Origin of the sequence: Proteus vulgaris, from assembly GCF_016239305.1 — a bacterium.
GTDB lineage: Bacteria > Pseudomonadota > Gammaproteobacteria > Enterobacterales > Enterobacteriaceae > Proteus > Proteus vulgaris_C.
Genome location: NZ_JAEHOQ010000006.1, coordinates 57,672 through 115,342, shown reverse-complemented (window position 1 = coordinate 115,342; position 57,671 = coordinate 57,672). Strand labels below are relative to the sequence as shown.

47 protein-coding genes (2 of these 47 cut by a window edge) are annotated in these 57,671 nt (G+C 37.2%); 24 read left to right on the top strand and 23 right to left on the bottom strand.

Annotation, left to right across the window (positions count from 1 at the left end):
- From purK to JEP40_RS06090, 4 genes are all read left to right on the top strand, one after another.
- Positions 1-330 carry the 3' end of a 5-(carboxyamino)imidazole ribonucleotide synthase gene (purK, locus tag JEP40_RS06105; protein ID WP_198622875.1) on the top strand. Its footprint begins 738 nt before the window's first position, so the window shows 330 of its 1,068 coding nt (coding positions 739-1,068); its start codon lies beyond the left edge, outside the window; it ends in the stop codon at positions 328-330.
- A gap of 123 nt (positions 331-453) precedes the next feature.
- Positions 454-1,713, top strand: a complete 1,260-nt coding sequence (locus tag JEP40_RS06100; protein ID WP_198622874.1) for a CynX/NimT family MFS transporter — start codon at positions 454-456, stop codon at positions 1,711-1,713.
- Between the two features lie 67 nt (positions 1,714-1,780).
- Positions 1,781-2,806, top strand: a complete 1,026-nt coding sequence (locus JEP40_RS06095) for a mechanosensitive ion channel family protein (RefSeq protein WP_198622873.1) — start codon at positions 1,781-1,783, stop codon at positions 2,804-2,806.
- A gap of 176 nt (positions 2,807-2,982) precedes the next feature.
- Complete coding sequence (locus JEP40_RS06090; RefSeq protein ID WP_198622872.1) at positions 2,983-5,145, top strand: ornithine decarboxylase; 2,163 nt, start codon at positions 2,983-2,985, stop codon at positions 5,143-5,145.
- A gap of 87 nt (positions 5,146-5,232) precedes the next feature.
- On the opposite strand, the gene ybbP is transcribed toward JEP40_RS06090, so the two are convergent.
- Both ybbP and ybbA read right to left on the bottom strand, forming a co-directional pair.
- On the bottom strand, positions 5,233-7,674 hold the full coding sequence (gene ybbP / locus JEP40_RS06085) for a putative ABC transporter permease subunit YbbP (RefSeq protein WP_198622871.1): 2,442 nt from the start codon (positions 7,672-7,674) through the stop codon (positions 5,233-5,235).
- A complete protein-coding gene (ybbA, locus tag JEP40_RS06080; protein ID WP_198622870.1) occupies positions 7,671-8,357 on the bottom strand; it encodes a putative ABC transporter ATP-binding protein YbbA in 687 nt (228 codons plus the stop codon). The genes ybbP and ybbA overlap by 4 nt, the downstream gene beginning before the upstream one ends.
- Here ybbA and tesA point away from each other — a divergent pair.
- The 5 genes from tesA (at position 8,328) to JEP40_RS06055 (ending at position 12,187) form a co-directional block, all read left to right on the top strand.
- Entirely contained in the window at positions 8,328-8,957 is a 630-nt protein-coding gene (gene tesA / locus JEP40_RS06075; protein WP_198622869.1) for a multifunctional acyl-CoA thioesterase I/protease I/lysophospholipase L1, read from the top strand. The two genes, ybbA and tesA, sit on opposite strands and share 30 nt — an antisense overlap.
- Before the next feature lie 50 nt (positions 8,958-9,007).
- Entirely contained in the window at positions 9,008-9,793 is a 786-nt protein-coding gene (locus JEP40_RS06070; RefSeq protein ID WP_198622868.1) for an SDR family oxidoreductase, read from the top strand.
- Between the two features lie 84 nt (positions 9,794-9,877).
- A complete protein-coding gene (locus JEP40_RS06065) occupies positions 9,878-10,735 on the top strand; it encodes a co-chaperone YbbN (RefSeq protein ID WP_198622867.1) in 858 nt (285 codons plus the stop codon).
- Between the two features lie 37 nt (positions 10,736-10,772).
- Positions 10,773-11,696 (top strand): SPFH domain-containing protein, encoded by a 924-nt coding sequence (locus tag JEP40_RS06060; RefSeq protein ID WP_198622866.1) that lies wholly within the window; start codon positions 10,773-10,775, stop codon positions 11,694-11,696.
- 2 nt (positions 11,697-11,698) lie between these two features.
- Positions 11,699-12,187 (top strand): NfeD family protein, encoded by a 489-nt coding sequence (locus JEP40_RS06055; protein WP_198622920.1) that lies wholly within the window; start codon positions 11,699-11,701, stop codon positions 12,185-12,187.
- On the opposite strand, the gene cueR is transcribed toward JEP40_RS06055, so the two are convergent.
- Positions 12,141-12,554 carry a Cu(I)-responsive transcriptional regulator gene (gene cueR, locus JEP40_RS06050; protein ID WP_198622865.1) on the bottom strand — a complete coding sequence of 138 codons (414 nt, stop codon included), beginning with the start codon at positions 12,552-12,554 and terminating at the stop codon, positions 12,141-12,143. The two genes, JEP40_RS06055 and cueR, sit on opposite strands and share 47 nt — an antisense overlap.
- Before the next feature lie 134 nt (positions 12,555-12,688).
- On the opposite strand from cueR, the gene copA reads away from it, so the two are divergent.
- The 4 genes from copA to ybaK all read left to right on the top strand — a co-directional run bounded on the left by copA (position 12,689) and on the right by ybaK (position 18,834).
- Positions 12,689-15,631 carry a copper-exporting P-type ATPase CopA gene (gene copA / locus JEP40_RS06045; protein WP_198622864.1) on the top strand — a complete coding sequence of 981 codons (2,943 nt, stop codon included), beginning with the start codon at positions 12,689-12,691 and terminating at the stop codon, positions 15,629-15,631.
- 375 nt (positions 15,632-16,006) lie between these two features.
- Positions 16,007-17,413 carry a YadA-like family protein gene (locus JEP40_RS06040; protein ID WP_198622863.1) on the top strand — a complete coding sequence of 469 codons (1,407 nt, stop codon included), beginning with the start codon at positions 16,007-16,009 and terminating at the stop codon, positions 17,411-17,413.
- 110 nt (positions 17,414-17,523) lie between these two features.
- The gene (locus JEP40_RS06035; protein WP_198622862.1) at positions 17,524-18,333 is read left to right on the top strand and encodes a TraB/GumN family protein; all 810 of its coding nucleotides are present in this window, start codon (positions 17,524-17,526) and stop codon (positions 18,331-18,333) included.
- A gap of 21 nt (positions 18,334-18,354) precedes the next feature.
- Positions 18,355-18,834: a Cys-tRNA(Pro)/Cys-tRNA(Cys) deacylase YbaK gene (gene ybaK, locus JEP40_RS06030; protein WP_198622861.1), complete on the top strand. Its 480-nt coding sequence runs from the start codon at positions 18,355-18,357 to the stop codon at positions 18,832-18,834.
- A 118-nt stretch (positions 18,835-18,952) separates the two neighbouring features.
- On the opposite strand, the gene ushA is transcribed toward ybaK, so the two are convergent.
- Positions 18,953-20,617: a bifunctional UDP-sugar hydrolase/5'-nucleotidase UshA gene (gene ushA / locus JEP40_RS06025; protein WP_198622860.1), complete on the bottom strand. Its 1,665-nt coding sequence runs from the start codon at positions 20,615-20,617 to the stop codon at positions 18,953-18,955.
- A gap of 261 nt (positions 20,618-20,878) precedes the next feature.
- Between ushA and JEP40_RS06020 the strand changes: the two genes are divergently transcribed.
- Both JEP40_RS06020 and ybaL read left to right on the top strand, forming a co-directional pair.
- Positions 20,879-22,117: an MFS transporter gene (locus JEP40_RS06020; protein ID WP_198622859.1), complete on the top strand. Its 1,239-nt coding sequence runs from the start codon at positions 20,879-20,881 to the stop codon at positions 22,115-22,117.
- A gap of 238 nt (positions 22,118-22,355) precedes the next feature.
- Positions 22,356-24,116, top strand: a complete 1,761-nt coding sequence (gene ybaL / locus JEP40_RS06015; RefSeq protein ID WP_198622858.1) for a YbaL family putative K(+) efflux transporter — start codon at positions 22,356-22,358, stop codon at positions 24,114-24,116.
- Positions 24,117-24,233: 117 nt separating this feature from the next.
- Here the strand turns inward: ybaL and JEP40_RS06010 are convergent, their stop codons facing one another.
- The 8 genes from JEP40_RS06010 to JEP40_RS05975 form a co-directional block, all read right to left on the bottom strand.
- Entirely contained in the window at positions 24,234-25,544 is a 1,311-nt protein-coding gene (locus JEP40_RS06010; protein ID WP_198622857.1) for an inosine/guanosine kinase, read from the bottom strand.
- 103 nt (positions 25,545-25,647) lie between these two features.
- On the bottom strand, positions 25,648-26,766 hold the full coding sequence (gene wzz(fepE), locus JEP40_RS06005) for an LPS O-antigen length regulator Wzz(fepE) (protein ID WP_198622856.1): 1,119 nt from the start codon (positions 26,764-26,766) through the stop codon (positions 25,648-25,650).
- Between the two features lie 162 nt (positions 26,767-26,928).
- Complete coding sequence (gene hemH / locus JEP40_RS06000) at positions 26,929-27,909, bottom strand: ferrochelatase (RefSeq protein WP_198622855.1); 981 nt, start codon at positions 27,907-27,909, stop codon at positions 26,929-26,931.
- Between the two features lie 174 nt (positions 27,910-28,083).
- Positions 28,084-28,728 (bottom strand): adenylate kinase, encoded by a 645-nt coding sequence (adk, locus tag JEP40_RS05995; protein WP_023582632.1) that lies wholly within the window; start codon positions 28,726-28,728, stop codon positions 28,084-28,086.
- A gap of 181 nt (positions 28,729-28,909) precedes the next feature.
- Positions 28,910-30,787: a molecular chaperone HtpG gene (gene htpG, locus JEP40_RS05990; protein ID WP_198622919.1), complete on the bottom strand. Its 1,878-nt coding sequence runs from the start codon at positions 30,785-30,787 to the stop codon at positions 28,910-28,912.
- Positions 30,788-31,274: 487 nt separating this feature from the next.
- A complete protein-coding gene (gene purT / locus JEP40_RS05985; protein ID WP_198622854.1) occupies positions 31,275-32,459 on the bottom strand; it encodes a formate-dependent phosphoribosylglycinamide formyltransferase in 1,185 nt (394 codons plus the stop codon).
- A gap of 122 nt (positions 32,460-32,581) precedes the next feature.
- Positions 32,582-33,493 (bottom strand): EamA family transporter RarD, encoded by a 912-nt coding sequence (rarD, locus tag JEP40_RS05980; RefSeq protein ID WP_198622853.1) that lies wholly within the window; start codon positions 33,491-33,493, stop codon positions 32,582-32,584.
- A 234-nt stretch (positions 33,494-33,727) separates the two neighbouring features.
- Complete coding sequence (locus JEP40_RS05975) at positions 33,728-34,675, bottom strand: aminoimidazole riboside kinase (RefSeq protein ID WP_198622852.1); 948 nt, start codon at positions 34,673-34,675, stop codon at positions 33,728-33,730.
- A gap of 273 nt (positions 34,676-34,948) precedes the next feature.
- On the opposite strand from JEP40_RS05975, the gene JEP40_RS05970 reads away from it, so the two are divergent.
- Positions 34,949-36,415: a glycoside hydrolase family 32 protein gene (locus tag JEP40_RS05970; protein ID WP_198622851.1), complete on the top strand. Its 1,467-nt coding sequence runs from the start codon at positions 34,949-34,951 to the stop codon at positions 36,413-36,415.
- A 47-nt stretch (positions 36,416-36,462) separates the two neighbouring features.
- Here JEP40_RS05970 and JEP40_RS05965 read toward each other — a convergent pair whose 3' ends face one another.
- Positions 36,463-37,458: a LacI family DNA-binding transcriptional regulator gene (locus JEP40_RS05965; RefSeq protein WP_198622850.1), complete on the bottom strand. Its 996-nt coding sequence runs from the start codon at positions 37,456-37,458 to the stop codon at positions 36,463-36,465.
- 466 nt (positions 37,459-37,924) lie between these two features.
- Between JEP40_RS05965 and JEP40_RS05960 the strand changes: the two genes are divergently transcribed.
- The 6 genes from JEP40_RS05960 (at position 37,925) to allS (ending at position 44,259) form a co-directional block, all read left to right on the top strand.
- On the top strand, positions 37,925-38,560 hold the full coding sequence (locus tag JEP40_RS05960) for a response regulator transcription factor (RefSeq protein WP_198622849.1): 636 nt from the start codon (positions 37,925-37,927) through the stop codon (positions 38,558-38,560).
- Positions 38,561-39,507: 947 nt separating this feature from the next.
- Positions 39,508-40,170 carry a CDP-alcohol phosphatidyltransferase family protein gene (locus JEP40_RS05955; RefSeq protein ID WP_198622848.1) on the top strand — a complete coding sequence of 221 codons (663 nt, stop codon included), beginning with the start codon at positions 39,508-39,510 and terminating at the stop codon, positions 40,168-40,170.
- A gap of 3 nt (positions 40,171-40,173) precedes the next feature.
- Positions 40,174-40,896 carry a lysophospholipid acyltransferase family protein gene (locus JEP40_RS05950; protein WP_198622847.1) on the top strand — a complete coding sequence of 241 codons (723 nt, stop codon included), beginning with the start codon at positions 40,174-40,176 and terminating at the stop codon, positions 40,894-40,896.
- Positions 40,883-41,818, top strand: a complete 936-nt coding sequence (locus JEP40_RS05945) for a phosphatidate cytidylyltransferase (RefSeq protein WP_198622846.1) — start codon at positions 40,883-40,885, stop codon at positions 41,816-41,818. Before JEP40_RS05950 ends, JEP40_RS05945 begins: the two co-directional genes overlap by 14 nt.
- Before the next feature lie 326 nt (positions 41,819-42,144).
- Entirely contained in the window at positions 42,145-42,966 is an 822-nt protein-coding gene (locus JEP40_RS05940; protein ID WP_198622845.1) for a CPBP family intramembrane glutamic endopeptidase, read from the top strand.
- Between the two features lie 378 nt (positions 42,967-43,344).
- A complete protein-coding gene (gene allS, locus JEP40_RS05935) occupies positions 43,345-44,259 on the top strand; it encodes an HTH-type transcriptional activator AllS (RefSeq protein WP_036934748.1) in 915 nt (304 codons plus the stop codon).
- A 58-nt stretch (positions 44,260-44,317) separates the two neighbouring features.
- Here the strand turns inward: allS and JEP40_RS05930 are convergent, their stop codons facing one another.
- The 7 genes from JEP40_RS05930 to JEP40_RS05900 all read right to left on the bottom strand — a co-directional run bounded on the left by JEP40_RS05930 (position 44,318) and on the right by JEP40_RS05900 (position 52,253).
- Positions 44,318-45,562: an MFS transporter gene (locus tag JEP40_RS05930; protein WP_198622844.1), complete on the bottom strand. Its 1,245-nt coding sequence runs from the start codon at positions 45,560-45,562 to the stop codon at positions 44,318-44,320.
- Positions 45,563-45,587: 25 nt separating this feature from the next.
- Positions 45,588-46,493, bottom strand: a complete 906-nt coding sequence (locus JEP40_RS05925) for a carbamate kinase (RefSeq protein ID WP_109409780.1) — start codon at positions 46,491-46,493, stop codon at positions 45,588-45,590.
- Positions 46,494-46,540: 47 nt separating this feature from the next.
- The gene (locus JEP40_RS05920; RefSeq protein ID WP_198622843.1) at positions 46,541-47,368 is read right to left on the bottom strand and encodes a DUF2877 domain-containing protein; all 828 of its coding nucleotides are present in this window, start codon (positions 47,366-47,368) and stop codon (positions 46,541-46,543) included.
- A gap of 42 nt (positions 47,369-47,410) precedes the next feature.
- Positions 47,411-48,676 (bottom strand): DUF1116 domain-containing protein, encoded by a 1,266-nt coding sequence (locus tag JEP40_RS05915; protein WP_198622842.1) that lies wholly within the window; start codon positions 48,674-48,676, stop codon positions 47,411-47,413.
- Between the two features lie 12 nt (positions 48,677-48,688).
- Positions 48,689-50,356, bottom strand: coding sequence for an acyl-CoA synthetase FdrA (locus JEP40_RS05910; RefSeq protein ID WP_072070148.1), 1,668 nt, complete (start codon positions 50,354-50,356; stop codon positions 48,689-48,691).
- Positions 50,357-50,903: 547 nt separating this feature from the next.
- Positions 50,904-51,470 (bottom strand): YceI family protein, encoded by a 567-nt coding sequence (locus JEP40_RS05905; protein ID WP_198622841.1) that lies wholly within the window; start codon positions 51,468-51,470, stop codon positions 50,904-50,906.
- A 105-nt stretch (positions 51,471-51,575) separates the two neighbouring features.
- Positions 51,576-52,253: a hydrolase gene (locus tag JEP40_RS05900; protein WP_198622840.1), complete on the bottom strand. Its 678-nt coding sequence runs from the start codon at positions 52,251-52,253 to the stop codon at positions 51,576-51,578.
- Between the two features lie 280 nt (positions 52,254-52,533).
- Here JEP40_RS05900 and JEP40_RS05895 point away from each other — a divergent pair, with 280 nt between their 5' ends.
- Entirely contained in the window at positions 52,534-53,406 is an 873-nt protein-coding gene (locus tag JEP40_RS05895) for a pirin family protein (protein ID WP_198622839.1), read from the top strand.
- Between the two features lie 68 nt (positions 53,407-53,474).
- Here JEP40_RS05895 and JEP40_RS05890 read toward each other — a convergent pair whose 3' ends face one another.
- The gene (locus JEP40_RS05890; RefSeq protein ID WP_198622838.1) at positions 53,475-54,386 is read right to left on the bottom strand and encodes a LysR substrate-binding domain-containing protein; all 912 of its coding nucleotides are present in this window, start codon (positions 54,384-54,386) and stop codon (positions 53,475-53,477) included.
- Positions 54,387-54,907: 521 nt separating this feature from the next.
- Between JEP40_RS05890 and JEP40_RS05885 the strand changes: the two genes are divergently transcribed.
- Positions 54,908-56,380, top strand: a complete 1,473-nt coding sequence (locus tag JEP40_RS05885) for an anion permease (protein WP_198622837.1) — start codon at positions 54,908-54,910, stop codon at positions 56,378-56,380.
- 71 nt (positions 56,381-56,451) lie between these two features.
- On the opposite strand, the gene JEP40_RS05880 is transcribed toward JEP40_RS05885, so the two are convergent.
- Both JEP40_RS05880 and JEP40_RS05875 read right to left on the bottom strand, forming a co-directional pair.
- A complete protein-coding gene (locus tag JEP40_RS05880) occupies positions 56,452-56,754 on the bottom strand; it encodes a helix-turn-helix domain-containing protein (RefSeq protein ID WP_232799172.1) in 303 nt (100 codons plus the stop codon).
- Between the two features lie 48 nt (positions 56,755-56,802).
- Positions 56,803-57,671: the 3' portion of a fimbrial protein gene (locus tag JEP40_RS05875; protein ID WP_198622835.1), read on the bottom strand. The gene runs 112 nt beyond the window's last position; 869 of the gene's 981 nt are visible here — the last part of the coding sequence; its start codon lies off the right edge, out of view — the gene reads right to left on this strand; it ends in the stop codon at positions 56,803-56,805.

The following is a 57,671-nucleotide window of genomic DNA, read 5'->3' as shown; positions in this document are numbered from 1 at the left end:
GGCCACTGGACACAAAATGGTGCCTCTATCAGCCAATTTGAGTTACATTTGCGTGCAATCTTAGATTTACCGATGCCAAAACCTGAAGTTTGCCAACCCGCAGTAATGGTTAATTTGATTGGTACTGACATAAATCCCCAATGGCTTTCATTACCTTTAGTGCATTTACATTGGTATGAAAAAGAAGTTCGTCCGGTGCGTAAAGTGGGTCATATCAATCTTGTTCATCGTGATAACCAACTACTAAAAGACACACTTAACTCATTAAGTCTTATGCTTGATGATGCCTATCAAAATCCCATCCAATGGGCTTTAGAAAAATTAAGCTAGCAGTCCGACTCATAAAGTTAGAGAATAATAGCCTTGAAACGAACAGACCTTGATAAAATAGGTCTGTTATTCGCTATTTTCTCCTGATTATTCAGGTTACTGCACCCGTTAGATGGAGTCAGGATGCAAGCCACACAACAGAGTTTTGGGCCCATTTATCAGTGGAGTATGCTGATATTACTGGGTTTAGTCTATTTTTTAGCTACCGCTACCACATTTACATCTTTGGGTGTGGTTCTTCCTAGCATGATAAGTGAGCTAGAGTGGAATTGGACACAAGCGGGCCTTGGTTTTACGTTATTAGGATTAACTTGTGGTCTTGCCAGTTTTTTACCCACCTTACTTATTCGTAAATTAAGTGTTCGCTTTACTCTCCTTATTGGACTGATGATTTTCGTCAGCGGTTTTTATTTTCTTTATGAAACCTACACCATTGCACGATATTTCCTTGGTACTGCACTATTAGGTATTGGTTTTACCTTACTTGCAACAGTACCCGGAACTTACGTTATTTCTCGCTTATTTGAAAAACAATCTTTTGCCTTCGGTGTTTATTTTACTATTGGTGGATTAGGCGGTGTGGCGGGGCCTTGGATCTACTTTTTAGCCACGCACTTATGGCATACATGGCGTATGCATTGGCTTATTTCAGCGATCACACTTACCGTTATTACTCTTTTCACTATTCTTTTTTTACGTGAAGGAAGCAAAGAGCAAGAGCATGCCAAAAAAATTAGCCAACTCCAAAGTACAAAGCGTATCTATCAAACCAAAGAAATTTGGACGGCCCGCCATGCTTTGAGAACATGGCAATTTTATGTTATCGCTGCCACTTATACGGCTTTTTTATGGTGCGGTATTACCGTTAATAGTTTTGCCGTTGCTCATATTATTGAAAATGGCTTTGGCGAGACTATTGCTGCTACCTTATTAAGTAGTATGGCTTTTATCAACGCCTTCTCACGCTTAGCGGGTGGCGCTATTGGTGAATGGTTAGAACCTAAAAAATTACTTATTGCTAGTTTAAGTATTATCATTATTGGGTTGTTAGCACTCAGCATGGCAAACTCTTGGATTTATCTGATCCTGTTTACAGTTTGTGTCGGTATCGGTTATGGCATGACATTTTTAGCATCAAGTATATTGCTGGCTAACTACTTCGGTCGCTCTCCTTACCTTGAGCTATTTTCAGTCATGAATTTAATTTCGACGCTTGCTTGTTTAGCGCCGTTCTTTGCGGGTGCAATAAAAGACATCTCAGGGAGTTTCACTCCTGCATTCTTAATTTTAACCATACCTGTACTATTGATCTTAGCGGTAACATTCTTTATGAAACCACCTACTTACCCTAAATTTCAGCATGCTAGTGAACAGAAAAAATAGCAATTAAATAAACATAATAATAGGTTTCGTATTATACAAACGCATTTTCTAAGGAGATGTTAAGCTGATGAATGATGCATTAATAATAAAATACTCGATAGGTGTAGGCGTTGCTTTAGCCTGTTTTGTTGGTTTTGTCGCCGTCTCTCTTTTTCATGACAAAAAGAAAAAACGTCGTAGAAATATTATTATTCATATTAGCCAAGCCATCCTCCTTTGTAGTTTAGTGATTATCTTAAGCCAATACTGTGAAATGGCTGTTGTTGATTTTAATCTCCATTTTATCTCTTTTAGGATGATTAATTTCTTTACTTACGTCGGCATTGCCTTAGTTTTAATGCGTAAATTTTTCTTACTCATTAATAGATTAGAGCAATCACAGATTAGAAAAGGTAGCGATCCCACTTCAGCCCGTATTATTTCTCGTATATTTAAAATCACCCTTTTTGTCATCATTATCTTATTGTTTGGTGAGCATTTTGGTATGAGCTTATCAGGCTTAATGACTTTTGGCGGATTAGGTGGTATTGCCATTGGTATGGCAAGTAAAGATGTACTCAGTAACCTTTTTTCTGGTGTTATGCTCTATTTTGACCGCCCTTTTAATATAGGTGACTGGGTACGCTCACCTGATCGTAATATTGAAGGTACGGTAGTAGAAATTGGTTGGCGTATTACTAAAATTATTACCTTCGACCATCGACCGCTTTATATTCCTAACTCAATTTTCTCTTCCATTAGCGTAGAAAATCCGGGACGAATGACTAATCGGCGTATTGAAACTGAACTCGGTTTACGTTACGAAGATTCAGATAAAATTGGTGTGATTGTTGAAGATATCCGCACCATGCTAATGCAAAATGACAAAATCGATACACAACAAACCTTGCTAGTCTATTTTAATCAATTCGCAGACTCTTCACTCAATATCATGGTGTATTGTTTTACCAAAACAACCGTCTGGGCACAGTGGCTTGAAGCTCAGCAGGAAGTCTATTTGAAGATGATTGAGATTGTGCATAAACATGGCGCTGACTTTGCATTTCCATCTCAAACAGTTTATATCGAAAAATCGTCTTCGATCCCACAGTAATAGAAATGGATAAGTTTAGCCTCTTATAAACTTATCCATTTACCAATCACTAATAATGGTAAATTATGCATTTATCATGCATAAAATTATCAATTTTATTGCTTTAATTTATTTCAATCACATTCACAACCAAGTATATTGTTTGCCAATTCTCCGATTGATTAAACACGAGTGTAATGAAAAAAATGAAGTTGGCGTGTTGCCCCTCGCTTTCACACTATTTTTCGTGTGAACGCCCTATTATTGATATTGTTGATGCAAATTTAACGCAAGTATCGGCTGTGATACTGTCATTGCCAGATATTGAGTCGGGTGAATTAGCGCGTGTTCAACAAACAGGCTTTGAATTACCTGTCTTTATTGCTGTTGATCTTAACGATACCCTCGGTGCTGACTTACTTAATCAAGTTTCGGGTGTTGTCATTACAGATGAAAGCGCACATCAAAAGAATAGTATTTTGATCAATAAAGCAGCCCATCAATATGAAGAAAACCTAACTACACCGTTTTTTTCACGCTTAGTAAATTATGTTGCCGAAAAAAATGTTGCTTTTGATTGCCCCGGACATCAAGGTGGAGAGTTTTTTCGACGCCATCCTGCGGGCGAGCAGTTTTATCAATATTTTGGTGAGAACCTATTTCGCTCTGATCTCTGTAATGCTGACGTGGAAATGGGTGATTTACTTATTCATGAAGGTGCACCTTACGATGCACAAACCTTTGCGGCACAAGTGTTTAATGCAGATAAAACCTATTTTGTCTTAAATGGAACCTCTTCTTCGAATAAAGTTGCCTTAAATGCATTATTGGCACCAAATGATTTGGTGTTATTTGATAGAAATAATCATAAATCCAATCACCATGGCGCACTTATTCAAGCGGGGGCAACCCCTATTTATTTAGAAACAGCTCGTAACCCTTTTGGTTTTATCGGTGGTATTGATGCGCATTGCTTTGAAGAGAACTATTTACGCCAACAAATTGCAGAAATTACGCCTGAACGCCAATTTGATCAGCGTCCTTTCCGTTTAGCTGTTATTCAACTAGGCACTTATGACGGTACAATTTACAACGCAAGACAAGTCGTTGATAAAATAGGTCATCTTTGCGATTACATTTTATTTGATTCCGCTTGGGTGGGCTATGAACAATTTATTCCAATGATGAAACAGTGTTCGCCTTTGTTGCTAACACTCAATGAAAACGATCCTGGTATTCTCGTTACTCAATCTGTTCATAAACAACTAGCCGGCTTTTCACAAACTTCTCAGATACATAAAAAAGATGCGCATATCAAAGGGCAATCTCGATACGTTAATCATAAGCGCATGAATAATGCCTTTATGATGCATGCATCCACCAGCCCTTTTTATCCTCTTTTTGCAGCTCTAGATGTCAATGCAAAGATGCATTCGGGCAAAAGCGGTGAAGCAATGTGGATGAATTGTGTTAAGCAAGGCATTGAAGCTCGTAAATCATTATTAAAGCAGTGCCAATTTATGAAGCCTTTTATTCCTGAAATTGTGGATGGTATTGCTTGGCAAGATCACGAAACAGATGAAATTGCGTCTGATCAGCGTTTTTTCAACTTTATTCCTAATGATAATTGGCACTCATTTGAAGGTTATGCCACCAATCAATACTTTGTTGATCCCTGTAAACTAATGCTCACAACACCGGGCATTAACCCCCATACAGGAGAATATGAAGCCTTTGGTGTACCTGCTTCTATTTTGGCAAATTATTTACGGGAACATGGCGTTATTCCTGAAAAAAGTGATTTAAACTCTATTCTATTTTTGCTCACCCCCGCAGAGCATAATAATAAATTTGAACGCTTAATTTCATTAATTGTGAAATTTGAAAAACTGCTAATTGACGACATTCCATTAGAACAGGTATTACCTTCTGTTTGTCGTCGTTATCAATCTCGTTATCAGGGTTATACATTGCGTCAACTCTGTCAGGAAATGCATGATATTTGTGTCAAATACAATATCAAGTTACTGCAAAAACAGATGTTTAGAAAAAATCATTTTCCTAAGCGAGCACTAAGTCCACAACAAGCTAATATTGAGTTTGTACGTGGCAATGTAGAGTTTTTACCTTTAAGTGAATTAGATGGCAGAATTGCTGCAGAAGGAGCTTTACCTTATCCGCCAGGTGTTTTATGCACAGTTCCCGGTGAGATTTGGGGAGGTGCAGTGTTACGTTATTTCCAAGCCCTTGAAGTGACCATTAATCAACTTCCGGGTTTTTCAACGGAACTTCAAGGCGTTTATATTTACAATGAAGATGATGGCAGTAAGCGTATTTATGCTTATGTTATAAAAGAATAATTCTTTATTTTTTCCTATAAAAAATGCTGATGTTTGATGACATCAGCATTTTTATTTAACTCTATTTATAGTTCTTGTTTATTTTCACTACTCACCTTGAATTCGGCGGTATTGACCTTTATCTTGCAACAGTCTTACACCTAAAACACTGCCACACAGCGACAATAGAAGTGCCGCGATAATAGGTACAGTAAGCCACATTCCCCATTGAGGTTGCCAAGGAAAATTAAATACAAATTTCTGCAATAAACCTAATGCCATCTCAGCACCAATTGCTGCGGCTAAACCAGCCATTAAGCCTAATAAAGCGAACTCCGCCCAAAGTGTGCGTCGTAATAATAATTTACCAGCTCCCAATGTGCGATAAACTACAAGCTCAATGCGCCGTTGTGTCATTCCTACCTGAATTTGAGCAATTAATAATAATGCACCACAAATCATCACCAATCCGACCATAATTTCTAATGCGCGACTGACTTGTTGTAAGATTTGTTGCACCTGCTGAATTAGCGCCCCCGTATCTAACACACTAACCGTAGGGAATTGTCGATTAAGTGCCGTGATTAAAGCGCCATCTCCATTATAATAAAAACTACTCATCCATTTTTCTGGTTGATTACTTAATCCTTCTTCAGAAAAAATAAAGAAGAAGTTAGGGCGCATATTTTCCCAATCAACATGGCGAATACTGGTCACAACTGACTTAAACTCTCGAGTATCTCCCACAAAAGTTAATTCATCACCCAGTTTAATCTCAAGTTGTTTGGCAACACCTTGATCAAGGGAAACACCATTACCAACAGGTGGCCATGTGCCTTCTAGGATCACATTATCTTTAGGTAATTCACTGTGCCACGTTAAATTAAGCTCACGGCGCACTGTATTATTCCCTGCATCACGTTTATCAGCCCACTCTTTGGCATTATTCTCATTAATCTGCGTTAAGCGCGCTAATACTACAGGATAGGCGTCTGTAGGTTCGACGTTATATTGCGCCAATAAAGTGTTAACTTCTTGGACTTGAGGCGCGGACATATTGATCAGAAAATAATTAGGGCTGTCTTCTGGTAATTGTTTTTGCCATTTATCTAATAAATCACCTTGGATCAGCACCAATAGCGTTAACAACATAAATGAAAGTGCAAAAGCAGCCAATTGAGTCATGGTCTGAAAAGGCTGTCGTAACAAGCGAGTTACCGCTAGTCGAGCACTGAGTTGGCGGAATTTAAACTGCTTTAATACCCACAATCCAAGCCAACCAATAGCGCCCAGTAAAAAGGCGATAACAACAACGCCAAATAGAATTGACCACAATAAAACCCCTGTTCCGGCAAAAAGCGTTAAAGTGCCGATAACAATTAACGCTACTAGTGGTAAATAATAACGTAAAGGCCAGACTGGTGCCGTGGTATCACTTCTTAATACACGAGAAGGCTGAGTTGCCATTAATTGATAATAAGGCCTTAATCCAGTTAATAAAGCGATTAATAATAAAGAGCCTACTGACCAAAACCACGGTAAAAAACTCGCATCAGGTAAACGTTTAGGTAAAACAGGGGATAAAATTTGTAGCAAAATAATTTCAAAGAGAAGCCCCGTCAATGAACCCACAATGACGGCTCCGATAAGAATAGCGCCCCATTGCCCTACTATCCATTTTCGCAATGCACGTTTATCTGCACCTAATGTTTTTAGTACCGCAATTAAAGTATGACGACTGCGACAATAGTGCGCCATTGAAACCGCTACTGCCGATATCGCGAGTAGTAATGTTAATAGAGCAGAGAGTAGAAGAAAGTTTTTTGCTCTTTCCATAGATTGTGAAAGTGCACCACTATCTTGTTTTAAACTATTCCAACGCTGATCGGGTTTTAATAGAGGATCAAAGCGTTGTTGATAACTATCAATCACGGACTCATTACCCGCTAACATATAGCGATAAGTTAGGCGACTACCGGGTTGTACTGCACCTGTTGATTCAACATCATCAAGATTAATTAAAATACGTGGTGCTATTTGGAAAGGGTTAAATCCGCTGTCAGGCTCTTGAATTAATACACCACTGATTGTAAATGTAGCGTCACCTACATCAATTTTATCGCCGACTTTTATATCCAGCAGTTCCAGTAATCGGGCACCAACAAGCGCAGTTCCTTTTTCTGGTTTCAAGCCCGCGGGTTCTGTTTCTAATTCACCATAAAGTGGATATAAATTGTCAGTGGCTTTAACTAACGCAAGCTGTGGTGTATCTCCTTCTGGAGCATAAGACATCGTAGTAAATTGCATTTGGCGACTGAGGGTTAATCCCATTTTTTTCGCCTCAGCAAGCCAGTTTTCGTCAACAGGATAAGATGCACGTAACACTAAATCGCCTGCAATTAAGTCTCGACTTTGAGCATAAATACTTTTATCAATACGATCACCAATACGCCCCAAAGCAAGTACACAAGCGACCGCAAGCGCTAAAGAAAGCCAAACAATTAATAATGCAGGAGAACGCCATTCACGCCAGAACCAACGCCAAATCATGACTCCTCCTTAAGTTGTCCATCAACTAATCGTAAACGTCGCTGACAACGAGCTGCAAGCTCATTGTCATGGGTGACCAAAATCAATGTTGTTGCATAATCTCGATTGAGAGAAAACAACAAATCAGCAATTTTATCTCCCGTTTTACGATCTAAATTTCCTGTTGGTTCGTCAGCAAAAAGAATTGCGGGCTGAGTACAAAACGCTCTTGCCAGTGCCACACGCTGTTGTTCACCACCCGAAAGCTGTGCTGGCATATGGTACAAACGTTCACCTAATCCTAACAGGTTAAGTAAATCCACCGCACGTGCATAACTGTGTTTTTCGGACTCACCTTTTAATAATACGGGCAACTGCACATTTTCGAGGGCATTCAATGTCGGAATTAACATAAATGATTGAAAAACAAAACCAACATGTTGAGCGCGTAATTTAGCGCGCTCTTCTTCATTCATTTTTGTAAGATCTTGCCCCATTAATTTCACACTGCCAGCGCTTCCATCATCAAGTCCGGCAATAATCCCTAACAACGTCGATTTACCCGATCCTGACTCACCAATTAACGCAATTGTTTGTGCAGGCTCGACAACTAACTCAACACCCTGCAATATAGAGATCTGACTATCACCTTGTCCTACTTGTTTGGTTAACTGATGAACTTCAAGAACCTTTTCCGTCGACATACATTTTTCCTTATCGTTATGATGATGTTTAGCTTTAAGGCGATTGCTACTGATACCTTTTTAATCTTTGGTGACAGCTTGAGTGCAGGTTATCGTCTTCCTCTTGAGAGCGCATGGCCACAGCGCCTTGCTGATAATTGGAAAACAACCCATCCTGAAATTAACGTTGTTAATGCAAGTATTAGTGGCGAAACGGCATTTCAGGGGCAAAATCGACTTCCTGATTTACTAAAACAGCATCAACCACGCTGGGTTTTAATTGAATTAGGTGCAAATGATGGCTTACAGGGATACCCTGTTGCACAAACAAAAGACGCGCTACAAAACATCATTACACAAGTTAAAGCATCAGGCGCAACCCCACTTTTTATGCAAATTATGATTTCACCTAATTACGGTAAACGCTATACACAATCTTTTTCAGCGATTTATCCTAAACTTGCTGAAGAGAATGCGCTTTCTCTACTTCCTTTTTATATGGAGCAAATCGCAGATAAGCCTGAGTGGATGCAAAACGACAGCATACATCCCAATGAAGATGCTCAGCCTTTTATTGCGCAATGGATGGATAAAACATTATCCCCTTACTTAACACGTTAGACTATTCTGACAGTAGTTAACGAAGATTAAACGAGATTAATTGTAAAATTATGCAAAAAACGGTATTGATTACAGGAAGTTCTAGTGGAATAGGGCTTTGTGCAGCTAAAGCGCTCAAGAAAAGAGGCTATCGAGTCCTTGCCGCTTGCCGTAAAGATGAAGATCTTAAACGCATGGAAACACTAGGATTAGAGCCTATTTATCTTGATCTTGATGATGCTCAAAGTGTTGAAAAAGCGGCATTAGAGGTTATTCATCTAACAAATGGTCGTTTATATGGATTATTTAATAACGGTGGATTTGGTGTATACGGCCCACTAGATGCGATTAGTCGCCAACAAATGGAAAAACAATTTTCCACAAATTTTTTTGGTTTACATCAACTAACTACTTTACTATTACCAGCTATGTTGCCTCACGGTGAAGGTAGAATTATTCAAACCAGTTCAGTGATGGGAATTATCTCAACACCTGGTAGAGGCGCTTACGCTGCCAGTAAATATGCCGTAGAAGCGTGGTCTGATGCCTTAAGAATGGAATTAGTACATACCGGTGTTAAAGTCAGTTTGATTGAGCCTGGCCCGATACGAACCTGCTTTACAGAAAATGTGGCACAAGCTGAGAAAGATAAACCAGTAAAAAATCCGGGGATTGCGAGTCGTTTCACATTAACACCTGAAGATGTAGTGAAAAAGCTTATCCATGCTTTAGAAAGTCCAAAACCTAAGATACGTTATCCCGTAACGCTATTAACTCATGCTGTCAGAATATTAAAACGTTTTCTACCTGATACCTTGATGGATGCAATTTTAAGTCGCCAAAGTGGTAAGGCTTGATTTTTTTTGTTTCACCCTTACTTATTAATGAAATAGCTTTATAAATCGCATCTATATTTAAAACTCTCAAAAAGGGACAAGTTAATGTTAGCAACTGCACACATTGTTGATGTAAATGAATCAAATATTCAACAAATTATAGAACAGTCCATGACCAAGCCAGTCATGATGTATTTCTATTCAGAACATAGCCCTCATTGTGCAGAGCTTGGTGCAACATTGAATAAACTGGCCGCCGAATTTGCTGACCAATTTATTTTGGCAAAATTAGATTGCGATGCAGAACAAATGATTGCTTCACAATTTGGTCTACGTGCGATCCCAACTGTTTATATTTTGCAAGAAGGCCGCCCTGTTGATGGTTTCCAAGGCCCTCAACCTGAAGAAGCAGTCCGACAAGTTTTAGCTAATGTATTACCAAAACCTGAAGAACTAAAAGCGGCACAAGCAGCACAACTTCTTTCAGAAGGAAAAGCGGATGAAGCTTTACCACTATTAAAAGAAGCACATCAACTTTCCCCTAAAAACAGTGAAATTACACTAGCTTTAGCTGGTGCTCTTATTTCTTTAAATAAAAATGAAGAAGCACAAACACTGTTAATCACTATCCCATTACAAGATCAAGACAGTTACTATCATAGTTTACTGTCACAAATTGAATTACAAAAACAAGCTGCTGATACCCCAGAAATTCAGCAATTACAAAATGATTTTAACCAGCACCCTGCAAATACTGATATTGCTATTCAACTTGCACTAAAATTACATGAAGTCGCCCGTAATGAAGAAGCATTAGAATTGCTATTTAGCTTTATCAAAAAAGACTTAAATGCAGGTGATGGGCAAGTTAAGAAAACCCTAATGGATATTTTATCTGCCTTAGGCACTAATGATAATTTAGCGTCTAAATATCGCCGTATGGTGTATTCTTTACTTTATTAGTTTTATTTTCTTATAAAAGCAGACTTAGGACAGGTATATGGAAATAGTCATTGGCATTATCATCTTATTCGCTATTATTCTAGTTTTAAGCGGTGTTAAAACCGTTCCACAGGGTTATCAGTGGACTGTCGAACGCTTTGGTCGTTACACTCGAACACTCACTCCAGGGCTTCAAATTCTTATTCCTTTTGTCGATCGTGTTGGCCGCCGTATTAATATGATGGAACAAGTGCTTGATATTCCATCTCAAGAAGTGATCTCTCGTGATAACGCCAACGTCAGCATTGATGCAGTCTGCTTTATTCAAGTAATCGACCCGGTAAAAGCCGCGTATGAAGTTAATAATCTTGAACTTGCAATTATCAACTTAACACTGACGAATATCCGTACAGTTTTAGGCTCAATGGAACTTGATGAAATTCTTTCTCAACGTGACCAAATCAATAGTCGCCTTTTACTGATTGTGGATGATGCAACAAACCCTTGGGGTATCAAAATCACCCGTATTGAAATTCGTGATGTTCGCCCACCAAAAGAATTGATTTCTGCAATGAATGCTCAGATGAAAGCTGAACGTACTAAACGTGCTGACATTCTTGAAGCTGAAGGTATTCGTCAAGCCGCTATCTTAAAAGCTGAAGGTGAGAAACAAGGACAAATTCTGAAAGCGGAAGGTGAGCGTCAATCTGCATTCTTACAAGCAGAAGCCCGTGAACGTGCAGCAGAAGCTGAAGCCAAAGCAACACAAATGGTATCTGAAGCTATCTCTAAAGGGGATATGCAAGCAATCAATTACTTTGTTGCTCAAAAATATACTGATGCACTCGCACAAATTGGCTCAGCCAACAACAGTAAAGTAGTGATGATGCCACTAGAAGCCAGTAATTTAATGGGCGCAATTGGTGGTATTTCAGAACTCCTTAATACCAAGAAAAATGACTCTGGTAACAAGAGTAATTAATGATGATTGAATGGATTAGTGCTCACCCCGCACTTTTCTGGCTTTGTCTTGGTGGCTTGCTGTTAATTGCAGAAATGCTAGGAACAGCAGGATACCTTTTATGGTCAGGAATGGCAGCACTGTGCGTTTCTTTACTCGCATGGGTGCTACCTATTATCTGGCCTATTCAAGGTGTGTTATTTGCGATATTAACGGTTATTAGTGCTGTACTTTGGCACCTTTGGCTTAAGCGCAGAAAACTATCAAAAGAAGCTGAGAACTTAAATCAGAAAAGCCATCAATTAATTGGTGTTCATGCTGTTTTATCATCAGATACGGACAATGGGTTTAGCCGCGTAAAGCTAGCCGATGGTAGCTGGCGTGTTTATTCAGACACGCCATTACAAGCAGGTGATAAGGTTGAAGTCATTGCTATTGATGGCATTACTTTACACGTTATTCCACTTAAACCGACTGTTTCTGATGGTGGCAACACCCTGACAAATGATTGATGATAGGACAATCAGCACCGTCATCGCCAGGACATTCACTGGCTAACAAGAGAAGACGCTGACGAATTGCGTTAAGTTCGTTAATAGTCTTCTCAATTTCAGCCACCTTTTTTAACGTCGCTTCTTTCACATCAGCGCTATGTCGTGATGGATCCCTTAATAACATTAACAATGCGCGACACTCCTCTAGGTTAAAACCAACCTCTCTAGCTTGTCGCAATAATGTTAATTCTTCAATATGTTGTGGCTGATAATAGCGATAGCCGTTCTCGCCTCTCCCTGGGGGTGTAATCAAGTCTTTTTCTTCATAAAACCGAATGGCTTTAGCTGTTAATCCTGTTTTGTTTGCGATTTCACTAATATTCAAAATTCCCCCTTGACCTTCCCCTTGCGGAAAGGTTTAGCCTTTATCTCTGATAAGAAAAAACCTTTAAAGAAAGCAAGTTACCAGATATTGAGCAATAATAGAGGTAACGCTTTTTATTTCGGAGATAAATTAATATGGCAAAAACAACGCTACTCGCATTACAAGGGCTTTCATGCTCCCACTGTGTTAACAGTGTAAAAAAAGCACTCGATGCTCGCAATGATATAGAACAGTCAAATGTAACTATTCAATACGCTAAAATTGACAGTGATGCAACTGCTGAAAGTTTAATCAAAACGATTGAAGACGCTGGTTATGAAGCTAGAATTGCAACACAACCCGATGTGAAATTAAGCCTAAGCGGTCTTAACTGCATGAAGTGTGTAGGTAAAACTGAAAAAGCATTATTAGCCGTTGAAGGTGTAGTCGCTGTTAATGTTACTAAAGAGTCTGCTGAAATTTTTGGCGATACCACTGCGGATACCTTAATTGCAGCGATTACGGCTGAAGGTTTTCAAGCCAGTTTAGCGCCTACTGACAACGCAATCCATTTAACCCTTTCAGGCTTAAATTGTGGTCATTGTGTTGGCTCTGTCAAAAAAGCGCTTGAAGCTACGACGGGCGTTGAAAGTGCTGAAGTTGAATTAACTCACGCAAAAGTAATCGGATCTGCCATCGTAGAAACATTGATAACTACCATTAAAGACGCTGGTTTTGAAGCACAGCTGGCAGGTACTGATTTCCCAAAAACTGAGCCGCTGACGCAAACGCATGCACAACTGGAAGCATCGTCAGCGGCTGTTTGTGACATTCCAGTTGAAAATGCTGACATTGAGAACAGCCCGGAAATAGATACTGACGATGACAGCAGTGTTCAGCTTTTAATTGATGGCATGACCTGTGCAAGTTGCGTAAACAAGGTTCACAAAGCATTACAATCCGTTGATGGCGTTGAAAATGTACGTGTAAATCTTGCTGAACGTAGCGCATTAGTGACAGGTGAAATCGATCAAGATGCACTAGTGACTGCCATTGAAAAAGCAGGTTATGGTGCTGAAATTATTCAAGATGATGTAAAACGCAGAGAACGCCAGCAAGAAGTCGCTGTTGCTAATATGAGGCGTTTTCGCTGGCAAGCTATATTGGCCTTAGTTGTCGGTATCCCGGTCATGATTTGGGGAATGATCGGCGACAATATGATGTTAACTGAAGCTAACCACAGTATTTGGTTAGGTATTGGTATTGCAACACTGTTTGTTATGGTTGTTGCTGGTGGACATTTCTATCGTAGCGCATGGCAGAGTTTAAAAAACCGCAGTGCAACAATGGATACCCTCGTTGCATTAGGAACAGGAACAGCGTGGCTCTATTCCATTACCGTGAATTTATGGCCAGAAGTATTTCCAGCTCAAGCTCGGCATCTCTATTATGAAGCCAGTGCGATGATTATTGGCTTAATCAATCTAGGTCATATGCTTGAGCAAAGAGCGCGCCAGCGTTCATCTAAAGCACTAGAGCGTCTATTAGATTTAACGCCACCAACAGCAAAGGTCATCACTGAAAACGGTGAAGTTGAAATGCCATTGGCTGATGTTAAACAAGGAATGACATTACGTTTAGCAACTGGTGATAAAGTGCCAGTTGATGGTGAAATTATCCAAGGTGAAGTATGGATGGATGAAGCCATGTTGACCGGTGAACCCATTCCACAGCAAAAATCAGTGGGCGATACCATTCATGCCGGAACCACAGTTCAAGATGGCTCAGTTTTATTTAAAGCAGCAGCGGTGGGAAGCAAAACGACACTGGCTCGTATCATTAAATTAGTTCGCCAAGCACAAAGTAGTAAACCTGAGATTGGTCAGTTAGCAGATAAAATTTCAAGTGTCTTTGTACCCATTGTTGTCGCTATTGCCTTAATTGCTGGTGCTATTTGGTATTTCTTTGGCCCTTCGCCACAAATTACCTACGCACTCGTGATTATCACAACGGTTCTTATCATCGCTTGCCCTTGTGCCTTGGGTTTAGCGACACCAATGTCGATTATTTCCGGTGTAGGCCGTGCGGCTGAATATGGCGTGTTGGTCCGTGATGCAGATGCGCTACAACAAGCGAGCAAACTAGATACTTTAGTCTTTGATAAAACAGGAACACTAACAGAAGGTATGCCTCAGGTCACTGAACTTCATACTTTTAATCAAGTAGATGAAACTCAAGCACTTGCGTTGGCAGCATCACTGGAAAACGGCTCTAACCACCCATTAGCTAAGGCAATTTTAACACGTGCTGAAGGTATTGATTTACCCGAGGTAAACAAGTTTCGTACACTAGCAGGTATGGGATTAAGTGGTGAAATTAAGGGTAAAATGGTGCTTTTAGGTAACCCTAAATTAATGGTCGAATCTGGTGTTGATATTAGTGAAGTTAATTCACTAATTGACTCTCAGGCAGCCAAAGGTGTTACTCCTGTTTTATTAGCACAAGATGGTAAAATTGCGGCATTACTTTCTATTCGTGACCCACTTAGAGAAGATACCATAAGTGCATTACAACGTTTACATCATCAAGGTTATCGCCTTGTGATGTTAACGGGGGATAACCCGATTACAGCAAATGCAATTGCAAAAGAAGCAGGTATTGATCAGGTTATTGCGGGTGTGATGCCAGAAGGTAAAGCACAAGCTATTACTGAACTTCAAGCGCAAGGGCGTCGTGTTGCAATGATCGGAGATGGTATTAACGATGCGCCGGCATTAGCCAAAGCAGATGTCGGTATTGCTATGGGTGGTGGTAGTGATATCGCTATTGAAACAGCTGCTATCACGTTAATGCGTCATAGTTTGCATGGCGTTGCAGATGCCGTTGAGATCTCAAAAGGTACGCTACGTAATATGAAGCAGAATTTATTCGGTGCCTTTGTCTATAATAGCTTAGGTATTCCCATTGCGGCCGGTATTCTTTATCCATTTACAGGTACATTATTAAACCCTGTTGTTGCAGGTGCAGCAATGGCATTGTCTTCAATCACTGTAGTCAGTAATGCAAACCGTTTACTGCGTTTTAAACCTAAGCAATAATACCTAATAACACATAAAGTGTTTTCCCAAAACCTCTTTTACTTATCTATAAAAGAGGTTTTTTATTATCTTATTTTTTGTTTTCTATTAATCATTAGTAATATTATCAAAAGGTTAAAAAAAAGCCGATATTTCTATCGGCCAGTCAAAGAGGAATTTCTCATTATACAAGAGAGTCATTACTCCGCCCTCTTAACGCTAGGATAGCAATATATTATAAGTTTTTCATTAAATTTTAATGGCATAATAAACTTAAATTATAATTTTAAAAAAAGAACAAAATATTATTTAAGCCCTATTTATTATTGTAGGAAAATATTATTTAAATAAAATAATAAATCTGATACCAAAATGATATTTTAAAAGGATTTAAATATGAACATAAATAAAATTATTATTATCACTTTACCATTAATTTATTCTTCTCATGTATTTTCAAATGAAACGTTTTATACAACACCAGATGAAACTCCATTCATTGCCATTGAACAAGATACAATCATCACAGCTCCCTCATCTTTTGATCAAAAAATAAGTAATTATTATGTAAAGTTAGAAAAAAATAAAATATTACTAACTGATGAGATAATAGAAAATCTCAATAAATACATGGGGGATATAAAGACGACGTCCGGAGAAAATATTACAAAAGAGAATATTAAAATAAAAAATAGTTTAATTATTTCACCAAAAGATACAGAGATAAGATCAAAAATCGCTTCTTTTTTTTATAATGAAATAAAAGATAATGCATCCGAATTAAACGATAGTTCACATATTTCATTTAATAAAAAAGCCGTTCTTCACTTTCTAGCTGAACATACAGATGATGATATACAGATTGGGCGAACGGCATTACCTGACCTAACAATTGAACAATACAATGATATTGTTGATAGAGAAAAAAACAACGTAATAAATCAAGGGAATTTATTTTCAATTGAAAACGAATTCAATAAAAAAATCATTACGCTAATCAAAAAAAATAATATTGAACTGAGTAAGTTTAATAATCAAATTAAGTTTAATAAAATGATGACTAATGCTAATCAATCTGGTCACGCAATGAATCTAGAAAAAATATTAGCGAATGAAGACAATATTGGTGCTAATAAAAAAGACATTGATACCAATAAAAAAGATATCGATACGAATAAAGAAGATATTGATACTAATAGAAAAGATATTGATGCGAATAAAGAAGATATTGATACTAATAGAAAAGATATTGATTCGAATAAAGAAGATATTGATACTAATAGAAAAAATATTGATGCAAATAAAGAAGATATTAATACCAATAGAATAGATATTGATACAAATAAAGAAAATATTAACACCAATAAAAAAGGTATTGATATGAATAAAGAAGGTATTGATAATATTAAAGATAACTATATCGACAATCTAAATATTGATGGAAACAACATTTCATTAAAAAACCACTTTTCTACTCTTTATACGGAACAATCAATCTCAAGAAACGAAGTTAAAACACTAAAAAATAATTTTGAACATTTTAAATCTGATACTCAAAATCGCTTTTATAAAGTTGAAAAACGCGCCAATCAAGGTATTGCTTCTGTAGCCGCAATGAGTAATTTGCCTTTTACCGATTCTGCTACATTTAGTACCGCTATCGGCATAGGTAATTATCGTAATGCCTCTGCTCTTGCTTGGGGTATGCAATATCGTATTAATGAAAATATTAAAATAAGAGCCTCTACTGCATGGAATGAATCAAATTGGGTCTCTGCTGGCGGTGTCGGGATAAGCTGGTAAAATAACATAAAAACAACGAAAGCTAAGTAAAGCTTGGCTTTCGTTGTTTCATTCCATTGCAAATCCGTTATGCTAAAACCTTGTGATTTTATACTCAAAGGAACATATCAATGACGGGTATTTTTCAAAAAATCAAACACTGGGTTGGGATAAAAAATACGACCTATTACCCTTATCCTGCTGTTGATATTATGCTACCTAATGATGTCTCTTTGCACCTTGTAGGTAGTATCCATATGGGTGTTCCAACAATGACACCGCTATCCAATGTACTTATCAACGAAATAAAAAATGCAGATGCTATTATTGTTGAAGCTGACATTTCAACTGATGTACAACCTTTTGATCAAGCGTCTCTTTTTAGAGAGTCACTAGAAACGCGTTTAAATAGCTCTCTTTTTTCTCAAATTACTGAGCATTGTGAAGCGCTCTCCCTTTCTCTTTATCAAATTGAAAATAAACCTCTTTGGCAAATTGCCTTGATTTTGCAATCGACCCAAGCAATGCGGCTAGGTTTACAACCTCAACATGGTATTGATTATCAAGTCATTCAATATGCTAATGAGTACAAGAAAAACATTATAGAGCTAGAAGGTATTGAAGATCAGGTCGCATTATTATTGAATTTCCCTCACGATGGTCAGCAATTACTCGAAGATACACTAAAAAATTGGCACGATAATGCACGTACATTGCAAATCATGATTAATTGGTGGTTAAATTATAATAGTCGAGAAAAACAGCCCCCTTTACCAAATACCTTTAGCAAAGCAGTATTTGATATTTTAATGGAAAGCCGTAACCAAAAATGGGCTAATCGATTATCAAAATTACCGGCTGGCCGTTATGTGGTCACTGTAGGTGCTCTTCATTTATTTGGTGAAGAGAATTTAATTGATTTATTAACACGTCAAGCATAAAACATTGTAGTAGGAATAACTATGACTCCCGCTGTAAATTTACTGGAAAAACAGAAAATTAAATTTATCCTCCATCCTTATGAACATGATGCGAATGTTCATAATTTTGGTGATGAAGCCGTTGAAAAACTGGGTTTGAATAATCGCCAAGTCTTTAAAACACTGTTAGTTTCTTTAAATGGCGATGCTAAAAATCTTGCTGTCGCAGTCACTCCCGTTTCTGGTCAGTTAGATTTAAAGCTTGTCGCTAAGTGTTTTAAAGCAAAAAAAGCAGACATGGCAGATCCACAAATTGCACAAAAAGTGACTGGTTATTTAGTTGGTGGGATCAGCCCATTAGGCCAGAAAAAACGGCTACCCACCGTGATTGATGAGCAAGCACTGGAATTTAATACTATTTTTGTTTCTGGTGGTAAACGTGGCTTAGATATTGAATTATCAGCAAGAGATTTAGGTACTGTATTAGGTGCTCAATTTGCACTTATTCGTAAAGAGTCATAATCATTAATGATTTTTTATTTTAAGGCACATCCTCAAAATAAGAAATTAACGTGGTTTTAACCAAAAACAAAAGGCGACATTAATGTCGCCTTTTGTCTATATTGCGTTATTGATAGACTTATTTTTTGTAAACAATTTCGCCTTTAGGTTCGAAATCAGCTGCTTTCAATGGAGAGTGTGCTTCGATATAGCCTTTTAGCACTTCAGCATCAACAAAACCAGTATTGACATAACCAGGGTGTGAATCAATCTTAGGATATCCATCACCACCAATACCGTTAAAGTTTAATGTCGCCATACGATAAGATTTGGTTTTATCTAATGGTTTACCTGCAATTTTAACATCGCTGACTTTACAGTCAGCATCGACTGTTAAGCTAACATTGTAGAATTGTGCGTAAGCACCAGAATCTACTTTCATGCAAGCAACTGCTGACAGATAAGGCTCTACTTCTTCACCTTTAAAATCAACATAAACCAGTTCATTAGCAAATGGTTGAACTTTCAATACATCTTTGTAAGTGATATCACCAGATTCAATAGAATCACGAACACCACCACCACTCATAATGGCAAAGTCTGCATTAGCACGTTCAGCTTGAGCTGATAGTAATAAACGCGCCATATTGGTTTGAATAAAGCGAACTTTACTACGATCACCTTCTAATTTACCAACAACCTCACCTACTTTAACATTCAGTTGCTCGCCACCTTTTTCTTGGTAAGGAGTTAACAACTTCATCATATCTGGGTTATGAGGAATTTCTTCTGTGTAGTAGACAAGTTCAGTAGTACCATCGTCTTTCTTCACTTTTTGATTTAAGTTGATTGGGATAAGTTGATAATGCTTTAATGTGAATTCACCATTACGGAATTCGAAATCTGCACGACCAACATATTTGCCCCATTCATGAGCCTGAACAATCCATGTGCCATTTTGATTATCAGGTGCACAAGGTGTTCCTGGTACATAATCAGCTTGTTTGTAGTTTTTGTTCTCTTGAGACATACAGACAGGATCTTGTGAGTGACCACCCACAATCATATCAAGGTAGCCTTTTGGTAAAGCACGCGCCATTTCTACATCGCCTGGTGCGTTAGAACCATGATTACCATCATCATAGTGACCCATATGGGTTGCTGCGATAATAATGTCTGGTTTTTCTGTTGTACGCAGTTCTTCTACAACTTTTTTAGCTTCATCAGAAGGCTTACGGAATTCAGTATCAGGGAAGTTTGCTGGGTTACCGATACGTACAGTATCATCAGTCGTTAAGCCCAAAACTGCAATCTTAACACCTTGCTTATCAAAAATGGTGTAAGGCTTGAATAAACGCTCACCCGTGCTTTTTTGATAAATATTTGCAGATAAAAATGGGAATGTTGCCCATTTTTCTTGTTGACGTAAAACATCTAATGGATTATCGAATTCATGGTTGCCCAGTGCCATTGCATCGTACCCCACAAGATTCATACCTTTAAAATCAGGCTCTGCATCTTGTAAGTCAGATTCTGGAACACCAGTATTGATATCACCGCCTGATAACAGCAATACGCTACCACCTTTTTTAGCAACTTCATCACGGATATTATCAACAACAGTTTTTTGAGCAGCTAAACCGTATTCACCACGATCGTTATGCCAAAAATGGCCATGATGATCGTTGGTGTGCAAAATAGTAATTTCGTACGTTTTATCCTTTTCCCATGCCTGAGACAACGCAGGCGCCATAGCTAAAGAAACGGTCAAAGCGCATGCCGATAATTTAAAAGATAAGCTCATGGTATATCCCCATGTATATTATTTATTGAGAAGGTTCTGCCATGCATTTACTGTAGAAAAAAAAGACAGAAGTTAAATACTTTTGCTGTATTTTATGACGTAGGTTATATAATTTTTTTATTATTTCATTGATCCAATAGTTTTTTTGAGACATGAATCAAACTCTATTTCTCACAAAAGCACTCAACTCCAAATAGATGTAAACTAGACTAATAAAAATAGAAACAATTTGTTAACAATACAATATGACAGGGAATTAAAATGAGCAATGCCGACCCAGCGCTTCCCATAGAGGAAAATGACGTTTTACAACGAAAAGCCAATAAGCGTAATACGGTTTTTAGTATTTTAACTGCTATCAGTTTTTCACATCTTCTCAATGATATGATCCAATCGTTGATATTAGCTATTTACCCTATGTTGCAATCTGAATTTTCTCTCAGTTTTGTACAAATAGGGATGATAACGTTGACGTATCAAATTACAGCATCCTTATTACAACCTTTTATTGGCCTTTATACTGATAAATATCCTAAGCCTTACTCATTACCTGTTGGTATGGGTTTTACTCTAACAGGGCTTATTCTCCTCGCTTTTGCTGACACATTCCCAATGTTATTACTTGCTGCAGGGTTAGTGGGTACTGGCTCATCTGTTTTCCATCCAGAATCATCTCGTGTTGCTAGAATGGCATCAGGTGGAAGGCACGGACTTGCACAATCACTCTTCCAAGTAGGCGGAAATCTTGGTAGCTCATTAGGCCCTCTTTTGGCAGCCTTGCTGATTGCGCCTTATGGCAAAGGAAATGTCGGTTGGTTCTCCCTTGCTGCGTTGCTAGCTATTGTCGTGTTACTACAAGTTAGTCGTTGGTATAAAATTCAACAAGAAGCTCAGAAAAAACAACCTAAAATACTAAACAATAAAGCAATATTGCCACGTAAAGCCCTTTTTGGATCTTTAGCTATTTTACTTATTCTGATTTTTTCTAAGTATTTTTATCTTGCAAGCATCAGTAGCTACTATACTTTTTATTTAATACATAAATTTGGCGTTTCAGTACAAAATGCACAAATTCACCTATTTGTTTTTCTCTTTGCTGTCGCAGCTGGCACCATGATTGGTGGCCCCGTAGGCGATAAAATTGGTAGAAAATATGTTATTTGGGGTTCTATTCTAGGTGTTGCGCCTTTTACACTGATACTCCCTTATGCCAGCTTGTACTGGACTGGCGTACTCACTGTATTCATTGGGGTGATTTTAGCTTCAGCATTTTCTGCTATCTTAGTTTATGCTCAAGAGTTAATTCCGGGTAAAACAGGCATGGTTTCAGGGCTTTTCTTCGGACTTGCTTTTGGGATGGGGGGGATTGGTGCTGCTGTCTTAGGATATATAGCAGATCAGAAAAGTATTGAATATGTCTATCATATTTGCGCTTATCTCCCACTGTTAGGTATTTTCACCATTTTTCTTCCTAATATTGGGGTAGATAAAACTGAATAAGCTGTAATTATTCCTGTTATCAAAATGAACCGGTAACAGGGTAACTCTCACCTTAAAAGATGAGACTTATTAAAATAACATAAAAAAATGCATTTGCGTCATAAAACTCAATCAACTTGCTATTTTTATAAATAATCGATAATTTTTAGCGAATTTATTGCATAAATACGTTAAACTATCAGCCTGCTATATTACTCGCCCCCCGATACATGTAGTTTTATAAAAAGAAGGAGAATTGATGCCGCATTCAACACCCCTCATTACCACCATTGTTGGTGGGTTAGCACTTGCTTACATTTTAGGCATGATCGCTCAACGGCTAAAAATCTCACCTTTAGTAGGATATCTTGCTGCGGGTGTACTCGCTGGCCCATTTACCCCTGGCTTTGTCGCTGATACCTCTCTCGCCCCTGAACTTGCTGAAATCGGCGTCATTCTGCTAATGTTTGGCGTAGGTTTACATTTTTCTTTAAAAGACCTTATGGCGGTAAAAGCCATCGCTATTCCGGGTGCTATTGCGCAAATTGCAGTCGCAACACTATTAGGATTGGGATTATCAGCATTTTTTGGCTGGGGTTTATTTAGTGGTATTGTATTCGGTTTGTGTCTATCAACAGCAAGTACCGTTGTTCTTTTACGAGCACTTGAAGAAAGAGGCCTGATTGATAGCCAACGAGGCCAAATTGCTATTGGTTGGTTGATAGTTGAAGACTTAGCAATGGTATTAGCCCTTGTGCTACTGCCTGCTGCCGCCAATATGCTGGAAAGTAGTGACCAAACCAGTATTTCTCAACTGATGATTAATTTAGGGATCACTATCGGTAAAGTCGTTGCCTTTATCTTAATCATGATGGTTGTCGGCCGTAAGCTTATCCCTTGGATTTTAGCTAAAACCGCAGCAACTGGCTCTCGCGAACTCTTTACGTTATGTGTATTAGCACTAGCTTTAGGTATCGCTTATGCCGCTGTGACCTTATTTGATGCTTCTTTCGCATTAGGTGCATTCTTTGCTGGTATGGTACTCAATGAGTCTGATTTAAGCCACAGAGCAGCTCAAGATACTCTGCCATTGCGTGATGCCTTTGCTGTACTGTTCTTTGTGTCTGTAGGTATGCTGTTTGATCCAATGGTCTTGATTGAACACCCACTCGGCATCTTAGCAACACTGGCTATCATTATTATTGGTAAATCCGCAGCTGCACTGGTGCTTGTACGAATGTTTGGTCATTCCAGACGAACAGCATTAACTATTTCTGCTAGTCTTGCTCAAATTGGTGAATTTGCCTTTATTCTTGCAGGCCTTGGTGTTGCTCTGAACGTTTTAGAGCCAGATGCACGTAATCTCGTTTTAGCCGGCGCTTTAGTTTCTATTATGCTAAACCCAGTATTGTTCTCTTTATTAGACCGTTATCTGGCAAAAACAGAGACAAAAGAAGAAATGGAACAACTACAACAAGAAGAGCTGGAAGAAGAGATGCCAGTTCCTGTTGATATCTGTGGTCACGCCATTATCGTTGGGTATGGACGCGCAGGAAGCATGCTTTCTGAAAAATTATTAGCTCAATCTATTCCATTGGTTATTATCGAAAATAGCCGTAATAAATTTGCGGAATTAAAAGAGAAAAGCTTAAACACAGTACTGGGCAATGCATCAACAAAAGAATCACTTGCTTTAGCCCGTATTGATTGCGCTAAATCTTTATTACTGACTATCCCTAATGGTTATGAAGCTGCTGATATTGCTGAAACAGCAAGAAGTATGAATCCTAATTTAAATATCATTGTTCGTGCTCATTTCGACGATATTATTGTTCGTGCTAACTACGATGAAGAAGCATCTTTTATCCTTGAAAAAGGTGCAAATCACGTCATTATCGATGAAGATCAAACAGCGTCTGCAATGGCTGATATGTTAGTGAAGGAAGTAGAATTTGGTTGTGCAATTGATGATACACCTGAAAATGGTCAGCAAATTATTGCCCCTAGTGCAGCACAATAATCAAATATAGATAGCCTGTTAACGCTATAAATTTAAGTCAATAAAAAACCTATCAATAAATTTTGATAGGTTTTTTTATTTCACACAGATAAAACAAGACTTAGAAACAATATAAACTTAACGTTCCCAATAGGCTTCTTCTAAGCTGTCTTCTTTTTCAGGTAAACCACGCGTTAAACGAGGTGAATGCTGACTTAATACTTGATAACTCACTCGATTAGCGTATTTACACACTTGTGCTAATGATGAATAGGTTAAATAAGCTCGAGGGTGCTTACTCGAATTCGGTACATTTATTCGATGATAACTATTCGCTGTAATATCATGTAGTAATGCCGATAATGCTGCATCACCCGCACCATTTGTATTCATTATTTTCTCAGGCCCTCCCATATAAGGCTCAATATGGGAATAAACTTTTTCAGGCTCTTCACAATCTTTGTAGCGCATTGCACGACTAAATTCATAACGGTTAAATTCAGCAATTGCACCAGGTAATAAAGGATGCGTTGTTTGACGTTTAAAGCTTTGTTCCGTATAACCGCCCATATAAAGCCCTGCAGGACCTGCGGTGCAAAGAACTAAGTCAACCCATTCCAACGCCATATCAGAGGCAAGAAGAGGATCAGAATGCCCTGTTAACTCAAACGCTTCATCTTCATTCATTGCCACAACAGACACATGCTCTTTTAGGAAATCACGCCACCATTGTGGATCATCCGCAATAACGTATTTAGTACCTAATGTAAGCACTACAGGTACGTCATATTTCTTCGCATATTCAATCGCTTTCATGGTAGCCAAAGGCATTGGCTCACCAGGTTTACAACGCACTAAGTAAGCTGTTAAAACCAATGCAGAGGCTTCTGCAATAACCTCTTCAGGAATACTCTCAGGCTGAAGTTGGTTCATTTGACCAGGGCTAATTGCAAAAGTACGTTCACCATTTTCTGTGATCAGCGTAAAACAGCGCCCAATAGCACCATCGACACCTTGAAGGTAATTCAAATCAGTACGGCTAGACGTGTTACATAAATAGCGATAAGCATAGCTACCAATCTGAATGTTATTACACATAGTACCTAATAACACAGAACGGTCATCAGCTAATACAGAGTAGTTATGTAGCGTATTACCAATGGTACCACCCGCAAATTCGTGAGTGATTAAGTTATTATCTGTTAATTCACGATAAAGCGCTTCTGCGACATCATCTTCAATAACTAGAGAGTGTCCCTGACTCAAGTTATAACGGGTAATAAATGCCTCATCAACTTTCGCTTCGATATCCACCAATGTTTGGTCAATGCCGACAATATAGGCGCGAGAAGATTCGCTCTCCGTCATATTGATGATGGGTTGTAATAAAGGATCTCGTAAACTAACGGGAAAATAGTGTTTGGATTTTCGTTTGCCAGGGAATTTCATTGTGAACGATGCTACACAGCTAAAAAAGATGCGCAATGTTAACACAATATTATGAGAGAGACAGTAGGTGTACGTCTGTACACCTACTTATTTGGAGATATTTTTATGCGGTTTTACGACGGTTTCTCGCCATATAGCTCAGTAAAACACCCATTACAGAAAGAATGAAACCAACAAAAGCAGCACCAACTAAAATCAGAGCACGTTTAGGCGCATCTTTTTTAGTAGGCTCGTAAGGCTTCAACATATATTTGAATGGTACAAATTGAAGCTCATCTAATTTCACTTTTTCTAACTGCTTCATGTTATATAAACGGTTTTTCAGTTCAGAACTTACAGTTGTTGGATCTGTGATAGCTTCTGTGATAGCCAATTTACTACTCAACGCATCAGAACCCATGGCAATAGAGTAATCAGGGTCATCTTTAATTTGTGCCCCTTCACTTGAAATTGGTTTTTTTACCCCAGCCGCATTAGCAATCTCTAACGCATATTTTAAGCGTTGGACATTTACATTACGTGCATTGGCAATACGTTCTAAATCCATTTCATACGCTTTTTGCGCAAAGCTTAATTTACGCTCAATCTGGTCATCAATTTCGTCTTTCACTTCCATACGTACTTTGGTGGAAATAAAACGAATATAGCCAGAAAGTAAATCATAAGCCTCTTCCGATGTTGGTGCAGTAAAGCTTAGATTAATTTCACCACTAAACTCTTCTTCACTATTTTTATCATCTGAAGCTTTTAAATTAATATCTTTCGTTACGATTTCTTCAATTAATTTACGCTTATCCAGTGGCGTTGGCTCATCCATTTTAGCCAGCAAACTATTGTAATAATCCGTACTGACCAAATACTCTTCACGTAAAACCCGAGAGTTATAGTTATTGATAAATTTTTGATAAACGGAAGAACCATTAACCCCTGTATCAACATCTACTAGGCTTAGTTCAGTCAATGTCGCTCTTAATTGTTTCATTTCGTCGAGCATTGGCTTGGTAATTGCAGCTTGGCTTGTCCATTTTTGAGGCAAAAAGCTTGCAACAGTAAAGCCAACGATAGCAAATAATAGCGTGATACCAATAATGACAAATTTTGATTTATAAATAACAGAAAATAATTCAAAAAGATCGATTTCATCGTTCTGTTTTAGATAAAAGTCATCAAAATTCCCTTTATCAATTTCTGAAGATTGTGGTTTTGAAAGCTTACTATTCATTTTCCTGCCTAAATTTATGTAATGCAGTGTCCGTTTATCAGCATGTTAGTGATTAACACTAAAACACTTAAAAAATGAGAAAAGATAAGTTTATATATAACTGAAATATGATCAAATTAATATATCATCAAATCCGATAATTTTATTTATAGAATTCAATAATTATTTTTTGCATATCTCACGGATAATCGCCTCTAGCAAGTCAATATGCTCAGGTTCATCATTTAATGCGGGAATATATTCATACTGTTTACCACCACCATGAATAAAGAATTCACGGTTCTGTTCGTTAATTTCTTCTAATGTTTCTAAACAATCAGATGAAAAACCTGGGCATACAACTTGGACATGTTTAATACCTTCACTTCCTAGCTTTTCCATCGTTTTGTCAGTATAAGGTGATAACCAAGGTTCACGCCCGAAACGTGATTGGAATGTCAACATAACCTGCTCTTTAGGATAGCCTAATTGCATTTCTAATTGCTCTTTAAGCTTTTCCGTTGTAAGGCAACATTCATCATAATAAATATCCCCTGTTTTGATAAAACGCTCAGGAATACCATGGAAAGAAAGAATTAAGCGATCTGGTTTTCCATATTGCTGAAAGCTCTTCTCAATAGAGGTAACAAGTGCTTTGATATAAAGCGGATGGTCAGGGTAGCTACGAATAAAATTTAAGGATGGAATAGTGCGCATACTTTTCAATATTGTGCTTACACCATCAAATACCGCAGCAGAAGTAGAACAAGAGTATTGAGGATAAAGTGGCAACAAAATAATGTTCTCAACACCTTGTTGTAACAATTTTTCAATCCCTTCATTTAGCGACGGATTGCCATAACACATCCCTAATTCCACAGGTATATTGGGTAATCGCTGAGCAAGCGCGTGTTGTTGGGCGCGACTATAAACTAATAACGGCGAACCCTCTTCCATCCATATTTGTTGATAAAGCTTGGCTACTTTAGGAGAACGAAATGGCAATATCGCACCCTGTAATATTGGTTTCCAAATTAAAGGAGAAACATCAACAACACGAGGATCGCTAAGAAATTGTGCTAAATAACGTCGGACAGCACCCGTTGTCGGCGCATCAGGTGTACCAAGATTAACGAGAAGAACACCATACTTAGCATGATTCATACCATGACTCCTTAGAGTTGTTTTTATTAGGATAACCAAAAAGTAGAAGAATAAAGGAAAATAATGAATTGTGCTTGTCAATTTATTGGATCGAATTTTTTAACTTATTTTATACAGGCTAAATAAGGTAAAAAAAATCCCGGCTCAACCGGGATTAATCATAGCGATGACAAATTAGCCAAGGATACTTTTCAGTTCAGCATTAATTTCGCTAACTTTTTGTGTACCATCAACTTTGAAGTATTTTGCATTGCTTGCTTTAGCTTCATTTTGATAATAAGAAACTAACGGTGCCGTTTGAGTATGATACTCAACTAAACGTTTACGAACAGTTTCTTCTTGGTCATCTTTACGCGTTGTTAACTCCTCACCCGTCACGTCATCACGATTTTCCACTTTAGGTGGATTAAATTTCACATGATAAACACGACCTGATGGCGCGTGAACACGACGGCCAATAATACGTTCTACAATGATGTCATCTGGTACGGCGAATTCCAGTACGAAATCCACATTGATACCTGCTTCTTTCATTGCATCAGCTTGCGGAATTGTTCTTGGGAACCCATCCAACAAGAAACCATTACGACAATCGTCTTGTTTGATACGCTCTTTAACTAACGCAATCACTAATTCATCAGTAACTAATTGACCATTGTCCATTAACGCTTTTGCTTTCAGTCCTAGTTCTGTACCCGCGCTTACCGCCGCACGTAACATATCACCAGTTGAAATCTGTGGGATACCATAGTTTTCTTTAATGAATTGAGCCTGAGTGCCTTTACCAGCGCCTGGAGCGCCTAGCAGAATGATACGCATCGCGTAAATCCCCTTGCATTTAATTTTTTATATTTAAACTCGAAAACGCATTACCATACCATTTTGTGAGGTCATCGCTCAAGAAATCACGGTAGCGATTGCATTTTATTTTTGTCGAAAAAGAAAAAACCACGCTCTCTTTTCAGAGAAACGTGGTTTAAATGTTTGAAAACGAAAACAGTTACGCTTTCTGAACTAAAAGTTGATTCACTAAGCGAATAAACTGATTCGGATCTTCCAAAGAGCCTCTTTCAGCAAATAATGCCTGATCCAGTAATAAATTTACCCAATCAGCAAATAAAGCATCATCGGTTAACTCAGCTGTTTGTTTCACTAATGGGTGATTTGGATTTAGCTCAAAGTTATATTTTACTTCTGGTACTTCTTGTCCTGCAGCTGCAAACAATTTCGCCATTTGTGTGGTCATTTCATCCGCACTGGTTGTCACAATCGCGGGGGTATCAGTTAAGCGGTGTGTTAATTTCACCTCTTTAACTTTGTCGCCCAACAACGTTTTAATGCGTTCAATAAAAGGTGCTAATTGTTTATCTGTTTCTTCTTGTTCAGCTTGTTTTTCTTCATCCGCCAATTTATCAAGAGATTCATCTGCTTTACTGACAGACTGGAATGATTTGCCATCAAACTCTGTCAGATAATTCATCATCCATTCATCAATACGATCTGATAACAGCAATACTTCGATACCTTTTTTGCGGAACAGCTCTAAATGAGGGCTGTTTTTCGCAGCAGCGTAACTATCAGCGGTGATGTAATAGATTTTTTCCTGACCATCCACCATGCGACTAACATAATCTTCCAGTGAAACAGTTTGAGCATCGCTATCGTTATGTGTTGATGCAAAACGCAGTAACTTAGCAATAGTTTCAATGTTAGATGAATCTTCTGCAGGGCCTTCTTTTAAAACTAAACCAAACTCTTTCCAGAATGCTTGATACTCTTCAGGCTTATTCTCTGCCAATTTTTGTAACATTTGTAATGCACGTTTAGTTAATGCACTACGTAGGTTACGTGTAACGGAGCTGTCTTGTAGAATTTCACGCGAAACGTTTAGTGGTAAATCATTAGAATCCACTAACCCACGAATAAAACGTAGGTAATTAGGCATAAACTGCTCAGCTTCATCCATAATAAAAACACGCTGTACATACAGTTTTAAACCATGACGCTGTTCACGATCCCATAAATTCCAAGGCGCTTTTGAAGGCACATATAACAAGCTTGTGTATTCTTGTTTACCTTCAACACGGTTGTGTACCCAGCTTAATGGATCCGCAAAGTCATGAGAGATATGTTTATAAAACTCTTTATATTCATCATCACTTACTTCAGCTTTATTACGAGTCCACAGTGCTTGCGCTTTATTAATTTTTTCCCACGTTACTGTGCCATCTTCTTCATTTTTCGTTTCAATTTCAACAGGCAGAGAAATGTGGTCAGAATATTTGCTAATAATGCTACGCAGACGCCAGTCATCTAAATACTCATCTTCGCCTTCACGCAAATGAAGCGTTATTTCAGTACCGCGATCAGCTTTTTCAATATCAGCAACGGTATAATCACCTTCACCTTCAGACTCCCAGAAAACGCCTTTATCCGCTGTTTCACCCGCAGCACGAGTGCGTACAGTGACTTTATCTGCAACGATAAAAGCTGAATAGAAGCCCACACCAAACTGACCAATTAATTGGCTATCTTTAGCTTGATCTTGTCCGATAGATTCTAAGAATGATTTGGTACCTGATTTTGCGATAGTACCTAGATTATCAATGACTTCATCACGAGTCATACCAATACCATTATCACTGATAGTCAGAGTTCGGTTCTCTTTATCCGTGGAAATGCGCACATGCAACTCACCGTTATTTTCATAAAGTGCTGCATCTGATAATGCACGAAAACGTAATTTATCAGCCGCATCTGATGCGTTAGAAATCAATTCGCGAAGGAAAATTTCTTTATTGGAGTAAAGAGAATGGATCATTAATTGAAGAAGTTGTTTAACTTCTGACTGAAATCCTCTTGTTTCCTGACCTTTCATACTCATTTTTACCTCAATTAATCCTAATTTGGCGAAAAAAATCAATATGAGTAAAAAGTGGGGATAGTTAAGCAAGTTTCAAGGGTTGAGTAAAAAATTAAGCTGATAAAATTAATTAACCACCTTATATGATTAAATTTTAAGCAAAAATAGTACTTGTTGTATATTTTGTTATGTATTGATATTAACTGAGTTTTATGGCTAGGAAAGCTTTATTATTTCAGCACCGTTTATTAAGTTGCACTTGGTATTCCTGTTGTGGCAATTTCATTACGTAAGGAAGCTAATGAAAATAAGTCAACACTCAATCCAACATTATAAAACAAAGAACCAACCTATAACGTAGGGATAAAAGAAGGCATTTTACTGATTGGGAATATCGTCAATAAACCAGAAAATGCAAAAGACTATTTTATTAAAGCTGGATTTTTACCGCTAAGTTGATGGTGTTCACTTAGCAGTAAAACGGATAACTAATGATATATAATTATTTAACATCACTCACAACAATGGCTTTAGCGCCTTCTTTGGCTTCATCGAGTGCGTGTTTTATTGTATCAGCATGGGCAAGCACAACACCAAGACGGCGAGAGCCTGCAATTTCAGGTTTCGCAAAAAGACGAATTTGACGATTCGCCTTCAACGCTTTTTCAATACCAGAATAAACGATATTTGAGCTATGTAGCTCTGGCAAAATGACAGCAGAAGCACAGTTACCTAATTGGCGAATACCACCAATGGGATAACCTAAAAAAGCACGAACATGAAGTGCAAACTCTGATAAGTCCTGTGAAATTAGTGTCACTAACCCTGTATCATGAGGACGAGGAGATACTTCATTAAAAAATACATCATCGCCTTGAACAAACAACTCTACGCCAAATAAGCCGTACCCCCCTAAATTTTCTACCACTTTGCTCGCAATATGTTCTGCTTTAGCAAGGGCTATATTACTCATTTTTTGAGGTTGCCATGACTCACGGTAATCTCCTTTTTCTTGCCGATGACCAATGGGAGCACAAAAATGGATACCATCAACAGCATGAATAGTCAGTAAAGTAATTTCAAAATCAAACGGGATCATTTTTTCAACGATAACACGCCCTTTTCCTGCTCGCCCGCCCTCTTGAGAATAGGCCCAAGCATGTGCTAAATCATTTTCACCACGGATAACACTTTGCCCTTTCCCCGACGAACTCATAACAGGTTTGACAATACAAGGAAAACCGATATCTAAAGCAGCTTTTTTAAAACTCACTTCATCATCAACAAATTGATAATTTGATGTTGGTAAAAGTAATGTTTCCGAAGCTAAACGACGGATCCCCTCTCTATCCATTGTCAGTTTTACAGCGCGAGCACAAGGAACGACTTTTTGCCCTTTTTGTTCTAATTCAACCAATAACGAGGTCGCTATCGCCTCAATTTCAGGAACAATAAAATCAGGTTGCTCTTGCTCAATAATGAGTTTTAATGCATTACTATCAAGCATATTCACCACATGATGGTGATGTGCAATATGCATCGCAGGTGCATTGGGATAGCGATCAACTGCAATCACTTCAATACCTAGGCGCTGGCATTCAATAGCCACCTCTTTACCCAGTTCACCTGCACCTAATAGCATTACCTTTGTTGCATTAGCTGTAAGAGCCGTACCCAACACAGTCATTTTTTATCCTCACTATTTATAAAAAACACAACGACGCAAACGATTGCTTTGACGTAGCATAACGGATTTTACTTGATAGAAAAATAGGCAGGCAAAAATAATCAATCGAAGAAAGAAAATAATTACAATATTTGGCTACGCTTTCCTTTTTGGATTTTCAGATAATTAAGGCGTTTTCGGATAAGTGCCAAGATACAGCATAAAAGCCCCAGCCAAATTAGAGAAAAACTGACACCTTTAACTTCATCAAAAGCTTCATGGAATAAGAAAACAGCCAGTAAAAATTGAATAGTAGGTTCTATATATTGTGCTAGTCCGATAACGGTTAACGTAGTTCGTTTCACTGCCGCAGTAAAAAACAATAATGGCAATATGGTAACTGGTGCGGTTAAAACATAATAAAAACGAGTCAGATTATCTGCAGAAGGTAACGCACTTTTATCTGTCATAAACAACCAAACGGTCGCACCTATTGCTAATGGCATTAGCCAAAGTGTTTCCATAAATAAAGAGGTTATTACATCAAAACGAATAAACTTACGAATTAATCCATATACGGCAAATGCTCCCCCCATCATGATAGCCAGTACAGGTAATTCTCCGTACATCCACAGCTGATATCCCACCCCCGCACAAATTAAGGTAACGGCCCATTTTTCTGCTGGATTAAGTTTTTCTTTCAGAAAGATCACACCTAATAAAATCGAGAAAAGTGGATTAATAAAATACCCTAAGCTCGCTTCTAATACTTGCTCATGAGTTAATGCATAGGTAAAGGTACACCAAGAAACCGCCATTGCCATTGAACTAAATAAACACATAAAAACAGAGCGTTTATCTTGAAAAACCGCGCACCATTGAGTTCTATTCTTGATAAAAAGCCGTACCAACAATAATAAAGGAATAGACCAAATTAAACGCTGAGCTAACATTTCTAACGGTTGAGCTCCTGGTAAAAGCCGATAAAAAAGAGGAGTGATCCCCCAAAGAATATAAGAAAAAATGGCTAATACTGCGCCCGATTGAGCCCACATTTAATGTTCCATCAATAAAAGTCGATACGTTTTAATATCATACGCTTAAAACAGATAGAACAATATGATCAACATCGCTGATTGATTGATAAAAAATAGAAGAGTCTAATCGAAAAGATAAAAAAATCTCCACTAATAATGGCTTCGAGAAAAACCAGTATTAATGGAGGGCAAGGAAATACCATTAAGAGAAAAATGTGGTAAAAACCACAACCAGAAAAAATCTGTGAGCTATCAGAAAATCTCCCGAACATGCAAAGGGGGCTGTTGCTGAACAAAATCATGCAATTTTTTACGACTTGGAGCTGCAGCTATCGCCCCTTTTTGAGTTGTGGCCAAAGCACCACAAGCAGCCGCTTGCGTCACTATTTTTGATAAGTATTGTTCATCTTCGGCAAAACCATATTCTGCAAGTGCGGCCAATAAACCTGACATAAAGGCGTCCCCAGCACCCGTTGTATCAATGCATTCAACTGTAAAAGCACTAAATGCAACTTGATTATTTGGTGTTAACACTAAACATCCTTTAGCGCCTTGAGTGATCACTTTTAAACGTGCGGGATAATCTTCTAATTTTTTAAGAGCATTATTCAACGTCACTTCTTGTGTCATCCACGTAAGTTCATCTTCTGATAATTTTAATATGTCGGCCTTATGCGCATAATTATCGATAACTTCGCGCATTTCTTCGTGATCACGCCACATTTGAGGACGTAAGTTAATATCAAAACTCAGCGATGAATCCGTCTCTTTAATACTCTTAATCGCTGTATCCAAGGTTGAACGACAAATGGGATTCACTAATGCTAAAGAGCAAAAATGCAAAATATCTTTTTCGAACGCAGGTAAAGATTTTTCTGTTAAAAATTGATCTGCAGATTCAGCAACTAAGAAAGTAAAATCACGCTCACCATTTTCTTGTAAAGAGACAAGAACTGTACTGGTACGGTGAAACTCATCAAATTCCATTGCTCGAGTATCAACACCCAGATCAAACAATGTTTTTTGCATAAAATGGCCGAACGCATCTTCACCTACACGCCCAATAAAACCACTTTGTTGACCAAGTTTAGCAACACCCGCAGCAACATTGACAGGCGCGCCACCAGCACATGCTTCATATTGCATGTTTTGCAATGGGATCAGGTCAACAACAGCATCACCTAAAGACCAGACTTTCATAATCTCTCCTGAAGATAAGCAATTATTTTTCTTCACTATATTCTGTTTTTATGACTATTCATAACGATTAAAGAAAGATATTGCTCGTAAATCCACTCTGATAACGTTAACATAATGAGATATTATGATAAAGTCAATCTTATAAAAAGTGTTTTTTTGCCCTTAAATGTTATCGTTAACAAAAAAGGAAAAATTATAGTTTAATCTATTTTTATTCTTTTATAACGTAAAAACGAGGGCTAACGATGCTGAAAATATAATAAGGATAATGATATGAAACACCGTTTAGAACAATCAACAAATACCTTAAGTACCTTGATTGAAAAGCGAGGCAATACTTTTTATCCCCAATTTCATTTAGCCGCACCTGCGGGTTGGTTAAATGACCCTAATGGTCTTATTTATCATGATGGCTTATATCATGCTTTTTATCAGCACCATCCTTATTCTCAAGATTGGGGTCCAATGCATTGGGGGCATGCCACCAGCACCGATATGATCCACTGGCAACATCAACCTATTGCGTTAGCCCCTGGTGATGATTACGACAAAAGTGGTTGTTTCTCAGGATCAGCTATTAGTCATGACGGTAAACTCTACCTTTTTTATACTGGCCATAATTGGTTAGGCGAAGAAGGTGATGATAGCCAAATTTATGAAGCACAATGTGTAGCGATCAGTGAAGATGGAATTCATTTTGAAAAAAAAGGGATCGTTTTACCGCCCCCCGAAGGTTATATGCATTTTCGTGATCCTAAAGTGTGGTATCAAGACGGGAAATGGTGGATGGTTGTCGGTGCTAGAGATGAAAAAGATCAAGGACAAGTTTTACTCTTTTCTAGTGAAAACTTATTTGAAGAAGGAAAACCGTGGAGCACCGATTACATTATTTTGGGAAAAACTGACGATAAAAACGTCTATATGTGGGAGTGCCCAGACTTCTTCCCGATCAGCCAAGACAATGAATTCGCAATTGTCTTTTCGCCCCAAGGAAAACGTGCAGAAGGCTATCAATACCGGAACCTTTTTCAAGCTGGCGCGTTAATTGGTCAATGGTCACCAAACCAGCCATTTAAACCACAAGGTCACTTTATTGAGCTAGATAATGGCCATGATTATTATGCGCCCCAATCATTTATGACTCCTGATGGTCGTCGTGTTTCTATGGGCTGGATGGATATGTGGAATTCACTCATGCCATCAAAAGCGGAGTTTTGGTCTGGTTGCTTCACATTACCTCGTGAAATTACCTTTGATAAGAGCAAAAACCGTTTACGTATGGTGCCAGTCAAAGAAGTTGAATCATTACGCCAAGAAAAAAATACTATTAAACCTCTCACATTAAGCCATCAATCTATAGAGTTAATTGATAACACATCAGCTATCGAACTCGATTTAACTTGGTCTTTAGACAGCCAAGCCGAAAAATTTGGCTTATGGCTAGGTGAAGGGCTAGAGCTTTTTGTAGATAATCAATCAAATCGTTTAGTGCTTAATCGTCATTACCCTCAATACAATATAAGTGGTGCTCGTAGTATTCCATTACCTGAAGGATATCAATTAAACTTACGCATATTCATTGATCGTTCATCAATTGAAGTCTTTGTTAATCAAGGTGAATATACATTAAGTAGTCGATATTATGCGTCACAAGACGCACGCTCTTTACGCCTTTTTGCAATGAGTGGTGATGCAATATTGTTATCAGGTGAATATTGGAGACTAAATCATATTGGCTAATTTTTAAAACCATTCATTCTATTTTGATGATGGTAAAACGTGAGTCCTTATAACGACTCACGTTCAACTAATTGGCAAGGCACGTGTACCGTATTTTGATGATTTCTTTCTTGAATAATATGTAATGTTGCTTCTTTACCTAATTCATAATGAGGTAGTTGAACCGTTGTTAATGGCGGATAAAATAGATCGCCTGTACCAATCATATTGTCATATCCTAAAACAGCAACCTGATCTGGAATACGCAATCCCATAGACAACAAGACTTGATAAGCTAAAAAAGCAATACGGTCATTACCACAAATCAGAATATCAAAATCTGCTTTTTGATGAGTGCAATGCTTTTTCAATATTTCAATCACATCACGGTAATGCTCATCACCAAACATCATCGTATATTGGCGTAAATGCGCTAATGGTAGCCCTGCTTCTTGCCAAGCATCTTCAACCGCTTTACGGCGAATAGGCCCCGCAACTGATTCTTCAGGTATATAGAAGCACAAAGGATGACGATATCCCTTTTCAATGACTTTCTTCATTGCATAATATTGTCCATGATAATCATCTGGAATATAAGTTGGAAAAGAGTGTGCCTTATCCAAGCAGTTCGCTAACACAAGATTCTTATCATATAATTTTTCATGCACGGAAATTTCACGTAATCCCATTGTCGTGTAGATAATACCGTCTGGACGCTGGGCTAAAAGTTGCCAAATAGCATTTTCATAACAATCTTGCGCAGTCAAATTGACCACAAATGAACTCCATCCAAATTCTCTTGCTGTTTGTTCAATAGATAAAATCATTTCAACAGAAAATGGTGTCGTTGCGGTATCAATTGCTAAAACGCCAATTGAGGAAACTTTGGTTCCTTGACCACGAATTTTCCGTGCAGAATAATCTGGAACATAGTTAAGTTGATCAATAGCACTTTGGACTTGTTTCAGTGTTTCTGGTTTTAATAACTCAGGGTTATTAATCGCTCTTGAGACTGTCATCAAAGAAACGGATGCAAGTCGAGCTACATCTTTCAGTGACGCCATAGTATTGGCTCGATTGGTTTATTAAAAGGAATAGGTATAAATAAAGTGCTATTTTACAAGAAGTAAAGTCAAAAAGCCACAAAGGGAATTTCATTGTAACTAAATACAACTATTAATTTTCTCGCTAATAGGCACCTAAATATATTATTTTTTTACTTATTGAATGCGTTTAATATAGTTAAAATCACTTAAGGTAAAAAACTTAGTTACAATTAATAATAGTTATCCGAACATCCATTATAGAAATAAATTATTCTTGTCTATAAAATACAAATATTGAAACAAAACAAAGTTCTGATATTTTATCTATAATATAATACAGAAGTATTAATCATTTTTAATTTGATATATTCTGAATATGGCTCCGTTACGTGAATGTTACCCTACATAAAAAACTTATAAATTAGTCAAATTTCGTTACTCATTCACTTTTAGTGAAAGAGCAGAGTAAAACCAGGAGCAACATATGGAATCAATAATCCACTTAATCACATTTGAAGATGACAGTACAAAAGTTCAACTTAAAGCTGTTCTTTCTTCTTTAGCCGCTAATGTGAAAACCTATTCAAATGAACAGGCTTTCTTGAAATACTATTTTTCTTCAACAAAAGGAGCGCATAAAGAGTGCATCATCATTAATACAAAAAGCAGTGCAGCACCATCAATTGTACTGATTAAAGAACTCAATAAATTGAAAAATATCATCCCGATTATTATTATTTCTGGGGATAGTTCTATTGAGAGTTGTCGTAGTGCATTTAAATCAGGCGCTTTTGAATATTTAACTCGCCCTTTAAATGTAAATGAACTTCTTAATATTGTCTCAGAATCATTCCTTCATTATGAAAGTGAAGTTGAGCAGTTCCGAACATATATATCTTTAAAAGATAAGTTTGGTAAGTTATCAAATAGAGAAAAAGAAGTTATGGAAATGATCCTTGAAGGAAATACGAGCAAAGAAGCGGCAGAAAAACTTTCGCTATCACCTCGTACAGTTGAAGTACATCGCTCAAACATGTATACAAAATTGAAAATAAGATCACTACCACAATTAGTTCAAGAGTATGATTTCTTTAAGAAATATGACTTGAGAATAAACTAAGTTCCTTATGTGATTTTTATTTATCAATAGGTTGTATTATCTAAAGATATAACGATATGACCTGTTTAATTTTCATTATCTTTTATTAATGAGAGAAAGCTATACTTCTAAAACATTCTATTTTGGATGATTTGCACCTAATATGGGAATAATTAATACGTTAGACTCCATTCTACGATAGAAGGGGCGGCAACTTATTTTGATGCCACCCTTTCATTATGGTTCGTTTAATTTCGATTTAAAGCACTCGTATATTTTATTTTCATAATCGCTATTATTAATAACTATAATGACTATTTTTTATTAACAATAGCAATATAAGAATAGATGAAGCATTTCATTTGATATAAATCATTTTTTACTTTTTATAAATATGAATATTCTCATTTAAACTTTCCATTGTTCTTTATTCTTATTTCACGATGGAAATTAATAATGATTAAAAAATAATACTAAATGGATCCTAGTCTCTTTTTTTTATGTTCATTTAGAGATTATTTATGCGATTTTATTTTCAATTTAAGCGAAATTTTCTTAATAAGAATATTCTAATTAACGTATTTAAATTGCCTTAAATTTAGTCGTAAAATAAGAAGGAATAATAAGTATTATCCTTTATACTCCCTTTTACTTAAGAAATTTATTCTCTTTATAGTTTAATTAATGTAATACATTAATTATGATTTTTACTTAATAACAGTCCAATAAAGACAATCATTAAATGATCACATTAAGTAAGTATAATTCACTATCATCAAATAGGTATTAACCCCTAGAAAAATAAATATTTATTGATAATTTATTTATAGTCTTAATTTGAGTATTAAAAGGTAGAATAAATGTGCACTTTAAAAATATAAGATAAACTTATACGTTTATTCTTATTCTCACTTTGACCAAATAGCCTTATGCTATTCCCCTCCTAACTCGCTTGTTTACAAAGAAAAATGAATAACCAAGATAAAAATCGCCGTCCTATAAAAGCAAGACAAACAAACTGGGCAACAAAATCAAGTCGCTACTTACAGCAAAAAGGAGCTACGCCCAACGGTATTTCAGTGTTTAGCATCGTATTTGCATTGCTTGCTGGCCTATCACTCTTTTTTGCCCTTTATTATTCTGATGGACTATTACGCTCGTTCTTATTGATCCTTGGTGCATTAATGATCCAAGGTCGTCTTATTTGTAACTTATTAGATGGTATGGTTGCTGTTGAAGGCGGAATGAAAAGCCCTGTTGGAGCTGTTTATAATGAATTACCAGACAGAATTGCAGATACGCTGATCATTTTAGGTGTGGGTTATGGGTTATCCTGCAACTTTTCAATGGCTATTACTTTAGGTTGGGTGGGTGCTTTTTTTGCGGTAATGACTGCTTATGTCCGTGTGTTAGGCGGGAGCTGTGGATTAGAACAACACTTTACTGGTCCTATGGCTAAACAACATAGAATGGCTTTGCTCACTTCAATTGCTGTTATTGCTGCTTTTATTCCGAACCTTTGGGGTATGTGGCTCTTTTTTATCGCATTATGGATTATTATTTTAGGTTCAACACTAACCACAATTTTCAGAACCCGTCGAATTTTACGGGATTTAGCACAAGGTGTCTGATTAATGAAAAATGGAAAACTTGCTTTAGATGCAAAAGTGGTGTCATCCGTATTAGTCTCTATCTGCCGTTTCCTAACGGGAATTCGTGCAAAACAAACGTCTCCGATAGCGAAAGATACACCTTGTATTTATTACGCTAACCACTCTAGCCATCTTGATGGTTTAGTCATTTGGTCTTGCCTTGCGCCTGATATTCGTCCTTATGTACATCCAGTTGCTGCTGAAGATTACTGGAATAAAAATCGCCTACGTCGCTATTTGTCTCGCCGTATTTTTAGGGCAATTCTTATTCCTCGCCATGCTACTAAAATGAATATTGCTGAAGAAAGTAACCAATGCGAAAAGATAACGGAACAATCAACGGACGAAACTGCATCATCAACATCGAATAAAGTGAATGCGCTGGCTATCATGCAAAATATTTTAGACCAAGGTGAATCCTTAATTATTTTCCCTGAAGGAACACGAGGCAATGGTGAATCTATTCAGGATTTTAAAGCAGGTCTTTGGCATCTTTCTCGTAAAAATCCGAATGTTCAATTAGTTCCTATTTATCTTGAAAACTTAAATCGGGTACTCCCTAAAGGCTCCCGTTTAGTTGTTCCCGTTATTTGTAGTGCAATTTTTGGTGCTCCCATAGTGCCTACGCATGATAATGAAAGTAAACAAGAATTTCTGATCAGAGCCAAAAGCGCGTTAGAGGAGTTACACAATGGAACGTATTAATAATGAAGTCCTCTGGATATTTATCGGACTCTTCTCTTTCTTAATTATTGCCAGCGTTATTGGCGCTATTCTTGCGGCAATTAAAGGCCCCACATCAACAATTACTAACCTTAACTCAAGGATCAATGCTTGGTGGGTAATGTGCATTATTGCAGGCGTTGCAATCGGTGTTGGCGCAATTGGCTCTGTCGTACTATTTACCATTATTTCATGGCTTGCTCTTCGTGAACTCATTACATTAACCCCAACACATCGAGGCGATCATGAAGCATTATTTTGGTGTTTCTTCGTGATCTTGCCTATCCAATACATTCTCGTTGGGGTGCAGTGGTATAATTTAATGGCAGTATTTATTCCTGTTTACGCCTTTTTATTAATCCCAACGCGCATGGCACTTTCAGGTGATACCCGCCATTTCTTAGAACGTATGGCAAAAGTGCAATGGAGTGTGATGATAGCCATTTATTGCCTAAGTTACGCTCCTGCACTATTAATGTTACCAATTGAAGGTTTTGAAGGTCGTAATATCAACTTACTGCTCTTTTTAATGATTGTGGTACAAGTTTCTGACGTACTCCAATATGTCTTTGGTAAATTATTTGGCAAACATCCTATCGTGCCTAAATTAAGCCCCAATAAAACAGTCGAAGGTTTTTTTGGTGGCATTATTTCCGCCAGCCTTATCGGTATGATGTTGTGGTGGGCAACACCTTTTTCATGGTGGGCAGCCTTTTTACTCTCTTTAGTCATTACATTGGCTGGTTTTGCCGGTGGTTTATGTATGTCAGCAATAAAAAGAGACAGTGGCGTAAAAGATTTTGGCACAATGATAGAAGGCCATGGTGGCATGATGGATAGAATGGACTCACTCTGTTTTGCTGCCCCTATTTTCTTTCATGTTATTCGCTATTTTTATGTTTAGTTTTTACGCTATTTAGAAAAATAAGCGAACTCAAGACAACAAACATGCCGATATCCCATATTATCGGCATGTTTATATATTCGCTTTTATCTTATTATTCATACTAATTTAATATCAGATATTGATTATCAACATAATAATTAAACAATTGTTTTAATTTTAGACCAAAAGTAAATATTATGATTTTTATAAAAAAAATCAAACTATTAGTTAATAATATTCTTAATCAAGAGGTCTGATTTCTGTATTTTTTATTCATTATGATAGCCTAAGTGCCAGCTATCTTTTACCCTAGCGCCCCTTTTCATTCTAAAATATCTATAATTATGATCACTTGGTTACTTCTCGCGGCGTCTTTATTATTTTTGGGTTTTAATCGCATACTTGCACTTATTACACTTGCAGTCACAGCACTTAGCGCATTTATAACAGGTATTATTACATGGCAAACCTTGCCGATTATCTTTAGTATTCTGTTATTAACTTTTGCTTATTCCCGCTATAAAACACAACCACTGCTTCGGGCAATTATCATTCTTGCTCTTATTATCATTGCCAGCGGCTTAGCCTTTCATCTTATTCCTGGCTTTAACAATTTACGTTACCTTTCACATACCTCTATAGGAATAAAAAGCGTCCCTTTTTCGTTTTATTTCAATGCGGATAAAGCATTGATACCCTTTATTTTTCTCATTTTTATTCCCACTCTCTTTATCTGTACCCCATTAAAAAAAGTGAATAAATTACAATGGATAATGTTAATTATTGCTATTCCAGCATTATTACTCATTGCCGTAAAATTAGGGGGATTAGCCATTGAGCTTCATTTACCACACTGGTTACCTGCATTTATTCTTGCGAACCTCTTTTTTGTCTCTCTTGCTGAAGAAGCTTTATTTAGAGGTGTTATTCAACAAACCTTATCACGTTACCTTCCTCCTTATGTTGCGCTATTAATTGCGGCTATAATTTTTGGCTTTGCGCACATTGCAGGAGGAATATTGTTGGTTATTTTTGCATCGTTGGCAGGAATTATTTATGGTTTGGCTTGGATGTGGAGTGGTCGGCTTTGGGTTTCAACAGCATTTCATTTTGCGCTTAATTTGACTCATCTGCTCTTTTTTACTTACCCATTTAAAATGGCCTGATCTCTTTTTTTACATCTTATATTGAAGGATTTTTTATCCTAACTTTCACCACCTTTTACTGATATCTTAACTTCATCGGTAAAAGGATGAGTGAAACGTGAAAGCAATCACACAAATGGAATATAGATATTCTTATTTGCGCCCATCATCCGGTGAAATTTTTGTTAGTATGCTTTATCGCTTATCTATAAATAATCAAAACTTCATATGGCACACAATACCAAGCCAATAATAATAACATCCATTAACACGATAAGAAGTTGTCTTACTTTGCAGTATAGACCTTAGAAAAAATAGGTAAGCTTTGCTCTGTTTGCTTTTTTTTAGTTCAGCATTATCTGCTGAAATTTTGCTTCTCTTATTACCAGGATAAAAAATATGTTAGACCAAGAAATGATCCGTACTTTTATACAGGTCGCTGATTGCCAAAGTTTTACCAAAGCAGCCGATGTGCTACATAAAACATCCGCAGCCATTAGTTATCGTATTAAAACATTAGAAGAAAATATTGGTACTCAACTTTTTAATCGTACAACCAGAACCGTAACATTAACCCCAGCAGGTGAATACTTATTAGAAAAATGCCGCCAATGGATTGTATGGTTAGAATCGATGCCTGTTGAGCTTCAACAAATGAATGCTGGTGTCGAACATCAAGTGAATATTGTCATTAATAATCTTCTTTATGATCGTACAGCGGTTGCCAGTATGCTGGCTTGCCTTCATCAACGTTTTCCTTCAACACAATTTCATATTACTCGCCAAGTTTATATGGGGGTTTGGGATGCGCTTATTAACGAAGATTATCATTTTGCTATTGGCGTTACGGGGAATGAGTCCCTTAAAAATAATATTAATATCTGCGCCATGGGTGAAATTCAATGGCAATTTGTTGTTGCACCTAATCATCCCTTAGCCAATATCAGTGGGGTATTAAGTGATGATCAAATGCGAATGTATTCCGCTGTTAACGTAGAAGATACGTCTCGCCATCTTTCTAAACGCACAGCATGGCGTTTATCTGGTCAACACGAAATTCGTGTACCCGATTTACACACAAAATTAGCCTGTCATTTAAAAGGCGTCGGTATCGGATTTTTACCATTAAGTTTGTGCAAACCCCTTATTGATAGTGGGCAACTGATTGCCAAAGAAGTGAAAAATCGTCGTCATAATTCACCACTTTCATTAGCGTGGTGTGAAGATAAAAAAGGCGCAGTGGTCAGTTATTTAGTGGAATTATTTAAGCAAAATCATCCCAGCGTGCAATCGTTTTACGATCCTTTAAATTAAAAGGGCAAACCGAAGCTTGCCCTTTTGCTACTAATTCAGTAACTATCTGAACAGGTAACTACGCTTTTACTTCTTCATTATTATTATTGCTTTCTTTAATAAAGAGGCTAGCCACAATACCAATACAAATCAGAATAGCAGCAAAGTAGAAACCTGAGTCCATACTTCCTGTTTTATCTGATAAGAAACCGGTTAGTGTTGGTGCAAAAACCGAACCCAGCATACCGATACAGTTATAAACACCAAACGATGTACCTAGTGCATGTCGTGGTGAGTTATCGGCAACCACAGCAACTAATACTGGGTTTGTACTGATTTTACCCACAATACCGTAAAGGATCAGAGCACCAATTAACACAGGCATTGATTCTGACATTGGCACGGCAAGAATAGCGACTAATGACAGCGGTAACATGATCAGTAACACAGGTTTACGACGACCAATTTTATCTGAAACCCAGCTAAAAATAAGTGAACCAGGAATAGCAAACCACGGCATTAATGATGCAATAGTTGAAATTTGTGTCCCTGTAATTCCACGCTCAGTTTCTAAGTAGTACGGTAACCAAGTTACTAATACAAAGAAGCCATAGATTGAACAGAAGATAGTTACATACGCAAGGTTGATATTGCGATTACCAAATAAATCTTTAAATGTCAGTTTAACTTTCTGTTTTGGTGCGCCAGCTTCTGACTCAGGTTGTGCTTTTGGTTTATCTTTAATGATCCATAACATCACCAAACCAATGATGATAATAGGAACACCAATAATATAGAACGGCGCACGCCAGCTCATCCCCATCTCGCCTACAGAAATACTTGAGATGTAATAACCAATAGAAAGACCAAATGCCATACCACTATTGATAATCGCACTACCTAGTGTAATACGATGTTTCGGTATCGCTTCTGAGGATAGACCATACTGAGGACCATAATAGAAACCTTGGAAGATCCCCACCATGACCCATGCAAACATAAAGGTCACATAAGTTGGCATCATACCCGCAATAATGGTGAATCCACCAAAGAGCACTACCCCTGTTACTAATACTTTTTTCTTACCTAAATAGTCACCAATCATGCCTGATGGAATATTGAGTGCAGTATATCCGATAAAGAAAATACTCATGATAGAACCGAGTTGAGCTTTAGTAAGGTCAAACTCAGCACCAATATTTACCATTAATGGGCCGACAATGGCGCGACTACCATAAAGTGCAATCCAACCAAAGAAGAAGATAATGGTCAGTTTGACCCAATAAGGGACTTTGCCTTTCTCATTCACTTGTGCATCGTTCATAATGACGCTCCTGAAAGAATTTTTATTAAGACTTATAAATTAAAGTGCCAGACTGACCTTCAATAACTTGTTGAATATTTTGTAATGCACCAATATGTGCTTGTTGCCCAGTTGCATTAACAAAATCACTCACCGCCATAATTTTTGGTCCCATTGCGCCATCAGCGACAGCCATTGGTGCAAGTTCTTCTGGTGTTGCTTCACGAATTGCGGCTTGTTCTGGTGTACCCCAATTTTTATAAATAGCATCAGCCTCTGTTAAAATAACAAAGTGCTCTGCATTTAATTCACGAGAAATTAAAGCCGCTGTTAAATCTTTATCAATAACCGCTTCACTACCAATAAATTCATTATTTGTATTGTTAACTGGAATACCGCCACCACCTCCACAAATAACAACATGACCTTTATCTAATAAAAGTCTTACCGCTTCGATATCAATAATCTTTTTCGGTGTTGGTGATGGCACAACACGGCGGTAATGCTTACCATCTTGTTTAAATGTCCATTGATACTTAGCAATCAGTTCTTCTTTATCAGCTTCATCATAAATAGGGCCAATAAATTTACTTGGATCGTTAAATGCTTCATCATTAATATCAACAGAAACACGCGTCATTACCGTTGTAATAGCTTGGTCTGGGTTATTCTGATTAATTTTTTGCATCATCATATAACCAATCATACCTTGGCTTTCAGCCACTAGAATATCCAACGGATATGCAGGAACATCTTGATATGCCAGGTTTTGTAGTGCAAGTAATCCAACTTGAGGCCCATTGCCGTGTACTAATACAACACGGTACTCTTTTGCTAATTTATTAATTGTCTCTGACATTAATTCAATATTTTTATATTGATTCTCAGCAGACAAAACTTCTCCGCGTTGCAATAATGCATTTCCGCCTAAAGCAATAACAATTGTTTTCATAATTATCCGTATCCGAATGTTTATATAAATTCTTTTATTAAAAAAATTTAATAAATATGCTGTTGTTGTTTTTTAGTTTGGTAACCAATCCATAATCCCAGTAATGTATCTGCACCGGAATGATGACCAATAGAGAGTATTTCCAACATATCCTTAAAAATAATCTCTTTATTCTTTATTTTTTTACCTAGTTGAATGAGATAGGTAGAAAATATTCCCTGGGTGGCATATTCCAAATAATGCTTACTGACAACGGTGGTCAATTCAGATAAAGGGGGAGTATTATTAAAAAAATAATTAAGTTTTTTTTCTGGCTCTGCTAAATAATGTGCAAATAACATTCCTACTAGCATATCATCTGAACTTGGCGTTAATCCGGGGCCTTTCCCTGTAAAAATAGCCCAGTTAACAGCATTGCCCGCTAACTGATTATGAAATAGCTTAATTAATAACTTAATTTCACTGAGTTGCGCGATTTGGCGATAATTTTTTAATGGTCCATACAACCCTGTTGCAATCGAGGGTGAGAGCAGAGAAAAAAAACTTTCTAACCAACGCAAATCGAGTTCCGCTTTATCTTGTAAACGTAAATTCTCACCCTGACCTGCGAGTAGAGTGAGTTTATTTGCGAGTATTGCTTGATGATTTTTAAGGCTCATCATAACCGAGGGATGGCAGTGTTTAGCAAAATAATCGAAATCATCTTGTTTCAGCAACCATCCCATCGGGCTTAATCCTCTTCCTTCACGATGGAAAGTAATTAAGCGCTGCTGGGGACAAATAAAATTCAAAGCATGGTCATAAATGCCCACACATTTAATCCCACCTTCAAAATCAGTGATATGCTGGCTGGTTTGAAGTGCTTGAATTTGCATAATGCCCCCTTTATTGCTGTGATTTATCGTTACAAAGCACGATTAAGCGTCGATGCCTAACTCTTCTGCCAATGCAACAATCGCTTTTTCAAAGCAACCTAAAGGTGCGCGTACAGTACCTGCACCAATCTGGCCAACACCCGGCTCTTTATGTGCAATACCAGTATTAATCAGTGGTGTAATACCCGTTTCAACAACGCGACGAGCATCTAATCCTAAACATGCACCTTGGAAATCCCAAGTTGGAATTTGCAACATCATGTTACGAGCAAGGTAGATCTCAGCCATTTCTTCAGTCACTTCACGCGCAGCATCCATACCACCTGATGCGCCAACGAAACGCGTTACACCTGGTGCTGCAACCATTGCCGCGCCACCAATACCGAAAGTTTCAGTAATTGCACTGTCACCGATATCTGGATTTGCATCTGCTTGACTAAAACCAGAGAAGAACAGACCTTGTGGTGTATTTACTGGAGCAGTAAACCATTGGTCGCCCATTCCACTGATTTTGATACCAAAGTTGCTACCATTACGGGTCATAACGGTAACGATAGTACCTTGTTTGATTTGAGCACCTGCATCCATCGCAGCTTTACAGTAAGCCATTGCTAAGTTCAGGAAGAACTGATCTGTAATGCTCAGGAATTTAGTCACTTTTGTGATTTCAGCATCTTCAAAATCTAATGTGCTTAATACTGGTGCCAATTGACGCAGTAACAGGGCTGAAGCTGCGATATTACGTTGGTGGAATTCATCACCCATCGTAATTGCTTGACCCATAATTGCAGTCAGGTCGATACCATTTTCAAAAGTGGCAATCGCAGCTTTTAATACTGGTGCTAAACTATTTTGCATCCAATGTAGACGCTCTTGCACGTCTGGGCCGTAAGCACCAAAACGCATCACTTTACCGATACCTTCGTTCATGTTGCAGTAAGCGTAGTTACCGTGAATGTGGTTTTTAATCACCAACATTGGCATATGAGCAGAAGTAATACCGCCCATTGGACCTACTGCATTTACGTTATGGCAAGGGATAAATTCAATTTCACCCGCTTCTAACATCGCTAATGCTTGTTCTTCAGTTTCAGCCCAGCCTTCAAATAAAGAAGCACCGATACATGCACCGCGAACAGGGCCACTCATTTCCCCCCAAGTCACAGGAGGACCTGCATGAAGTAATTTTTTACCTGTTTCTAAAGCCGGTACAACTTCTTTTGCTAAGTTAACATCACACCAGTGAGGACGGGCTTCACGGATACGTTCGATAACTGCTTCATTCGCTTGTTCGATAGTTGAATACATATCTGCAATTCCTTATTTCAATTTCTTTAATATTTCAGCCAGTTTTTTGTTACCACCTGCGACAGGTGCCCACTGATAATGCACAACAGGAGTCCCACTTGATTGCAGATCGTCTGCAAAGCTACGTAGGCCTGCGTTGATCACTGAGATCCCGTTAAGCAATGGTGACACTTCAGCATGTGCTTCTGCTGGATGTGGCTGGATTAATTCTTTTGCTAATAAAACCGCTTCTGGCAACGTATCCATGACAATAATTCCCGCTTCTTTTAGCTGTTTTTGCTGTTCGCTACGGTTTTGCGGATCATCTTCAGTACCAGTAATGGTTGCGATCGTGATTAATGGATTGGCTTCGCCACGTTTTTCATTCAGTTTTTTGATTTCTTGAATTAACGCGCCGGCAGGATCTTGAGTTGCACCATAACCAATAACAAAATCAACCAGTAATACGCCCGCTTCTGTTTTATTACTGAGCTCACTAATAAATTTGTTACGAGTTGATGGATCAATCATTGGGTGAGGTTTACCTTGTGTATAAAAATCATCCCCCATATCGATAATTTTGTGACCATCAGCATCTAACATGGTGCCTTGCTTATGCTCGTTATCGACTTCAACATTAAGTTTTTCAGATAACAACATGGCGCATTCAGCCGCTAGCGTACCACCGGCATAAAGACCAATGATTTTCTTACCAGTAACTTTTGGTAACTCAGCCGCGATATCTTCAACACGTGCTAATTCAGCTGCAATGCGCGCCGTTTCATCTAACGTGCGAGTAAAATAAATATTGTCGTCTTGGAATTTCTCAGGGGTTGTTCCTAGGAATTGCGCCACAATTGGTTTGTTATGGCGTTTCATTTCGGCAATAATTTTTTGGCGAACAGCAGGTGCTGGTGGCTTAGAAACAAAAGCAATAACACGCGTATTAGGATCTGCCGCCAGCATATTGATAGCAGTGATTGCACTAATACCACCAATCTGTTCAGTTAAATCACGACCACCTAGACCAATTGAATGAGAAATACCTTGGCGCTGTAAAACAATTTGGGAGGTAATTTCTTGAATACCTGTACCTGATGCACCAACAATACCAATAGAGCCTTTAGGAGCAATGTTCGCAAAAGCAAGAGGCGCACCTGCAATATTTGCAGTACCACAGTCAGGACCCATTACGATCAAACCTTTTGCTGCCGCTTTTTCTTTTAGTGCTTTTTCATCTGCGATAGAAACGTTGTCAGAGAACAGCATGACGTTACAACCATCTTCTAAGCCCGTGTCAGCCAATTCTGCGGCATATTCACCAGCAATAGAAATAAGTAACATATTGGCATTAGTACTTTTTTGTTTAGCGGTACGCCAGCTACGTACTGTCGTTAATTTGTTACCGCCTTTCTGGCCACTTGCAATTTCAGCTAATGCTTCTTCTAAAGCAGTAGAAATCATATCGATAATGGCAGGATCGTCTGATTCTGCTTTAATCGAAACACAAATGTCATTCGGCGTTGCTTCGTTAAACATGTCATGCCAAAAGCCGGTGACATCAAGAAGAGATTTATTCGCTGGTGTTCCCATCATGACGGAAATTTCTTCCACTTCTGGGGCTTCACTTAATTTTCGGGAAATAATCATCAGGCTAACTGAATCCTGAAAGCTCCCTTTTTTAATAAAAGCATGGATCATTATGATATCCTTAACGCATTTAATATATGTAACAGCACATATCTATTTGCATTTCGTTTTTTTGATAATAAGAAGCCTATTTGCTTAAACTGTTAAGCAATATAAATAAATGTCTGATTTATTAATTTTGAATCTCTGCGTATAAACATACTGAAGAAATATCGAAATGTAGAGTGATTGAAGTCACACTTATTTATTGTAAAAAATTTTTATTTAATCGGATGATATTTATTAAATAAATTATGATGAGTAAAGTTTATTAATTCAGAGATAAAATCAAAAATAGAAAAGTGAAATTTAACGGATAAGAAACAAAACAATGGAGATAAAAATCATATAAAACAATAGGAAATAAAATCAAAGTAACAACTCGATAACATACAACAATAAATCATTATTATCAACAATTAAAAATACCCCCTCTTTTAACTCTATTTTTAGAATTTAACACCTAACTTAAATTATATTTATTATTATATAAAAAACAGAAAAGCCCTTATATTTAACAAGGCCTTTTCTATAAAATAAAAATAAAATATGACTTAATTTACTGCTTAATAGCTTCAACTTGAATTTTTAATGTCATATTATCAGCCATCCCTTCTTTGACCAAAAAATCCACGCCCCAATCTGAACGTTTAATGGTTGTTTCAAAATCACCACCACAGACTGGCGCATTAAATACAGGGCTTTCATAACAATTAAACTTGGTTGTTGTTAATTTAACTGGCAATGTTTTTCCTTTCATCGTTAATAGCCCTTCAATGGATATGGGTTTATTATCCGAGAAATACCATTTTGTTGAAGAAAACTGAATTGTTGGGTATTTATCCGCATCTAAGATATCTGCACTTTTTACATGATTATCAAATGCCGTTAATCCCGTATTTAGTGTTTTAACTGGAATAGAAACGTTTATTTTTCCTATTCTTTTTTCTGGTAAGTATGTTAAATCACCTTCAATTTCATAGAAACCACCACTATTGGTTGAAGTACCAAAGTGGTCGATATAAAACATTGCTTTAGTATGTGTTGGTTCAAGTTTATATTCATTAGCTTGTACTGCTGGCACAATTAATAATGAAGATAATACGGCAGATAAAATAAATTTCATTATAATTTCCTAATCTATTTTTATAAAATAATGCCCATAAAGAAAATACTTTATAGGCATTTTTAAACACAGATAATATAAAGTACAAAGAGAGTTGATAATTAATTAACGCTGAGAATCTAATATCTCGTTATTTTTTAATACTTCTTGAGCTTTGCTATAACTTTCAATTAATAATTGATAAGCAGGGAAAATTTGGGTATACGCTTGCGCCCATTGAGCTGCATCATCACGGTTCCATGTCTTCTGAATTTCAGAAGCAACCGCAGCGGTATCCATCGGCACAACCCCTGCCTGAACGATACGAGCTAAGGTAATTTCTTCCGCCATTTTACTGTAAGTTCCTGATGCATCAATAACAGCAAAGACTTGATAACCCTCAGCAACAGCACTAATAGCAGGGAATGCCATACAAACACTCGTAATAGTACCAGCAATAATTAATTGTTTTTTGCCTGTTGCTTTAACAGCTTCAACAAACTCCGGGTTATCCCATGCATTTATTTCACCTTTACGTGCAATATATTTAGCATGTGGTGCATTTTGATGAATTTCAGGAATTAATGGACCATTCGGGCCTTGTGGAACAGATGCTGTAGTAATCACCGGCATATTAGCTAATGTAGCCATTTTCGCTAATACAGAAGCTCGTGCTCGTAATTCAGTCATCGGCATATCACCAACTGTTTGGAATAAACCACTTTGGTGATCAATTAATAACATAACAGCATCTTCTGGATTAATAACAGGACGTTGGCCATTAAAATTTGCTGGAGTGCTCATTTATTTATTCCTTTTAATTAATAAATATTGATTATTATCCGGGTTAAAAAAATATTAAAAGACAATATCTTTATATCTTTTACCCCTTCGTTGTAATAAACAATAACCAATTAATTAAAATATCAGTAGAGTCAATTATGATAAACACTATTCTAAAAATAGAACACTGAAACATATTGTTATTGTTCTATATTCAGAATAATGAAATCTATTATTAATACTACTTAAATATATTAATCACTTTAAAATGTACCTATAAAAATTTTATAGGAACATTATGATGAAAAAAATTATTGGTATTTATAAAGCACCTCGTCAACATTGGGTAGGCGATGGCTTTCATGTTCGTTCTCTTTTTAGTTATAGCAACCACGGTAAATATTTAAATCCATTTTTGCTGTTAGATCGTGCTGGGCCTACTGATTTTCCTGCATCTCAAGGCCATAACCGTGGTGTAGGTGAACATCCTCACCGTGGATTTGAAACAGTGACTATCGTTTATAAAGGTGAGGTTGCACATCATGATTCAACGGGTGAAGGCGGTGTTATTGGTCCTGGTGATGTGCAATGGATGACTGCGGCATCGGGTATTTTGCATCAAGAATACCATTCTGATGCATTTACCAAAGAAGGTGGTGTATTAGATATGGTGCAATTATGGGTTAATCTCCCATCAGATGCCAAATCAGCACCTGCTGGCTATCAATTACTGAAAGAAAATGCGATCCCTGTATTGCCTTTATCAGATAATGCAGGGCAACTTCGCGTTATTGCTGGGGATTATTACGATACACAAGGTGCAGCAAAAACCTTTTCACCCGTTGATGTATGGGATATTCAATTAAAGAGTGCTAAATCGACCACATTACTAACAAAAAAAGATCGTTATGTAGGTTTAGTGGTTTTACATGGCAGTGTTTATCTCGATAATCAGACCCAATTACAAACTGGAGATTTGGTTATTTTAGATAATGAAGGCGGCTCTATTAATCTTGAAGCAATTGAAGATGCGGTTGTCTTATATCTCAGTGGTGAGCCTATTAATGAACCTGTTGTAGGTTATGGCCCTTTTGTGATGAATAGCGAAGTACAAATCAGACAAGCTATTGATGATTTTAACCAAGGTAAATTTGGCCGTATACCTAACGAATAACGTTTTTATTTCATACAAAAACAATAGAAATCAAACGGCTCCCTATTCTATCCGGAGCCGTTTTTATATCAATCTGACTCTTTCATTGGTGACATATTATCAGCAAGATATTCCAGTAATACTTGGATTGCAGGTAATAACCCTTTTCTTGATGGATAAACGGCATGAACCACATCTTTAGGAAAACGCCAGCTTGGCAATACCTCAATTAACGTGCCGTCTTGTAACTCTTTTTCAACCACACTCAGGGGTAATCTTGTTATTCCCAATCCCTTTAATGTTGCTTTATAAAGTGTCAAAACATCGGTTGTAGCTAATTTAGGTGTAACATGCTGTGTAGAAACCGCACCATCTTCATGAGTGAGTGTAAGTGTATAATGTTGGGAATGTTCGCTATTTGCCAAAATGGGATAATCTGTAAGTTGTTCGGGGGAAATTGGGATCTCACGCCCTTGAAATAACAATGGGCTCGCAACTAACACTCGTCGAGAATAACCTAGAATTTTCATTGTTAAACCTGAATCATCTAGTGGCAATGCTCTTACTCGTAAAGCAAGATCAAGACCTTCACTAATCACATCAACTGGACGATTAATGGCTAATATCTGAATATTAATATCCGGATATTTTTCCATAAAATCGACCAAAATATTTTGAATATATATTTGTAATAGTGCGACAGGACAAGAGAGCTTAATTGTGCCATGAGGATGCCCTTGTGCTGAACAAATAAGCTCTTGCGCTATTTCAGCTTCTGCAACCACATTTTTACATTGTTGATAAAAAGTTTGCCCTATTTTAGTGACATGAAATTGCCGCGTAGAACGATAAATCAAAGAAACATTGAGCTTTTGTTCTAAATCAGCAATACGGCGACTCAGCTTAGATTTAGGTATTCCTAATGTTTCAGCCGCTTGAGAGAAACCACCAAACTCAACGACTTTCACAAAATAGTAGAGATCATTTAAATCATACTTCATTGTGTATCACCCAATAGGTTATTTTATATACTTAGCTGAATTGCTTCAGTCATTGATATTATGGCAAACATAATTGTAATAACTGTTTTCCATTATTCAATTTTTGTTAATAACATTATAATCACATGGGTTAATAAAATAAAGGCGACCTAAGATAATAACATAGCTCAAAAAAAAGCAGTTAATTTAATATTATTTATGTGATGTTAAATTAATTCACATACCATAATTAAACTTTATTACCACCTATTATCGAAATTTATTTTTATTATTAAATTATTATTTCACTTGTAAAATCCACTATAAAACATAGAGATATATAATCACCCTGCATATTAATAACATGAAGTTACATAAAAAAACTTATTTTAAAAACAAGTTAATAAATAATTTTATTTTTATGACATCAGTCAATGAATATTTAATAATATGTTAATAAGATCGTCCTTAATAAAAATACTTATTAGCTTTATTTTTACTTCCGATTATTTATTTAACCTGCAACCTAATGGAATAACCTGATGAACAAATTAACTCCATTACGACCCATACCGACATTAATCGCTGTTTCTATTACCCTTATTATATGGTTTTTTATTCCCATTCCAGAAGGCGTTGATCCCAATGCTTGGCATTTATTAGCCCTTTTTGTTGGTACTATCGCCGCTATTATTGGCAAAGCACTTCCTATCGGCGCTGTTTCTATTATTGCTATTGCATTAGTGGCTGTTACAGGTGTCACTAATCCTAATTCGACTAAAGCCGCTATCGGTGATGCATTAAGTGGATTTTCCAATGATCTTATCTGGTTAATTGGTATTTCCATTATGGTCTCTATGAGCCTAAATAAAACGGGTCTTGGTGCCAGAATTGGTTATTATTTTATTTCATTATTTGGTAAAAAAACGATTGGAATAGCCTATTCATTAGCCATTGCCGAAACAATATTAGCCCCAGTAACGCCAAGTAATACTGCGCGCGGTGGTGGTATTATTCATCCGATTATGCGTTCAATTTCAGACAGTTTTAACTCTAAAGCAGAAGATGGTACAAGTGGTAAAATTGGTCGCTACCTCTCTTTAGTGAACTACAACATAAATCCCATTACTTCTGCTATGTTTATTACGGCAACAGCCCCCAACCCACTTATTGTGAGTTTAATTATTAGTGAAACTGATCCTACACATGAGCTTAGTTGGTCTATGTGGGCAATTGCTGCGTTTGTACCCGCTATCGTTTCATTAATATTAATGCCAATTGTTATCTATCTTCTTTATAAACCTGAAATAACCAGTACCCCGAATGCACCTCATTTTGCTAAAGAGCGTTTAGCTCAATTAGGGCCTATTTCATTACCTGAAAAAATAACCCTTGCAGTCTTCGCCTTACTATTAATTATGTGGGCGGGTGTACCTGCGTTGTTATTTGGTGATGGATTTAGTGTTAATGCCACAACGGCCGCATTTATTGGCTTATCAATTTTATTATGTACAGGTGTTTTAAATTGGGATGATATTTTAAAAAATAAAGGTGCATGGGATACCGTTGTTTGGTTCTCTGCCCTAGTAATGATGGCATCCTTCTTAGGAAAATTAGGATTGATTAAATGGTTGTCACTCAGCGTAGGGGCAAGTATTGATAGTATGGGAATAAGTTGGGTCAGTGGCATGATATTACTGGTACTAATTTATGTTTATTCTCACTATTTTTTTGCCAGTACCACCGCTCATATTACCGCAATGTTTGCTGCGTTTTATGCTGCTGGTTTAGCGCTTGGTGCACCACCAATGTTATTAGGACTTATTTTAGCATTCTCATCTTCATTAATGATGTCATTAACACATTACGGCACAGGAACTGCCCCCATTATTTTCGGTTCAGGTTATGCCACATTGGGCGAATGGTGGAAAGCCGGCTTTGTGATGAGTGTGGTTAACCTTATCATTTGGATAACGCTAGGTAGTGTATGGTGGAAAGTATTGGGGTATTGGTAAGGTTTAAAAAAATATTGCCTTAAATAAAACAAATATAAGATGCCTAGTTTATTGTTAGGCATCTTATAAAGTTAACGCCAAATATCGTTATTTGCGATAATTGACTCTGATTGGTAATGACTTTTTTTATTCTCTATTTTATCTTTATCAACAACATGTTGAACGTCATCAAAAAAATAATTTAAATCGACATCAAAAAGATAGGATAAAATATAAATACTCTCCGCATGGATGTTTGACTCACCATTTTCAAAACGAGATTGATGTTGCTGGCTTATTCCCAATAAAGCGCCAAACTCACTGCCACTCATACTGTGTGTTATTCTTAATTCTCTAATTTTAGCGCCAACTAATCTTGATATTTCTTTATTCATAATATCTCCAAAAAATAAAAATGATAATATCAAAAATATATTCATTAATTATTCATATAAAATATTCACCGTAGCAATTGAGTTTGCGCTTCCCGGTGTTATTGTACTTCCTGTTTTTATATAGCGCGCTTTCCAACCAAAAATATAATCACCAGATGCAACCTGATTTTGCAAACTATTTTTAGTATTTAATTTAATAGGGTTATTATTTCTATCTAATAACTGAATTCCGATACCTGTTGCTTGATTTGTGCCTGATAGTTTCAATTTTCCTGTATTAATATCGATATACCCCGCACTACTGGTTACTGTCGTTTTAATGTTGGTTCCTGCGGCACAACTTAATGTAATAGGAATATCAACATTTTTACTTACATCGCCAATATTTTTAAACTGGGTATCATACCAAGTGCCCATATTAACATTATAACTTGATGATTTAGTTGTACATTTTAAGGAGTTTATTTTTATTGCATTTAACGGTAGAAATAACGATGTTAAATTCCAAGTAGTATTGCGAGGTTCAGTATTATTCTGCACAGCTTTAGCAACCTCTCCCCATTGCAAGCTTCCTGACTGCATTACTCGACCTGTTTTCATTATTCTGACTGTCCAATATGGGTAAGGAATGATATAACTTTTTCTATCTGAGCTTTTTCCAAACCAATTAATATTCAGAGGTCCTATCTCGTTTAACTTAACTTGTATACTAATACCTGGAATATTAGTTTGAGCTATCTTATTCGCATTAGGTACCCATCCATTTGTATAATTACCTGAAATTGATGCATTACCACATTGCCCATCATTACCAGAAAATGTATTTATAGGCCCATTATTATAATTTATCCGGAATTCATCTAATACACGAGTTCCCGTATCATCATATTGAATTGAATAAACTCTATTTGGTATAT

Bases quoted from the DNA above. Each gene is read 5' to 3' on its own strand.
- JEP40_RS06070 (WP_198622868.1), top strand. From the start codon at position 9,008: ATGCAAAAAACGGTATTGATTACAGGAAGTTCTAGTGGAATAGGGCTT.
- JEP40_RS05910 (WP_072070148.1), bottom strand. From the start codon at position 50,356: ATGATCCATGCTTTTATTAAAAAAGGGAGCTTTCAGGATTCAGTTAGC.
- hemH (WP_198622855.1), bottom strand. From the start codon at position 27,909: ATGAATCATGCTAAGTATGGTGTTCTTCTCGTTAATCTTGGTACACCT.
- JEP40_RS06035 (WP_198622862.1), top strand. From the start codon at position 17,524: ATGACGGGTATTTTTCAAAAAATCAAACACTGGGTTGGGATAAAAAAT.
- JEP40_RS05960 (WP_198622849.1), top strand. From the start codon at position 37,925: ATGGAATCAATAATCCACTTAATCACATTTGAAGATGACAGTACAAAA.
- ybaL (WP_198622858.1), top strand. From the start codon at position 22,356: ATGCCGCATTCAACACCCCTCATTACCACCATTGTTGGTGGGTTAGCA.
- JEP40_RS05915 (WP_198622842.1), bottom strand. From the start codon at position 48,676: ATGTATTCAACTATCGAACAAGCGAATGAAGCAGTTATCGAACGTATC.
- htpG (WP_198622919.1), bottom strand. From the start codon at position 30,787: ATGAAAGGTCAGGAAACAAGAGGATTTCAGTCAGAAGTTAAACAACTT.
- copA (WP_198622864.1), top strand. From the start codon at position 12,689: ATGGCAAAAACAACGCTACTCGCATTACAAGGGCTTTCATGCTCCCAC.
- ybbA (WP_198622870.1), bottom strand. From the start codon at position 8,357: ATGTCGACGGAAAAGGTTCTTGAAGTTCATCAGTTAACCAAACAAGTA.
- JEP40_RS06095 (WP_198622873.1), top strand. From the start codon at position 1,781: ATGAATGATGCATTAATAATAAAATACTCGATAGGTGTAGGCGTTGCT.
- JEP40_RS05930 (WP_198622844.1), bottom strand. From the start codon at position 45,562: ATGAACGATGCACAAGTGAATGAGAAAGGCAAAGTCCCTTATTGGGTC.
- JEP40_RS05950 (WP_198622847.1), top strand. From the start codon at position 40,174: ATGAAAAATGGAAAACTTGCTTTAGATGCAAAAGTGGTGTCATCCGTA.
- JEP40_RS06010 (WP_198622857.1), bottom strand. From the start codon at position 25,544: ATGAAATTCCCTGGCAAACGAAAATCCAAACACTATTTTCCCGTTAGT.
- JEP40_RS05975 (WP_198622852.1), bottom strand. From the start codon at position 34,675: ATGAAAGTCTGGTCTTTAGGTGATGCTGTTGTTGACCTGATCCCATTG.
- JEP40_RS05880 (WP_232799172.1), bottom strand. From the start codon at position 56,754: ATGAATAAAGAAATATCAAGATTAGTTGGCGCTAAAATTAGAGAATTA.
- JEP40_RS05955 (WP_198622848.1), top strand. From the start codon at position 39,508: ATGAATAACCAAGATAAAAATCGCCGTCCTATAAAAGCAAGACAAACA.
- JEP40_RS05890 (WP_198622838.1), bottom strand. From the start codon at position 54,386: ATGAAGTATGATTTAAATGATCTCTACTATTTTGTGAAAGTCGTTGAG.
- JEP40_RS05970 (WP_198622851.1), top strand. From the start codon at position 34,949: ATGAAACACCGTTTAGAACAATCAACAAATACCTTAAGTACCTTGATT.
- JEP40_RS06055 (WP_198622920.1), top strand. From the start codon at position 11,699: ATGATTGAATGGATTAGTGCTCACCCCGCACTTTTCTGGCTTTGTCTT.
- JEP40_RS05965 (WP_198622850.1), bottom strand. From the start codon at position 37,458: ATGGCGTCACTGAAAGATGTAGCTCGACTTGCATCCGTTTCTTTGATG.
- ushA (WP_198622860.1), bottom strand. From the start codon at position 20,617: ATGAGCTTATCTTTTAAATTATCGGCATGCGCTTTGACCGTTTCTTTA.
- JEP40_RS05885 (WP_198622837.1), top strand. From the start codon at position 54,908: ATGAACAAATTAACTCCATTACGACCCATACCGACATTAATCGCTGTT.
- JEP40_RS05895 (WP_198622839.1), top strand. From the start codon at position 52,534: ATGAAAAAAATTATTGGTATTTATAAAGCACCTCGTCAACATTGGGTA.
- JEP40_RS05940 (WP_198622845.1), top strand. From the start codon at position 42,145: ATGATCACTTGGTTACTTCTCGCGGCGTCTTTATTATTTTTGGGTTTT.
- JEP40_RS06060 (WP_198622866.1), top strand. From the start codon at position 10,773: ATGGAAATAGTCATTGGCATTATCATCTTATTCGCTATTATTCTAGTT.
- adk (WP_023582632.1), bottom strand. From the start codon at position 28,728: ATGCGTATCATTCTGCTAGGCGCTCCAGGCGCTGGTAAAGGCACTCAG.
- allS (WP_036934748.1), top strand. From the start codon at position 43,345: ATGTTAGACCAAGAAATGATCCGTACTTTTATACAGGTCGCTGATTGC.
- JEP40_RS05945 (WP_198622846.1), top strand. From the start codon at position 40,883: ATGGAACGTATTAATAATGAAGTCCTCTGGATATTTATCGGACTCTTC.
- tesA (WP_198622869.1), top strand. From the start codon at position 8,328: ATGAACTTCAAGAACCTTTTCCGTCGACATACATTTTTCCTTATCGTT.
- JEP40_RS06090 (WP_198622872.1), top strand. From the start codon at position 2,983: ATGAAAAAAATGAAGTTGGCGTGTTGCCCCTCGCTTTCACACTATTTT.
- JEP40_RS05900 (WP_198622840.1), bottom strand. From the start codon at position 52,253: ATGAGCACTCCAGCAAATTTTAATGGCCAACGTCCTGTTATTAATCCA.
- ybbP (WP_198622871.1), bottom strand. From the start codon at position 7,674: ATGATTTGGCGTTGGTTCTGGCGTGAATGGCGTTCTCCTGCATTATTA.
- JEP40_RS06100 (WP_198622874.1), top strand. From the start codon at position 454: ATGCAAGCCACACAACAGAGTTTTGGGCCCATTTATCAGTGGAGTATG.
- rarD (WP_198622853.1), bottom strand. From the start codon at position 33,493: ATGTGGGCTCAATCGGGCGCAGTATTAGCCATTTTTTCTTATATTCTT.
- ybaK (WP_198622861.1), top strand. From the start codon at position 18,355: ATGACTCCCGCTGTAAATTTACTGGAAAAACAGAAAATTAAATTTATC.
- purT (WP_198622854.1), bottom strand. From the start codon at position 32,459: ATGACTGTGTTGGGTACGGCTCTTACAGCTAATGCAACAAAGGTAATG.
- JEP40_RS05920 (WP_198622843.1), bottom strand. From the start codon at position 47,368: ATGCAAATTCAAGCACTTCAAACCAGCCAGCATATCACTGATTTTGAA.
- JEP40_RS05905 (WP_198622841.1), bottom strand. From the start codon at position 51,470: ATGAAATTTATTTTATCTGCCGTATTATCTTCATTATTAATTGTGCCA.
- JEP40_RS06020 (WP_198622859.1), top strand. From the start codon at position 20,879: ATGAGCAATGCCGACCCAGCGCTTCCCATAGAGGAAAATGACGTTTTA.
- JEP40_RS05925 (WP_109409780.1), bottom strand. From the start codon at position 46,493: ATGAAAACAATTGTTATTGCTTTAGGCGGAAATGCATTATTGCAACGC.
- JEP40_RS06065 (WP_198622867.1), top strand. From the start codon at position 9,878: ATGTTAGCAACTGCACACATTGTTGATGTAAATGAATCAAATATTCAA.
- JEP40_RS06040 (WP_198622863.1), top strand. From the start codon at position 16,007: ATGAACATAAATAAAATTATTATTATCACTTTACCATTAATTTATTCT.